The organism is Halomonas sp. KM072 (assembly GCF_050710315.1).
GTDB lineage: Bacteria > Pseudomonadota > Gammaproteobacteria > Pseudomonadales > Halomonadaceae > Vreelandella > Vreelandella hamiltonii.
The window spans coordinates 1,419,085-1,476,487 of record NZ_CP136132.1; the positions used below are offsets into that span (position 1 = coordinate 1,419,085).

Below are 57,403 nucleotides of genomic sequence, written 5' to 3' on the forward strand. Positions count from 1 at the left end.
GACGCCACCGGCGACCCCCGCTACCGCCCCAGCCCGTGGCTGCGCCGTCGCGCTGCGCTGGGCATGTCCCTGACGGACGGGCCAACGGGCTGACAACCCAGTTGCCGATACGGCTCACCCAAACAAGGAGAACAACCATGCAAGACGCCTATATCTACGACGGATTACGCACCCCTTTTGGCCGCCATGGCGGCAGCCTGGCGGCCATTCGCCCGGATGAGTTACTGGGATTGACGTTAAAAGCGCTGGTGGCGCGCAATCCGTTTGCCCCAGAAAGCTACGAAGAAGTACTGGCGGGCTGTACCAACCAGGCGGGCGAAGACTCTCGCAACGTGGCCCGCCACGGGGCGCTGCTGGCGGGCCTGCCCATCGACGTCGCGGGGCAAACGGTCAACCGGCTGTGCGGCAGCGGCCTGGCCGCCATGATGGACGCCGCCCGGGCGGCGCGTCTGGGCGAAGGCGAGCTGTTCCTGGCCGGCGGAGTCGAGTCCATGTCGCGTGCGCCCTACGTGCTGGGCAAAGCCGACTCCCCCTACGCGCGAAATCAGCTTATGTTCGATACCGTGATTGGCTCGCGCTTCCCCAACCCGTGGATTGCCAGGGAGTACGGCAGCCACAGCATGCCGGAAACCGCCGATAACATCGCCCACGACCTGAACATTGGCCGCGACGCCAGCGACGCCTTTGCCGCCCGCTCCCAGGCTCGCTACGCCCAGGCTTTGGCCAACGGTTTCTATGACGGCGAGATGTTTGGCGTCGAAGTGCCCCAAGGGCGCAAACAGCCGCCGCTGCGGGTGGACAAGGACGAGCACCCCAGGCCGGAAAGCACCGAAGAGAAACTGGCCAGGCTGGGTGCGCTGTTCGACAACGGCGTCGTGACCGCAGGCAACGCTTCCGGGTTGAACGACGGCGCGGCGGCGCTGATCGTCGGCACCCTGGCTGCGGGCGAGCGTGCCGGGATTGCCCCGCGCGCCCGTATCGTCGCCAGCGCCGTGGCGGGCGTTGCCCCTCGGGTGATGGGCCTGGGGCCGGTGCCAGCGTCGCAAAAAGCGCTGGCCCGGGCTGGCCTTGAGCTGGCACAGATGGACGTCATCGAAATCAACGAGGCCTTTGCGGTGCAGGTGCTGGGCTGCGTTCAGCAGCTCGGGCTTTCCGCCGACGACCCACGCCTGAATGCCAACGGCGGCGCCATTGCCATCGGCCATCCGCTGGGTGCCTCGGGCGCGCGCCTGGCCCTCACGGCCCTGCGCCAGCTGGAAGCCACCGGCGGGCGCTATGCGCTGGTGACCATGTGCATCGGCGTAGGTCAGGGCATTGCCTCCATCATCGAGCGCCTGGACCGCTGACGCAGGCCAAGCGTTGATGGCACTTTGTCATCACGCTTTGCATCGCCCCAGCGCAGGTATGCGATACTTGCCACTCAATGAACGATTAGCCGAGACGCTTGATGGAACCCACCGACGCCGCTGCTGATGAGCCGCAACCCTCCGAAAAAGACCGCAACTTCGTCACCGCGCTGGCGCGTGGGCTGGAACTGCTCCGCGCCTTTGGAACGGGCGAGGAGTACCTGGGCAATGCGGAGCTCTCCAATCGCACCCGCATTCCCCGCCCCACGGTGTCACGGCTGACCTACACGCTGACCCAGCTTGGCTACTTGCAGCATAACCGCCATCTGGAAAAGTACCGCCTGGGGCCAGGGGTGCTGGCACTGGGCTACCGCTTTCTGGCCAACATGGGGATACGCGAAATCGCCCGCCCCCATCTGCAGCAGTTTGCCGATGCCACCGACTGTAACGTCAGCCTGGGCAGTGCCGACCGCAGCGACATGGTGTATCTGGAAACCTGCCATGGCCACGGCCCGCTGATCATTCGCCTGGACGTGGGCTCCCGGCTGCCCATCGCCACGTCGGCCATCGGGCGCGCGTGGCTTTGCGGGCTGTCTGGCGAGCGTCGCCATCAGGTGATGCAAGAGCTGGCCGCGTTTCATGGCAGCGACTGGCCCCGCCTGCAGGCGGGCATCGAACAGAGCCTGCGCGACTATGCCGAGTACGGCTTCTGCCTCTCCGAACAGGATTGGCAGCGGGATATCAGCGCGGTGGCGATGCCACTGATTCTGGAAGATGGTGCGGAAGTCATGGCCATCAACTGTGGCGGCTCCAGCCTGCGGCTGGATCATGATCGCCTGGTCAACAATCTTGGCCCACGACTCAAGGAGGTCGCTGCCCGCATCAAGCAGGAACTCGCCCCCAAATATGGGGCTTCACGTTAATCCCGTTGCCGGCGACCTTTCATTAACGCTCGTTTGAATGCATCATGGAGCATTAATCGCCTTGTCGGCACATGGGGAGCAGGGATGCCAAACGAGTGGGTCACGCAACACGATGATCACATAGCGCTGCACGGGGAATGGACGCTTCGCCACTATTCGGCCTTGAGAGACACGCTGAATCGACAGCAGGAGGTCTCTGAGGCGTCTATCGAGCTGCCCGGCTTCGACAAACTGGACACGGCGGGCGCCGCGCTGGTCATCGAGCTGGTAGGCGTTGACAACGCCAAGCAGGTAAATGAGTGGGCCAGCGAGCTACCGGACGCGCAGCAAGCTCTGCTGATGCGTCTGGCCGAGGCCATGGCATCCCCGCTGGAAAATGACCAACCGCGCGCCTCTCGCGTCAGCGAAGCGCTGGCTTCCATCGGTCAGCAGATGAGCGGTTTGTGGTCTCAGCAGCGTCAACTGCTGGGGTTCATCGGTCTGGTGCTGGCGGCCTTCGCCCCGCTCGTGTTTCGGCCCAGCCGCTGGCGCATCACCGCTACGGTGGCCCATGTGCAGCAAAGTGGCCTGAATGCCGTGCCCATCGTGGCCCTATTGACCTTCATGGTGGGGGCCGTGGTGGCCTTTCTCGGGGCCACGGTGCTGGAAGACTTTGGGGCCACGGTGTACACCATCGATCTGGTGGCGTTTTCCTTCCTGCGTGAATTCGGCGTGCTGCTGGCGGCCATTCTGCTGGCGGGGCGTACCGCCAGCGCCTTCACGGCGCAGTTGGGGGCCATGAAATCCAACGAGGAGATCGACGCCCTCAAAACCCAGGGGCTGGACCCCATCGAGCTGCTGGTGCTGCCCCGGGTCATGGCCATGCTGATCAGCCTGCCCCTGCTGGCCTTCGTCGGCATGCTCAGTGGCCTGGTCGGTGGCGCCATGGTCGCCACCCTCTCGCTGGATATCTCCCTGACCCAATTCATGGACACGCTCCAGAACGACGTCTCGGTGACGCATTTTCTGGTGGGCATGAGCAAGGCCCCGGTGTTTGCTTTCGTGATTGCCGTGATTGGCTGCCTGGAAGGCTTCAAGGTCAGCGGCAGTGCCCAGTCCGTGGGCACCCATACGACCTCCAGCGTCGTACAATCCATTTTCATGGTGATTCTACTGGACGCCCTGGCGGCACTCTTTTTCATGGAGATGGGATGGTAAAGGAACACCACAAGACCCCCAATGCCCGAGACGACCACGCGGCCATCACCGTCGAGGGGCTGGTCAACCGCTTTGGAAGCCACGTGGTCCACGAAGACCTCGACCTGACGCTGCAGCGCGGTGAAATTCTCGGCGTGGTCGGCGGGTCGGGCACCGGCAAATCCGTACTGCTACGCAGTATCGTCGGTCTCAAGAAGCCTGATGGGGGCCGCATCGACGTGTTGGGCAACCGGCTCGACGAGCTGAGCGATGCCGAGCGCAGCCAGGTCGAACGGCGGTTTGGCGTGCTTTTCCAGCGTGGCGCCCTGTTCAGCTCGTTGACGCTACAGGAAAACGTCGCGCTCCCCCTCATCGAGCACGCCAAGCTGTCCCGAGAAGAAGCCGAGTACCTGGCGCGCATCAAGCTGGCGCTGGTCGGCCTGCCCCCGCAGGCGGCGCGACAGTTCCCGGAGTCGCTGTCGGGGGGCATGGTCAAGCGCGCCGCGCTGGCTCGCGCCCTGGCCCTGGACCCTGACATTCTGTTTCTCGACGAACCCACCGCCGGGCTGGACCCTATCGGGGCCGCCGCCTTCGATCAGCTGCTGGTCACCTTGAGAGACGCCCTGGGGTTCAGCGTCTTTCTGGTCACCCACGACCTGGACACGCTCTACGCCGCCTGCGACCGCGTAGCGGTGTTATCCCAGAAGCGCGTGCTGGTGGCCGACACCCTGGAGAAAGTCGCCCAGACCGACGACGAGTGGATACAGGACTATTTCAATGGCCCCCGTGGACGCGCCGCGCAGCGCTCTGCCGAACCGACTTCCCGCGAGGAGTGAGACACATGGAAACCCGCGCGCACCATATCATGATCGGCTTGTTCACCGTGCTCACGGCAGCCGCTGCCCTGCTCTTTGCCCTATGGATGAGCCACGCGGCGGGCGAGCGCGACTACCAGCCCTACCGCATCCTGTTCGAGCGCAGCGTCAGCGGCCTGGCGGTGGGCAGCAAGGTGCAGTACAACGGCATCGAGGTAGGTGATGTCACCGAATTGAGCCTCAATCCGGATGACCCCCGCCAGGTGCTGGCCAGTATCCGGGTGTACGAAGACACCCCGGTCAAGACCGATACCCGGGCACGTCTGGCCTTTGCCAGCATTACTGGCAGCATGTCCGTTCAGCTGCATGGCGGCACGCCGGAGACCCCGCGCCTGCTGGACCAGAGCGATGACGACATGCCGTTCATTCGCGCCGACCCGTCGCCGATTGCCACGCTCTTCGAAGAGGGCGAAGAGATGATCGACAACATCAACGCCATTCTGAAAAACGTCAACGAGCTGTTCAGCGACGACAATCGCCAGGAGGCAGGCAACATTCTCACCAACGTTGCCCAGATCACCGACATGATTGCCTCCCAGCAGTCTGCTCTGGACGAGAACATGGCCCTGTTCGGGGAGGTCTCACGTCAGGCCACCGCCACCCTGGAAAGCATCGAGACCCTAAGCCAGGAAGCGCATTCGCTGCTCAGCCGCGAAGGTCGAGAGGTCATGCAGAGCGCCGAGAATGCCAGCCGCGACGTGGCCAACGCCGCCCAGCGCATCGAACAGCTGGTGGAGGACAATGCCGGTGCCGTGGAAAGCACGCTGCAAAGCACCCGTGATATTGCCCCGGCCCTGGCGGCGCTGCGCGCCACCCTGACCACCCTGGATCGCATTACCCGCCAGCTCGAAGAGAACCCCACCAACTTTTTGCTGGGCCGTGACCAGATAGAGGAGTTCCGCCCATGATGTTCAAGACCCTGCGAGCCAAAGCCCTGCAAATCAGGCCCCTTCGAAACGGTGCCCTTCGAATCCGCCCCCTGCGTACAGGCGCCCTGCTGATCATTCTGGCCACCCTGACGGCCTGTTCGATCCTGCCCGACAACGAACCGGCCACGCTTTATCGGCTGCCGGCCGTAGACACCTCAGGGCAGCCGAATGCAGCGGCCACCCACGCCATGACGCTGGGCATCGCCACGCCAGAAACGGGGCACTTGCTGGGCAGCAACCGCATGGTGGTATTTCCGGAAGGCAACGTGGTGAACGTCTACGAAGGCGCACGCTGGCACGAGGACGCTCCGGACATGCTCAAGGCCCGACTCATCGAAGGCCTGCAGGCCCAGCAGCGGTTTGCGAGCGTCGGCAGTGATCGCCTGCCCCACGACCTGACCCTGCTCAGCGAGCTGCGCCACTTCCAGAGCGAATACGACGATACGCCGCCCAGCGTCAACGTGCAGCTGGATGTACAGCTGGTTGACAGTAACCGCGCGCCCTTGGCGACCAGCAGCTTCGCCATACGCAAGCGTGCCAGCAGCGTCGCCATTGCCGACGTGGTCGATGCCTTCGGCGCAGCGTCCGATGATCTGAATCAGCAGTTGGGCGAGTGGCTGACCCGCGAGGTAACCCGCTAACGCGGATCGATTGCCCCACCGCTCAGCTTGCGCAGATAGTCGCGCGGGTCTCTGGGGTAGTAGTGGGCAGGCTGGCACTCCAGGTGGGTAAAGAACCGGGTGTCCTTGTAGGGCATTTTCATGAAGCCCGACACCCCCAGCCCTTCGATCTGATTGACGCTGTCCAGTATGTGCGCCAGCAGCGCAGAGAACGCCTGCTCTCGGCGCGGGTCCAGCAGACGGTAGTAGCTATGAATCTTCAGGTGTCTGGGCAGCGCCTCGAAGATGATCATGCCGGTATGGTGAATGTCATTGAGCTGCTCCAGCAGGGCCATGATGCTTTCGGGCAACACCAGCAGCTCTTCTGGATCCGGACCATCTTCGAAGTAGCTGTGCTGGCGGGTGCGATCCTCCATCTCCGGCACGGCGCTCACCTCATAGCCGATGGCCATACCCGGCTGCGCAGCGAACGATGCATCGGCGCTTTCCCGCTCCAGGTGCAGCGTCTGCCGCGCATTGAACAGGCAACTCTTGAAAATACCCTGGCGATGGATGGCCCGCGCCAGATGCACCATGTTATTTACCGCTTCGGTAAAGGCAGGCTTCAGGTCGGGGTCGTGCAGATTGAGCGACGAGTCGATATAGACGCCCTCCCGCTCCCAGCGCACGGCCAGCCCGCCCACCACGGGGTATTTGCCCAACCGGCTCACCGACGCCAGAAAGGCTTTCTCGGTGTCGCCCATGCCCTGCATGAACTGCTTGTAGTAGCGGTCCAGCTGCACGTCATTGACGTCATTGAGGGTTTCTTCGACGCTAGCCTCGCGCAGAAAGGCCTTGCGAGAGCTGTACACCACGGTATCGATCTCCCGACGCTGGCGATGCCCCCAGATCGGCACCAGGGGCGGCGGCGGCACGGCAGGCAAGTCGATCATCACGGTTCTGGCCATGCGCGGCATTTCACGAATGAAGTGGTCCCCCGCGCGGCGGCGAATGGCCGGGTCGGCATCCAGCAGCCCATCCAGCGTGCGGGCAAACTCGATGGGCAGGCCCAACGCACTGGCCGGAATCGCCCGGCAGCCAAAACGGCAGGACTGCGCCGATGCCAGGGAATACAGGGTCCCCGCCACCCCCTGTTCGTCGAAACGCGGCGATGACAGCGCGCCGTTGAGCTGCTCTTCGCCAATGAAGTAGACATCGCCCAGCCGTGCGTTGGTCTGCTGCAGGTTATCCGACATCAGCTCCATCACGTTGGCACCGACGAACTGCAGCGCCGCATCCAACTGGGCAAAGACCGATGACCCCCAATCGATCAGGGCAATGCTTTCCCTGCTGGCGTCGAACACCAGGTTGGAAGGCTTGATGTCGCCATGCACCACCGGGCGGGCATGGGGGCCGGTTTCCCGGCGCAGGGTGACCAGAATCTCTGCCAACTGCGCGGCAATATGCACTACCAGGCGCGGCGAGAGCCGCCCCTGGCGCAGCGATACTTGCTCGAGATTCCAGCCGGGCGCGCGCTCCATGACCAGAATTGACTGGCCGCGCACACGCTGATAGGCGATCAGCCCGGGAATCAGAGGGTGGCTGACCTGATCGAGCATGAACGCCTCTTCTTCGAGGCGCTCTTGCAAGTGGGTAGGCAGCGTGATGCGCGAGAACTTGAACACATAGTGGGTGGGCTGCCCCTGCTGCTGAGCGCTGCCCGCAAACACGAAACCATAGGCTCCCTTGCCAATCAACTCGATGTCCCGGTACCCCAGCTGCACCAGCTGAGCCTGGCACAGCGCTACCCAGTCTTTCAGCTTGCGCGCATCGTGATGGCTCAGCAGATAGACCGACTGCTCCTCTGGAATATAGAACTGCTGTAGCGCTGCCTGGCTCATGGGGGCAATGGCCTTGGGTCAGGCCAAATGCAGCAGCATGGTCTCTGGCGCTTCCAGAGACGCTTTCCAGTGGTTGCAGAAGCGTGCAATGGTGCCGCCGTCGATGAAACGATGGTCTCCTGCCCAGGTCACGGTCATGATGGCGCGTCGCTGCACGGCGCCCTCGGCATCGAAACGCGGCAGCCACTGGGTCTTGCCGATGGCCACGATGGCCGCTTCCGGGGCGTTGATGATGGGAGCGGCATAGGTGCCGCCCAGGGCGCCAATATTGGAAATGCTGATGGTGCCACCCTTGAGGTCCGCCTGATCCACACGACCTTCCCGCGCCGCCTGAGTCAATCGGCTCACCTGCCGGGCAATGTCCAGCAGGCTCAGCTGCTCCACCGCCTTCACGTTGGGCACCAGCAAGCCCGCCTTGCTGTCCACCGCCATGCCGATATTGCACTGGGCAAAATAGTGCAGCTCGTCCCCCTCGGCATTGAGCTGCGCATTGAGGATGGGGTGCTCGGCCACGGCCAGCGCCAGCGCCTTCATGAAGAAGGGCATCAGCGTCAGCCGCTCCCCCAGCGCTTCTACCCGGGGCTTGAGGCGCTCGCGCAGCGCCAGCAGTTCAGTGACATCCACCTCTTCCCCATAATGAAAGTGCGGTATGGTCGTCGCGGCTTCCACCATGCGCCGAGCCATGACGGCGCGCACGCCGCGCAGGGGCTCGACTCGGGCGGGCCCTGACTGGCCCGCCGCCGGTTTCCCTTGGGTGTGAGGGGCCGTGTCGCTGGGAGCAGTGTGGCTGGATTTCACATGTGCCAGCACGTCTTCCTTCAATACGCGGCCATCCTTGCCGCTACCGGCAATGTCCGCCAGCACCAGCCGATGCTCGCGCACCAGCCGCCTGACGGCCGGGCTGGCCGGGGTTTTCACCGCGCAGGCTGGCCCTTCCATCGGGCACTGTGGCGCCGATTGTTCGACGCTGGGCGATGGCGTAGAAGGTGGCGTTTTGCTGATATCAGCAGCGTCGCTGGCAGGGGAACGGGTGTTCTCTGAGCTCTCTTCTACAACCTTTTCTGCACCCTCTTCTGCACCCTGATACGCGTAAAGCGGCGCATGCACCTTGGCGATTTTCCCCTGGGGTACATACAATTTTGTCACCGTGCCCGCTTCGGGCGCAGTGATCTCCACCAGCGCCTTGTCGGTCATGACCTCGACGATGGGCTGGTCTTCTTCGATGGCGTCGCCTTCGGCCACTCGCCACTCCACCACTTCACACTCGACGATGCCTTCACCGATATCCGGTAGTAAAAAATCACTCATGACCGTTCTCCCTTGCGTCAAAAATTCACGCTTTCGCGAATCGCTTCAAAAATTTTCAGATGGTCCGGCAGGTACTCTTTCTCCAGGATCAGCGGGAAAGGCGTATCCAGACCGGTCACCCGAGTAATCGGCGACTCCAGATAGAGAAAACAGCGCTCCTGTATCGTGGCGGCGATCTCACCGGCAAAACCTCCGGTCAGCGGCGCTTCGTGGCTGACGATCATACGACCGGTCTTGAAGACCGACTCGGCAACGGTATCCACATCCCAGGGCAGCAGTGAACGCAGATCGATGACCTCGCAGGCAATGCCCTGCTCTTCGGCCAGCTCGGCGGCCCTGCCGATCACCTCCATTTGCGCCCCCCAACCCACCAGGGTGATATCGCTGCCCTCCCTGACGACCTCGGCCTCACCAATGGGCAGCTGATAGTCGTCTTCGGGTACTTCGCCCACGGCGGCCCGGTAGAGGCGCTTGGGCTCCAGAAACAGGACCGGGTCGGGGTCACGGATCGCCCCCAACAGCAACCCCTTGGCCTGATAGGGGTTGCGCGGCACCACTACCTTCAGGCCCGGCGTGTGGGTAAAGTAGGCTTCCGGCGACTGAGAGTGATACAAACCACCCGAGATGCCGCCGCCATACGGCGTGCGGATGGTCAGGCCACCCACGTTGAACAGATCGCCAGAGCGGTAGCGGAACTTGGCGGTTTCGTTGACGATCTGGTCGAAGGCGGGAAAGATGTAGTCGGCGAACTGGATCTCCGCCACGGGCACCGAGCCCTGGGCAGCCAGACCGTTGGCAAAGCCGATGATGCCCTGCTCCACCAGCGGCGTGTTGAAACAGCGCGCCTTGCCATACTTCTCCTGCAAATGACTGGTCGCTCGGAATACCCCGCCAAAAACCCCCACGTCTTCACCAAAGCAGATGACCTTGTCATCTTCCGCCATGGCGATGTCCAGGGCGTTATTGATGGCCTGCAGCATGTTCATGGTGCTCATCCTAGGCATCTCCCTGTGCGTCGTGGGCCGTCGATACGCTGGGGTCCAGCGACTGAGCGCCGCGGGGGTAGGCATCGGGATAGCGGCGAATGTGCCGTTTCAACTGATCCAACTGGCGCTGCAAGGCGGGCGTCACGTCGGCATAGACATCGGTGATCAAGGAGTCCAGCGGCGGCGGCGGACGCTTTTCGGCGCGCTTCATGGTCTCCAGCACTTCCCGCCGCAGGCTCTCCTGCTGGCGGGACTCTTCGTCGTCGCTCCACCATCCTTTACTCACCAGCCAGCGCTGCATGCGCAATAGAGGGTCCTTGACTCGCCACGCCTCCTCTTCGCTCTTGGCACGATAGCCCGACGGGTCGTCCGAGGAGGAGTGTGCCGCCAAGCGGTACGACATGGCTTCGATCAGCACCGGCTGATGCTGCTCCACGGCTATCTTGCGCGCCTGACGGGTGGCTTCGAAGACGGCCAGGGCGTCGTTGCCATCCACGCGAATGACATGCATGTGATAGCCGAACGCGCGCGGGGCAATGCCATCGGCGGCAAACTGTTCGGTGGCGGGAGTCGAGATGGCATAGCCATTGTTGCGACAGAAGAAAATGACCGGCACCTGATGCACCGAGGCCATGTTCAGGGCGGCGTGGAAGTCGCCTTCCGAGGCAGCCCCTTCACCGAAGAACGTCAGGGTACAGTGGCCTTCACCCGCGAGCTTCTGGCCGTAAGCATAGCCGGTTGCCTGGGGAATCTGAGTGGCCAGCGGCGAAGAGATGGTCATGTAATGCAGCTTGCGGGAACCATAGTGGATCGGCATCTGCCGCCCCTTGCCATAATCCAGCTCGTTGCCAAACAACTGATTCATGAACTCGTCGATGGAGAACCCGCGATACATGAGTGCTCCCTGTTCGCGGTACTGCGCCATGATCATGTCGGCATCGTCCAGGGCTGCGGTAGCTCCCACCACCGCGGCCTCTTCACCGGTACACTGCATGTAGAAGCTGAGCCTGCCCTGGCGCTGCGCGGCCATCATGCGCTCATCGAGAATACGCGTGGCCAGCATGGCTTGGTAGAGCCTGCGGGCGTGGTCGCGGCTCAAGGCGGGCTCATCGGCACCTTCATGGAGCTCGCCCTCGGGGCTGAGCACCCTGAAGGTGTCTATGGAGAATTCGTCGCCGGTCATGAAGGTCGGCTGATGTACGAACTGAGTCATCGTTATTGTCCTTGTTTTTACCCCTTTTGAGGGCAGTGTTGTTGGTGATGACCGTTTGTGCCAGTGGATTTATCTGACACATGTCAACGCAACACTTGGACAGTAACGCAGTCTCCTGCCGTTAGGGATTCAACTTAAGACGCAGATCGGCGTACAAGGCGTTGTTGGAGAGCATTGAAGGCGCTATCGACAGTGAGCGCCAGCAGGGCAATCGACAGCGCCCCCTGGACGATATACGCCATGTTGTCATTGATGATCCCCGCGATGATCGGGTCACCCAGATTACTGGCCCCCACGGTTGCGCCCAGCGCCGCCGTGGCAATGTTGATGGTGACCGAAGTGCGAACGCCCGCCAGAATGACTGGCAAGGCCAGCGGCAGCTCGACATGACGCAGCAGTTGCCAGGGCGTCATGCCCATGGCGATGGCCGCCTGCTTGACCACAGGATCAACCTCGTTGATCCCCGTCAAGGTGTTACGCACGATGGGCAGCAGCCCATACAGCATCAGCGCCACGATGATCGGCAGCGTGCCAAACCCCAGTACCGGCACGGCCAGCGCCAGCACCGCCACTGGCGGGAACGTCTGCCCTAGCGACGACAGCTGAGCGACCAGCGGCAGGAAATCCCGCCCCTTGGCTCGGGTGACGGCAATGCCGGCCGAAACGCCCACCAGAAGCGTGACCAGCGCGGCCACGCTCACCACCAGCAGATGCCGGGCCAGCAAATCGACAAAATCGGCACGCCCGTAGATCACCTGCCGCGCATTGGGCTCTACCCAGCGAAACAGCGGTTCCAGAGTGGGCATGGCCAACACCAGCACCAGCAGCAAGGCTGCCCAGGCCAGTGGCCAGCCCCACGCAGCATAGCGCGAAGCGGTGGAACTCGCGGGGACAGCGCTCGAAGTGGCTGAGGTCGAAGACGCAGAGCGAGATGGATCCGGCCTCACGTTGGGGTGCCCCTGTCCAACTGGGCTTCCTTGACGATTCTACGCAGCGACAGCTCGCCTATGGGCACATCGTTTTGGTCCACCACGGTCAAGCGGTCGCAGTGGTCACGCAGCATCATGGAAAGCCCCTGCCGCAGCGAAAAGTCAGCGGGAATACGCGACTGGGCTGGCAGCGTGGGGCCCAGAGACGCCATGTGATCCTTGACGCGCGTCAGCCCTGCCTGTTTGAGCCCCCGCTCCAGGCCGCCCAGCAGCGAATCCACGAAAGGGTCGGCAGGATGCTGCAGCAGGGCCAAAGGCGTGCCCTGCTGGACAATACGTCCCTCGCGCATGACGACCAGGTGGTCGGCCAGTTTCAGGGCTTCATCCATGTCATGAGTCACCAGCACCACGGTCTTGTGCAGCCTAGCCTGCAGGCGGGCCAGCTCATCCTGCAGCTTGTCCCGGGTGATCGGGTCCAGGGCACCAAACGGCTCGTCCATCAGCAAAATATCCGGGTCTGCGGCCAGCGCGCGGGCGACGCCCACGCGCTGCGCCTGCCCGCCGGAAAGCTGATGCGGGTATTTGTGCGCAAACTCGCCCACCGACAGCCCCAGCAAGCCCATCAGCTCTTCGACACGGCGGTTGACCTCGGCAGGTGCCCACTTCAACAGCCGCGGTACCAGGCCAATATTGCGCGCGACGGTCCAGTGCGGGAACAGGCCGGTGCTCTGGATGACGTAGCCGATACGTCGGCGAAGTTTGACCGGGTCGTAGTGCTCTATCGCCTGGCCATCCAGAATGATGTCGCCACGGGTATGTTCGATCAGCCGATTGATCATGCGCAGCGTGGTGGACTTACCGCATCCGGAGGTACCCACCAGGGCACAGAACTTGCCCTTGGCCACCCGCAGTGAAATATCATCCACCGCCGTTTCGTCACCAAACTGCTTGGAGACATGGGAAAGCTCGATCATTGCTGTCCTCCGGGGCGTAGCGCTTCCGCCAGCGCCCCTAATCCTGCATCCACGATCAGCGCCAGCACCAGGATTGGCAGCGCACCCAGCAGCACCATGTCCATGGCCGCCTGCCCCAACCCTTGAAAAATGAAGGTGCCAAGTCCTCCGGCACCAATCAGCGCCGCCACCGCCGTAAGCCCGATGGCCTGTACGGCGGTGACTCTTACCCCTTCCAGCAACACCGGCAGCGCCAGCGGTAGCCGAACCTGCCAGAACCGCTGCGGGCTCCGCATTCCCATGGCCTTGGCCGCTTCCAGGGTCTCTGCACTGACCTCCTCCAGGGCAACGTAAGTATTACGCACCATGGGCAACAGGCTGTAGGCAATCAAGGCGATCAGCGCCGGGGCATTGCCAATTCCACTGACGCCCATGGCTGCCAAGGCAGGCACATTGGCCGCCAGCCAGGCCAAGGGGGCTAGCAGCAAACCGAACAGCGCCAGGCTGGGAATCGTCTGCAGAAAATTGAGTAGCCCAAAGGCGACAGTTTGCAGGCGCCGGTAGCGGCGCATCAGCATGGCCAGCAGCATGCCCATCACGACGCTGACGCTCACGGCACTGCTGACCAGCACGATATGTTGACTCAACGCACGATAGAACTGCCGCTCCCGGGCCTGAAACTCTTGCACCAGGGCCAGCGACTGCAATCCGAAGGCAGCGCACAGCCACCACAAGATGCCGATGCCGAGCAGCAGCAGCGCTGTCCACCATCGAGATAGCCCAAGCCGCAGGCGTACTTCCACCAGACACAGCAACAGCACGAACAGCACCGTCCAGTAGGCAGTCCCGATGCCTAGCCTGGCCTGAGGCGTATCCACGGGTATCAGCCAGTGCCCGGCGACCATCAGGCCAAACGGCATCAGCAACAGGGTCAGGGTAATCACCCCCAGCAGCGCCCGATAATGGCGCGTGCTGGGCACCCAGGCCAGGGCGGCCATGGCGATGAACAGAAGCGATACCAGTACGCCACCGGGCCAGCCAATGGCCGCCACCATTCCAAACCCCGTTCCCGTGACGATCCTATTCGGCGCCACGGTCACCAGATGGAAAGACCAGGCTGCCGCCAGCATGGCGGCGCTCAGACACAACAGTACGACATTAGGTTGCCAGCGGCGCCGAATGGCCGCTGGCGATGGCAGTGCGTCGATCAACGACATTCATCACTCATCCAGGCTATCGAGATATTCGCGAGCCACCTGGTCGGCAGAGCGACCGTTGACGGCCACATCCGCGTTGAGCGTTTGCAGGGTCACCAGATCCAGCGTCGCAAACACGTCATTGAGCAGGCCTTCGATGTCGGGATACTGGGCCAGCACGTCTTCTCGTATCACTGGCGCAGGCTGGTAGACCGGCTGCACGCCCAGCGTATCCTCCAGCACCCGCAGTCCCAGCGCGGTGAGCCCGCCATCGGTACCGTAGGTCATGGCTCCGTTGACGCCGCTGGTTTGCTGGGCGGCTGCGCGCATGGTGGCGGCGGTATTGCCCCCGGAGAGCACCAGCAACTGGTCATCGCTCAACTCGAAGCCGTAGGCGTCCTGAAACGCCGGCAGGGCCTGCTCGGATTCGACGAATTCCGCACTGGCCGCAAACTTGAACTCGCCCCCGTCGGCCAGATAGCTGGCCAGGTCTTCCAGGGTGTCGAGCCCATGGGTCTCGGCCACATCCTGACGAATGCTCATGGCCCAGGTGTTGTTGGCACTGGCCGGCTGCAGCCAGATCAAGCCTTGCTCCGCATCCCGTTCACGAACGGTCTGATAGGCATCATCAGCACTGTTCCATACCGGGCTGTCGGTCATATCGAAAAAGAACGCACCGTTACCGGTATACTCTGGATAGACGTCGATTTCAGCGGCCAGCAGGGCATTCCTCACCACGCTGGTCGCTCCCAGTTGCAGGCGGTCCTGGGTGGCAATCCCATGGCGCTCCAGGGTCTGGATGATCAGTTCTCCCAACACAGAACCTTCCGTGTCGATTTTGGAAGAGACCACCACCGGCTCGCTGGCCTGGGCCGTCGTGAGTACCGTCGAGGTAAGGACCACCGTGGACAAGCAGGCGGTCAGCAGGGGGTTCAGCAGTCGGCGCATAGGGGTCATCCTTTGAGTAAGCATCCTGAGAGTGTCGCTTCAGTATACGAGGCAACTGCGTTGACGTCAGACGCCGCCTCAACGGCATCCGACTTCCTTCGTCATCAAGGCGCTTCGATGACCCAGGTCGTGCCTTCTCGTGAGTCTTTCAGCACGATGCCAAGCGCTGCCAGCTCGTCACGAATGGCATCGGCGCGGGCGAAGTCCTTGTTGGCTTTGGCCGCCTGACGCTCGGCAATTCTGGCTTCGATCTCGCCTTCACTCAGCGCCATCGAATGCTGCGCCCCTTTCAGGAAAGCCTGCGGCGTCTGCTGCAAGAGCCCCAGCACTCCCGCCAGGCGCTGCAGCTCTCCGGCCAGGCGGGGCGCAGCTTCCGGCTGGTCGCTCTTGGCACGGTTGAGATCCCTTGCCAGGTCGAACAGTACGGCCAGCGCTTCCGGGGTATTGAAATCATCATCCATGGAAGCAGTGAAGCGCTCGGCATAACTCCCCTGCTCACCCTCAGACGCCACCTCGACACCTTCAAGGGCGGTATACAGGCGCGTCAACGACTTGCGTGCCTCGACCAGCGAATCCACTGAGTAGTTAATAGCGCTACGATAGTGGCTTGCCACCAACAGGTAGCGCACGACCTCCGGGTCATGCTCCGCCAGCACATCACGAATGGTGAAGAAGTTGCCCAGCGACTTCGACATCTTTTCCTGATTGACGCGCACGGCACCGGCATGCATCCAGGTGTTCACGTAGGTTTTGCCCGTGGCCGCTTCCGACTGGGCAATCTCGTTTTCGTGATGGGGGAAGGTCAGATCCGGCCCACCGCCATGAATATCGAAGGTGTCCCCCAGGCAGCAGGTGGACATGGCCGAACATTCGATATGCCAGCCTGGGCGGCCGTCCCCCCAGGGGGAGTGCCAATGGGCCTCTCCCGGCTTGGCCGCTTTCCAGAGCACGAAGTCCAGCGGGTCTTCCTTGTGCACGTCCACTTCCACGCGCGCGCCAGAGCGCATGTCATCCAGCTGGCGGTTGTTGAGCTTGCCGTAATCGGCAAACTTGCGCACCCGATAGTAGACGTCGCCGTTTTCCGCGGCGTAGGCAAAGCCTTTTTCCACCAGCGTTTCGATCATGCGGATGATGTCGCCAATGTGCCCCGTGGCACGGGGCTCCTGGCTGGGGGGCAGCACATTCAACCGCTCCTCGTCTTCATGCATGGCCGCAATCATGCGCTCGGTGAGCGCGCTGATGGCCTCACCGTTCTCCTCGGCACGCTTGAGGATCTTGTCGTCGATATCCGTGATGTTGCGCACGTAGGTCACGTCGTAGCCACGGTGGCGCAGGTAGCGGGTAATCACGTCAAAGGCCACCATCACCCGGGCGTGGCCAAGGTGACAGTAGTCATACACCGTCATACCGCAAACGTACATGCTGACCTTGCCATCGACAAGGGGCTTAAAAGGCTCTTTGCGGCGAGTCAGCGTATTGTAAATATGCATATGACGTTTCCTTATCCCTTCTGTTTGATTTTCGCCCAGCTATCTTTCAAGCCCACGGTGCGGTTGAACACCAGGTGGTCGGCAGTGGAGGCGTGACGATCGGCGCAGAAGTAACCGACTCGCTCGAATTGGAAACGATCTTCCGCCGCGGCGCTGGCCAGGCCTGGCTCGCCAATGGCATGGCACACCACCAGCGACTCGGGATTCAAATGCTCGAGGAAGTCGACGTCCTTATCACGATCGGGCTGCTCGACCATGAACAGGTTGTCGTACAGGCGCACTTCCATCGGCACGCCGTGGGCCGCGCTGACCCAGTGAATCACGCCTTTCACCTTGCGGCCTTCCGGGTTTTTACCCAGGGTGTCGAAGTCCACGGAGCAGTGCAGCTCAATAATCTCACCTGCATCGTCTTTAATCACGTCATCACAGCGAATTACGTAGCTGTTGCGCAGGCGCACTTCTTTGCCCGGTGCTAGGCGGAAGAATTTCTTCGGCGCGTCTTCCATAAAGTCGTCTTGCTCGATGTAGAGCTCACGACCAAAAGGAACTTTACGCATCGGCATGTCTTCACGCGCCGGGTGGCCGGGCACCTCGTACACTTCCTCGTGATCTTCCGGCACGTTGGTCAACACCACTTTTAGCGGCTTGAGCACGCACATCGCCCGGGGTGCGTTATCTTCCAGGTCCGAACGAATGGCGTGGGTCAGCATGGCGATATCCACCAAACCACCGTCGGAACGGGTCACGCCGATCATTTCACAGAATTTACGAATCGAAGCGGGCGTATAACCCCGGCGCCGCATACCGGAAATGGTCGGCATTCGCGGGTCATCCCAACCATCGACGATCTGCTCATCCACCAACAGCTTCAGCTTACGTTTGGAGGTCAGCGTGTAGTCGAGGTTCAGTCTGGCAAATTCAATCTGGCGCGGCTTGGCGGGCACCGGCAGATTGTTCAAGAACCACTCGTATAGCGGGCGGTGGTCTTCGAACTCCAGCGTACAGATGGAGTGAGTAATACCCTCGATGGCATCCGACTGACCGTGGGTAAAATCGTACGAGGGGTAGACTTTCCACTTGTCACCTGTTTGGTGGTGATGCGCATGACGAATGCGGTACAGAATGGGGTCGCGCAAATTGATGTTGGGCGACGCCATATCGATTTTGGCGCGCAGCACTTTTTCCCCTTCACCAAACTCACCGTTACGCATCCGTTCTAGAAGGTCCAAGCTCTCTTCGGCGCTGCGCTCGCGGTAGGGGCTAGGCTTGCCGGGCTCGGTCAGCGTACCCCGATACTCGCGGATTTCATCCGGAGACAGGTCATCCACATAGGCTTTGCCTTCACGAATCAGATGCTGCGCCCAGGCGTAGAGCTGGTCGAAGTAGTCGGAGGCAAAACGTACCGGGCCTGCCCACTCAAAACCCAACCAGCTAACGTCTTCTTTGATGGCGTCAATGTACGCCTGCTCTTCTTTTGCTGGGTTGGTGTCGTCAAAGCGCAGATGACACTCACCACCAAACTGCTCTGCCAACCCGAAGTTCAGACAAATCGACTTGGCGTGGCCGATGTGCAAAAAGCCGTTGGGCTCGGGGGGAAAGCGCGTCACAATTTTGGTGACCTGGCCGCCCGCTATCTCGTCGCGTACTTGGTTGCGAATGAAGTTCGGCGCTGGGGTGGTCTCGTTGGTCATGGTGGTGTTGATAACCTCATCGTGGATGGCGTGCCGGGCAACCGATGCCTATGCTAAACGGGTTAGCGCTTCGCGGTGCCGAGCAAAACCGCTATTATAACGTGACGCCGATGCACAGCGCCAAGGCGAACGCTTTTATTGAACAGGAATTTATCCATGATCGTATTACAGACGAACCACGGTGACATCACTATTGCTCTCAATCACGAAAAAGCGCCTGCCACCGCAGCCAATTTCGAGCAATACGTGCGCGACGGTTTTTACGACGGCACGCTGTTCCACCGAGTCATCGATGGTTTCATGATTCAAGGGGGCGGCTTCGACCAGGAGTTCAACCAGAAGCCGACACGCGACCCCATCGAAAACGAAGCCGACAACGGCCTGCAGAACACCATCGGCACGCTGGCCATGGCCCGTACCCAGGACCCCCACTCTGCCACCGCCCAGTTTTTCATCAACGTCGGTAACAACAGCTTCCTGAATCACAGCGGCAAAAGCCTGCAAGGCTGGGGTTACGCAGTATTTGGTGAAGTAGTGGACGGCATGGACGTGGTCAACGCCATCAAGGCCGTGAGCACCACGCGCCGTGGCATGCACGCAGACGTACCCGCCGAAGACGTGGTCATCGAGCGCGCCTACCTGAAGGATGCGGAATAACCGTCGGGAGTCTTATGCGTACGCTGCTGATCGCTGACATGCATTTGAGTAACGACACCCCTGAGCTCAATCAGGGGTTTTATCGTTACCTGGAGCATACCGCCAAAGGGGCCGAGGATCTTTACATTCTGGGCGACCTGTTCGACGCCTGGATCGGAGACGACTTGCTGGATACGCCTCACCCCCTCAGCGGGGTGGCCCATGAGGTGATCAAGCGCCTGCGGGCACTGAGCGATGCGGGCACGTCCATTTTTTTCATCCACGGCAACCGGGACTTTCTGATCGGCGAACGCTTCATCAACGCCTGTCAGGCCACCCTGCTGCCCGACAGTGAGCAAGTGGAATTGCAGGGCGTAGCCGCCGTCATTCTGCACGGTGACAGCCTGTGCACCAAAGATGAGGCCTACATGGCGTTTCGCGCTCAGTCTCGCCACCCAGAGTGGCAGGCGCAGATCCTGGCCATGCCGCTGGAGCAGCGGCTAGAGTTGGCCAAGAGCCTGCGTATGCAGTCTGGGGATGCCAACGCCAACAAGGCCGAAGCCATCATGGATGTGACCCACGCAGAAGTAGTGGCCACGATGCAGCGCCATGGGGTGAACATCATGATCCATGGCCACACCCATCGCCCCAGGGTCCATGACCTCACCGTCGAAGACGTGCCTGCCAAGCGCTTCGTGCTGGGCGACTGGGACGAGACGCACGGCTGGGACATTGTCGTGGAGCACTCGAGCGAGCGCCACCCGGAGCCCGTACTGCGCCAGTTCTCGCTGACCCAGCCGCCTGGAGTCGACAGCGAATCGCACTGAGCACAGGTCCCGTCATGAAAAAGCCGATCACATGGATCGGCTTTTTCGTTTTAGCGCTCTATCCTGGCATCACTGCGCAGGTCATCGATCAATCCTTGAATGATCGCCTGAGCCCGCAGCTGTTCGGCCATTTGTGACACGAAAGCATTCATCTGCTCGTCAGCCTGCCCTTCGTTGACACTGTCCAATGCAACGACGGCAACGCCCTGAGGCAAGGCCACGGCACGGTAAACGCTGTCGCCCTCTTCAGGGTGTGGCATGCGGAACACTTCACGGATCAGCGCCTGAGGCAGCGTACTGTCAGACTGGCGAGAGATGTTATTGGCTTCCAGCCACTCCAGCTCAACGGCATCGCCTGCACGGAGCAAGGCGATCAATTCTGCTGCCTGCTCCTGAAGTGCTTCTTGGCGCTGCTGAGCAGCAACAGCCTGCTCTACTTCATCGCGCACTTCATCTAGGGGCAGAACAGTCGCATCACGATGCTCGGCCACGCGAAGCACCAGGCGACGGTCACTGTCCAGCTCGATGACCTCGCTATTGTAACCTTCACCCAGCACGTCAGCGCTGAACGCCTCATCCAGCACGCCCGGCTCGGAAAGCGCTCCTTCACCTTCCCCACGCGCCAACCAGTCGCTCTCGTTGAGCGTCAGACCGAGGTCATCCGCAACGGACTGCAGATCGTCTGCCGCGAAGCTCTCATCGATCAGACGCTGCACCTGACGATTGAAGTCATCATTGACCTCACGCAGCGCCACTTCCTGGGCCAAACGGTCACGCTGCTCTTCGAAAGAAGGCGCATCCAGCTCGGTAACCTGCAGGATATGGAAAGCACCGTCCATTTCGACGACCTGGGACGTCTCACCGACCCCAAGGGCAAACGCTGCGTCATCGAAGGCATCGCCAAAGAAGCCGCGACTGATCACGCCCAGATCACCACCCTGCTCGGCACTGGCGGTGTCGTCCGAAAAACGCACGGCGGTGTCGGCGAAACTCTCACCACGGTTCAGGTCCGCCAGCGCCTCATTGGCCAGCTGGTGGGCCTCTTCACGGCCACGCTCGGAACCAAAAGTCACCATGATATGGGAAACACGACGGTCGGCATCGCGATTCTGCTCACTCCAGGCAGCGCGGAGTTCGCTCTCGTCCACAGCAATATCTTCAGCCATGGCCTGGCGGTCGATCACCACGTACTCGACGCGCACCTGTTCCGGGCGCTCGAAGCGTTCCTGGTTGGCGTCATAGTAGGCCTGCATCTGCTCCTCGGTGACCTCTACTTCATAAGCACCATCATTGGCATCCAGCATCACGTAGCGGAAATCTCGCTGCTGGCCTTGCAGGTCTGCCAGACGCTGCTCTTCATTGGCCAAGCTGAAGTCACTGAAGGCCAAGCCCTGCTGCAGTTGCTGACGCTTGATATCCATCCGCAGCTCTTCACGGAATGAGAGCGGCGTGTAACCCGCTCCTGCCAGACGATTCCGGAAAATTTCTGCAGAAAAGCGCCCATCCTGATCATGAAACTCAGGCAGTGTCACGATCATCTGGTCAAGCTGAGCGTCGGAGACGTAAAAACCGCCGTCCTCAGCATACTGACGCAGTAAAGACTGAGTGATGAGCTGGTCGAGCATATCGTTGCGCAGTGCCCGCTCCTGCTCAGGAGGCACTTGCCCAGAGCGCAGCGCACGCTGCACTTCTAGCTCAACTTGCTGACGCATAATGGGTTCGCCATTAACGCTCGCCACTTCATTGGGGTCGCTACCAAAGACACTGAACAGCGACTCCACACCAAAAAGCGCCATGGCCGCGACCATGACACCAATGATTATCTTGGCACCCCAGCTTCTGGAGCCATCTCGTATACTTTGCAGCATGCTAGCCTCAGATCATCAAAGCCATTTATCGCCCAAACCATCGGGCCAGAAAAGAACATGGGCGCATCGCGGATGCGATGCGCCCATTAGCTTACAGCAAACGCGAGCCAATTAGTTGACGGCGTCTTTCAGCGCTTTACCGGCTTTAAAGCTGGGCACTTTGGCAGCGCTGATTTCGATCGGCTGACCCGTCTGAGGGTTGCGACCCGTACGGGCGGCACGTTCTTTGATGGCGAAAGTACCAAAACCTACTAAAGAAACGCTTTCGCCTTTTTTGAGGCTATCGGTGACAGACTTCACCATGGCATCCAATGCGCGGGTTGCCGCTGCTTTCGGAATATCAGCAGATGCGGCAATAGCTTCAATCAGCTCGGACTTATTCACACTTCACCCCTTGACTGTTTCAAAAAAATGGCTCTGAACGGCACGGTCACCGAGTGCAACAACCTCAAAGCATAGCTGCGTTTTATAGCAATGCCTTGAAACACCTGTCAAGCAACCGTGCCGTGAAATGCCCGTCGCTCAAGGCATTGGGCAAATTTATTAAGCAAAATTAAAGCAGGACTGCTTTAACACTTAATGGGTGCTTGCAACAGCATTGGTACTGAACGACTTATCCGCTGCTTTCAACGCGGCCTTGTCGTCCACCGATTCGGCTAACGCAACGGCCAATACGTCATCTATCCATCGCACGGGACGAATATCAAGTGCTCCTTTGATATTTTCCGGCACTTCCTTGAGATCTCGGCGATTTTCCTCAGGGATCAGGACGGTCTTTATACCACCGCGGCGAGCCGCCAGCAATTTCTCCTTCAATCCCCCGATGGGCAGTACCTCACCGCGAAGATTGACCTCTCCGGTCATGGCCACGTCACAGCGAACCGGACGCAGTGAATAGGCCGACACGATGGCAGTGACCATGGCGATACCCGCACTAGGTCCGTCCTTGGGCGTCGCGCCTTCGGGCACATGGATATGCAGATCTTCATTCTCAAAGCGCTGAGGATCGATACCGTAGGCAACGGCCCGTGATTTGACCACGGTCTGTGCCGCACTGACCGACTCTTTCATGACGTCGCCCAGTGAACCGGTCTTGTGCAGACGCCCTTTGCCAGGCGTCACGACGGACTCGATATTGAGCAGCTCACCGCCTACCGAGGTCCAGGCAAGCCCCGTCACGCGCCCTACCTGATCCTCTTGCTCGGCCAGACCGTAGCTATAGCGACGCACGCCAGCGTAGGTCTCGATATCGTCGGCCAGGAGCACCTGTTTCGCCTGCAGCTGGCTCCCGGCTTTGGTGCCCGAAGTACGCTCCGCTTCCAGCCTTTCGCGCAGCACTTTACGACACACCTTGGCGATCTGGCGCTCCAGCTCGCGCACTCCCGCCTCGCGGGTGTAGTAGCGCACCAGCTCTAGCAAGGCATCATCTTCCAACGCCAGCTCTTCGTCTTTCAGGCCATTGGCCTCCAACTGTTTGGGCAGCAGGTAGCGTTTGGCAATGGCCAGCTTCTCGTCTTCCGTGTAGCCCGGCAGACGAATGATTTCCATACGATCCAGCAGCGGCCCGGGAATGTTCATCGAGTTGGCCGTACAGATGAACAGCGTCTCGGAAAGATCGTAGTCCAGCTCCAGATAGTGATCGCTGAAGCTGTTGTTCTGCTCTGGGTCCAGCACTTCCAGCAGCGCTGAGGCCGGATCACCGCGATGGTCCATGCCCAGCTTGTCGACTTCATCGAGAAGGAACAGAGGGTTTTTGACCCCTGCCCGACTCATCCGCTGCATCAACTTGCCAGGCAGAGAGCCAATGTATGTCCTGCGATGACCGCGAATCTCGGACTCGTCTCTCACGCCGCCCAGCGCCAGACGCACGTACTTGCGGTTGGTCGCCTTGGCGATGGACTGCCCCAGAGAGGTCTTGCCAACGCCAGGTGGGCCGACCAGACACAGTACTGGGCCACGCATCTTGCGAACGCGCTTTTGCACCGCAAGATATTCGAGAATGCGCGCCTTGACCTCTTCCAGACCATAGTGGTCTTGATCGAGCACTTCTTGCGCTTTGACCAGGTCATGCTTGACACGAGTGCGCTTTTTCCAGGGCACGGCAATCAGCCAGTCCAGGTAGGAGCGCACCACGGTAGCCTCGGCAGAATTCGACGACATCATCTTGAGCTTGTTCAGCTCCTGGATCGCCTTGTCGGAGGCTTCTTTCGGCATACCCGATTCTTGAATGGCACGCTCATACTTCTCGGCCTCATTGGGCACATTGTCCAACTCACCCATCTCTTTCTGGATGGCCTTCATCTGCTCATTGAGATAGTACTCACGCTGCGTTTTTTCCATCTGCTCCTTGACCCGAGAGCGGATGCGCTTCTCGACCTGGAGCAGATCAATCTCAGACTCAATCAGCGCCATCAGGTGTTCAATACGGTCGCGTACGCGATCCATTTCGAGCAGCTCTTGCTTGTCACCAATTTTCAGCGACAGGTGGGCGCAGATGGTGTCGACCAAACGGCTAGGGTCTTCGATGCCCGACAGCGAGTTAAGCACTTCGTTGGGCACTTTTTTCGACAGTTTGACGTACTGCTCGAACTGATTGAGCAGGACACGAACCAGTGCTTCTTGCTCACGACTGGTCAGAGGCTCACTGTCGCGGGGCAGAAGATGGGCCTGGGTGTAACCAGCCTCGCTCTCCTCGATACGGACGACATCCGCACGAAAGCTGCCTTCGATCAGCACTTTCACCGTGCCATCAGGCAATTTGAGTAGCTGCATGATGTCTGCCACGGTCCCCATGGCATACAAGTCCGTATTGTCCGGCTCATCTTGAGACGCTTCACGCTGAGCCACCAGCAATACACGTTTGTCCGCTTCCATCGCGGCTTCAAGCGCTTGAATGGATTTTTCGCGACCCACGAAAAGCGGAATGACCATCTGCGGGTACACGACCACATCCCGCAGCGGCAACAGGGGTAGACATTGTGTCTGATCGGCATTCTGCTGCATCGCAGACGTTCCTCAATTTCGGATGAGTACTTGAACGGCATTCAAGCCGGATACTTTGCCAAGCAGCTCATGATACAAGACGTATGAACAACAAGGGGCCGCCTAGGCGACCCCTTGGATTGGCACGCGGTGGTCATCAGACCGCGCGGAACCTCGGGCGGTTAGCCATCGGTGCCGTCAACCCGGGCAGCCTCTTGCTGGGAATAGACCAGCAGCGGCTCACTCTCGCCGGCGATGACAGACGCTTCAATGACCACTTTGCTGACGCCTTCCAGAGAAGGGATTTCATACATGGTATCCAGCAGCACGGACTCCAGAATCGAGCGCAAACCACGAGCTCCGGTCTTGCGCTCCATGGCTTTGGCAGCCACAGCACGCAGTGCCTCATCCCTGAACTCCAGCTCCACGCCTTCCATCTCGAACAGCTTGGCGTACTGCTTGACCAGTGAGTTCCTGGGCTCCGTGAGGATCTGTACCAGGGCATCTTCGGTGAGCTCGGTCAACGTGGCGATGACAGGCAGACGACCCACGAACTCGGGAATCAGGCCGAATTTCACCAGATCCTCAGGCTCGACGTCGGCCAACAGCTCACCCACGCCCCGACTGGACTCCTTGCTTTTCACGCTGGCATTGAAACCGATACCACCTTTTTCAGCGCGATCACGGATGACTTTGTCCAGTCCGGCAAAAGCACCACCAACGATGAACAGGATGTTGGCCGTATTGACCTGCACGAACTCCTGCTGGGGATGCTTACGCCCACCCTGAGGAGGCACGGACGCTGTCGTCCCTTCGACGAGCTTGAGCAGCGCCTGTTGAACACCCTCACCCGATACATCACGAGTAATCGAGGGGTTATCCGACTTGCGAGAAATCTTGTCGATCTCATCGATATAGACAATGCCACGCTCGGCTTTCTCTACATCGTAATCACACTTCTGAAGTAGTTTCTGGATGATGTTTTCGACATCCTCACCCACATAGCCCGCTTCGGTCAGCGTAGTGGCATCCGCAATGGTGAAGGGTACATTCAGTAGCCGAGCCATGGTTTCAGCCAGCAGCGTTTTGCCGCTACCGGTAGGACCAATCAAGAGAATGTTGGATTTACCCAGCTCCACATCGCCTTCACGCACCTCTGATTTGAGACGCTTGTAGTGGTTATACACCGCTACGGACAGCACCATTTTAGCGCGGTCTTGTCCGATGACGTAGTCGTCCAACGTATGACGTATTTCGCGGGGCGTGGGTAGCCGCTCCTCATCGCTCTCGGCATCGGCTTCGAGAACTTCCTCGCGAATGATGTCATTACATAAGTCGACACACTCATCGCAGATATAAACGGACGGGCCGGCAATCAGCTTGCGTACTTCGTTCTGGTTTTTACCGCAAAACGAGCAGTACAGCAGCTTGCCACCTTCGTCCTTGCCTTTGCCGTCGGCCATTCGTGTACCTCTGTCACTAAGGCGGCCAACGCCGCCTGAAAAGCTCTTAGAAAAGCAGAATCCTACTACGCTATCAGGATGTAGGACGCTTATCCAGCACTGCGTCAATCAAGCCATACTCTTTTGCTTTATTGGCGCTCATGAAATTATCACGGTCGGTATCACGGGCCACCGTTTCGATATCCTGGCCAGTGTGATGGGCCAGAATCTGGTTCAGTTTCTCACGAATACCGAGAATTTCACGGGTATGGATTTCGATATCCGAGGCCTGCCCCTGATAGCCGCCCAACGGCTGGTGAATCATGACACGTGAGTTAGGCAGGCAGTAGCGCTTGCCTGCGGCGCCCGCCGTCAGCAGTAACGCCCCCATGCTGGCCGCCTGGCCAATACACACCGTGGATACGTCGGGCTTGATGAACTGCATGGTGTCATAAATCGACATGCCTGCCGTCACCGAGCCACCCGGGGAATTGATGTAAAGATGAATATCCTTGTCGGGGTTCTCAGACTCCAGAAACAGCAGCTGAGCGACCACCAGGTTGGCCATGTAGTCTTCTACAGGACCCACCAGAAAAATGACGCGCTCTTTCAACAGGCGCGAGTAGATGTCGTAGGCTCTTTCCCCTTTGGCGCTTTGCTCCACCACCATGGGCACTAAACCGCCGGCGTTTTGAATATCAAACTCACTCATTCGGGTGATTCCTTGCGTCCGTTAAGGGAAAAGCGCACCTGAGAACAGGTGCGCGACTCGATGAGAATCAGGCGCCCGCCTGCTCGCCTTCTTCAGCGGTCTCATCTTGCTCAGCCTGCTGCTGGGCAGCTACCAGTGCCTGCTGATAAGACATTTCCACGTCTTTGACGCTCGCTTGTTCCAGCAGTTTCTCGACCGCTTTCTCTTCGAGGATGGCCGATTTCACCTGGGTCTTGAGCTGCTCGTTACCCATGTAGTACTCGACGACTTCAGAGGGGTCCTGATACTGCTCGGCCAGCTCTTCCACCTTCGCCTTGATGGCATCATCGTCGGCATCCAGCTCGTTGGCCTTGATGACCTCCGCCAGCAACAAACCAACCTGCACGCGGCTCTTGGCCTGATCGGCAAACAGTTCATTGGGCAGTTGGCTGACGTCGAAGTCTTCACCCAGACCAAACTGCTGTGCTGCCTGACGCTTCATGGCGTCGGTTTCCTGCTGCACCAGTGCGCTCGGCACGGGGATGTCGTTGGCTTTCTTCAGCGCATCCAGCACCTGCTGCTTGACACGGTTATCCACGGCTTGTGCCGCTTCACGGGTCATGTTCTTCTTGATTTCAGCGCGGAATTTGGCTTCATCGCCGTTTTCCACACCGAAACGCTCGATGAACTCAGCATCAACTTCCGGCAGTTTCTGGCTGCTTACTTTGTGAACGGTCACCTTGAAGGTGGCGTCTTGACCGGCCAGATGCTCGGCTTGGTAATCCGCTGGGAAAGTGACGGAGATGGTTTTTTCTTCGCCTGCTTTAGCGCCGATCAGTTGCTCTTCAAAACCTGGAATGAAGCTGTTAGAACCGATGACCAACGCGTGGCCTTCTGCACTGCCACCTTCAAACGGCTCGTCGCCCAGGAAGCCTTGGAAATCGATGGTGACTTGGTCACCGTCAGCAGCGGCAGCGTCAACTTCTTCCCAGGCAGCGTTTTGCTTGCGCAGGGTGTCGATCATCTCGTCGACATCGGCATCATTGACAGCGACGACCGGACGCTCTACTTCAGTACCTTCGATGGAGGCCAGCTCGACCTGCGGGTAGATTTCCATGATCGCGACGAACTCGAGATCTTTGCCCGCCTGGTTTACCTTTGGCTCGATCTGCGGGAAGCCAGCAGGATTGAGGCCTTCTTCGGTGATGGCGCGCACGTAACGCTCGCGCATGACTTCGCCAACCACTTCATTGCGCACGCTGTCGCCGTAACGCTGGTTAACAACGGCCATCGGCACCCGGCCTTGGCGAAAACCGTTCAGGCGAACGTTTTTCGCAGTCTCTTTCAAGCGAGCGCTGACGGCCCCATCGATTTCTGCTGCCGGCACTTGAATAGTGATACGGCGTTCGATCTGGGAGGTCGTCTCGACGGAAACTTGCATGAATTGTCCTCTAGCGGCTGGGCGTTGGGTTGATTACGTAAAATTGATTCAAGAGGGCGATTTTAAGAACCCTGACGCAAGGAGGCAAGCGCCATGCTCGCAAGATGGGGGCTAGCCCCTCAATTTCAAGGGTTCGGGCATCAAAACAGGCGTATTACAATGCTTGCACGACTTCAAGCGCGCGAACGCCACCAAAGTGTGACGGCATGCAACAGTAGCCCACAGGTGGCCGCATGGGAGATGAACTCCTGCCAACTGATCCATGCCGTGAACAGCGCATGCCAACCACCCATGATGATGGCGCCCAAGAACATCATGACACCAAGGCGCTTGAGCAGCGCTGGCAACTGCTGACGAGCTTCGACGGGAAGCATCTTCCACTGCACCGCAGCCGCCCCTGCCACCAGCACCAGGGCCATGACGATAAGCGTTTGACGAGTCTCATGCCCGCCCACCAGATAGCGCGGCAAAGCAGACAACATGACCACGCACAGGCCAATGGCAATGCTTACCCGTTCAGGAGAGTGAGCCGCTGACTGCATGGTTACGCCACCTTCAACTGCTGAGCCACGATCCACTCTTCCACCCACGGCACTGCAGCATCATCGGCCATGAAGGTCTCCATGGCATCGACTTCCAACCGCTCCCCGAGACGCTGAGCGCCCAACGATGTCAGCAGTTCGTCCAGTGCACGTCCGGCACCGCAGAACGTATCGCCATAGGAGCTGTCACCAAGCGCGATCAGTCCGTAACGAAGACCGGTGAGCGAAGGTGACTGGTCTTTCAGGCTGCGCACGAACGGTACGATATTGCCAGGAAAGTCGCCACTACCGGTGGTCGACAAACAAAACAGCGTCAGGTCATTATCTCCACTCACGTCTGTCAACGTGGGCTGTTCAGACACCACTACGGCATATCCCGCCTTCTCGAACAGCGGCTTGACCTGCTCGGCTACGTCAAGGGCACCGCCATACATGGTGCCCACCACAATCGTCATCTTTGGCATTGCTTACTCCCGGTTCACAATGTTCAGTCGACAAATACCTGATGAATTTGGTCAAATATTAACACGACTGGCAAAAGCCGCGCACGTTGCTCACGCCCTTCTTCCTTCTACTCTTACATCTTCTATCTGCAGGAGCGCTTATGCAGCAAGCCTTTGAGACATGGATCACCCCTATCATGATCGGCGGCTTGATCGTGTTCATGTGCTTCATCATTTGGGATTTGGCCAAAAAGTCGAATGCAGGCAAATTCGGCACGATCATGCTGTTCGTCGTACTCGGCGCAGGCATGATGGGTTACATCATCAAAGTCATCATCACCTGGTTGATCGAAGGGAAAGGCCTGTAGCCTTTCTAATCTTCCAGCCATAAAAAAAGGAGTGCTGTCCAGCACTCCTTTTCGACATGGGTGGTCAAGGCTAATCCGGCTTGCCAAGACCACTTTCGCTCGCATACCGCTCTACCTGCTGCTTGAGCTTCTGACCAGGCCTGAAGGTCACTACCCGGCGCGCCGAAATCGGAATTTCCTCTCCGGTCTTGGGGTTGCGCCCTGGACGCTCACGCTTGTCGCGCAGGTCGAAATTACCAAATCCTGATAGCTTCACTTGCTCGTTTTCACGTAAGCAAGCGCGAATCTCTTCGAAAAAAGCTTCGACCATCGCTTTTGCTTCTCGTTTTGACAGCGCCAGCTCGCTATGTAAATGCTCTGCTAGCTCTGCTTTGGTCAACGCACCCATAAGGCTCCTCCATGTAGCAAACGGTGTAGCAACGCACTGCCAGGATCGTGGTAAGCGTCATGTCATGGCATGGCGTCATCAACCGCGCAGATCAGCGTTCAGCTCGGTACGCACGGTAGTCACAATGGCATCAACCAACTGGTTGATTTCTTCATCATTTAGCGTGCGCGATGCGTGTTGCCAGGTCAAGCCCAGCGCAATGCTCTTGTGACCTTCCGCAACGCCCTTACCAGCATAGACATCAAACAGCTTGATGTCTTTCAAGCTTTCTCCCGCCTGAGACTTCGCACAGTCGAGCAGCGCCTGCACTGGCGTCTCTTCCTTGACCGTGAACGCCAGATCGCGGCGCACTTCTGGATAGCGGGAAAGTGGTTCAAAGGCGGGAACCGCACCTTGACTCAGGGCATCCAGTCGCACTTCGAACAACACGGCATCCACTTTCAGGCCCAATTTGGCACGCACCTGAGGATGCAGCGTTCCAATCCAGCCAACCGGCTTCCCTTTATGCAGCACCTTGGCCGTCTGCCCCGGATGCAAAGCCGAGTGCTCGCCAGGTTCGAAGCGCCAATCTTCTGCAGCCCCCCCAAGTGCCAGCACACTCTCAAGGTCACCCTTGAGATCATAGAAGTCGACGGCTGCCTTACCGCCACTCCAGCCTTCTGCTTCACGACCACCGCACACCAGCGCCCCCATCATGGGCACTTGAGAAAGATCGTCCAGCGGGCCATTGAACACCAGACCCGTCTCGAAGAGACGAACACGCGATTGCTGGCGATTGAGGTTGTGCTCCAGCGCCCTCACCAGCCCCGGAAACAGACTGGCTCGCATGACGGACAGATCCGCCGAAATCGGGTTGGCCAATACGGGTGATACGGCGTCGGGCAGCAGTGCCGCCTGAAGATCTGGCGCCACGAAGCTATACGTCACCGCTTCCTGATAACCACGAGCCACCAGCTGGTTACGCAGACGCGCCAGCGTCAGGGTCGACTCGTTGGCAGGACGCAGCGCCAGGCGAGCGGCTGGTCGGCGGACGGGCAGATTGTTGTAACCATGCACACGGGCGACCTCTTCGATGAGGTCTTCTTCGATGGCAATGTCGAAACGCCAGCTGGCTGCCTTGACCTTCCAACCCTCCGCCAAGCGCTCCACTTGCAGCCCCAGACGCTCAAGGATATCGCTCACCTCATCACCTGGCAGCTGCTTGGAAAGCGCTGCTTCGAGTCGTGCTTCACGCAGCATGATGGTCTTCGGTGCAGGTATTGCCTGCTGGTGAACAGCTTCCGTAACCGGGCCAGCCTGGCCACCACAGATCTCCAGCAGCAATTGAGTCGCCCGTTCGATCGCGCTACTGGCCAACTCAGGGTCCACCCCACGCTCGTAGCGGTGCGAGGCATCCGTATGAAGGCCATAAGAGCGAGCCTTGCCCGCAATCGCTAGCGGTGCAAAAAATGCAGACTCCAGGAAAATGGTGTGCGTTTTCTCGCTGACGCCAGAGTTTTCCCCACCCATGACACCAGCCATGGCCAGGGGCCCACGCTCATCAGCAATCAACAGCGTATCCTGACGAAGCGCTACGTCCTGGCCGTCCAGCAAGGTCAGTCGCTCTGACGGCTGCGCCATGCGCACACAAATACTGCCGTGAAGGTTGTCGCGGTCAAAGGCATGCAGCGGCTGGCCCAGCTCGAGCATGACGTAGTTGGTGACATCGACGACCGGGTCGATCGAGCGCACACCACTGCGGCGCAGCCGCTCCACCATCCATAGCGGCGTTTCCACCTGTACGTCGACACCCTTGATGACACGACCCAGATAGCGGGGGCACTGCTCTGCGGCGTCCACGCGCACAGGGAAGGTATCGTCGATCGTGGCGGGCACCGGCATAATCTGCGGGCCGCTGACAGACAGTCTGTTCAGCACGCCCACTTCGCGCGCCAACCCTTTGATGCTCAGGCAATCACCGCGGTTAGGCGTCAGATCGACCTCGATGGTCATGTCGTCCAACTGCATGTACTCGCGGAAGCTGACGCCGACCGGAGCTGCCTCGGAGAGCACCAGAATGCCTGGCGAGGTTTCCTCCTCCAAACCCAGCTCGGATGCCGAGCAGATCATGCCATTGGATTCGACACCACGCAGCTTGGCCTTCTTGATCTTGAAGTCGCCCGGCAGCACTCCCCCGACTTGGGCAAAAGGAATTTTCTGACCGACTGCCACGTTGGCGGCACCACACACCACCTGGACAGGCGCACCGGTACCGTCATCCACGGTGCACACATTGAGCTTGTCGGCATCCGGGTGCTTCTCTTTAGTCAACACTTCGGCAACGACGACACCACTGAAAGCTGCAGCAACGGCCTCGACCGCGTCGACTTCCAGCCCCGCCATGGTGATCTGATCGGCAATGGCTTGCGCATCCAACTGCGGAGCAACCCATTCACGCAGCCACTGTTCTGAAAACTTCATAATTTTTCCCGTCGTAAGCAGCAGTATCAGGTGAATTGGCGCAGGAAGCGCAAATCGTTCTCGAAGAATAGGCGTAGATCATTGACCCCATAGCGCAACATGGCCAGACGCTCGGCGCCCATGCCAAATGCAAACCCGGTATAGCGCTCGGTATCGATCCCCGAATGACGAAACACCTCAGGGTGCACCATGCCGCAACCCATGACTTCCAGCCAGCCACTGTGAGAACAGACACGACACCCTTCACCGCTGCACATCACGCACTGAATATCGACTTCCGCCGAGGGTTCGGTGAAAGGGAAGTAGGAAGGACGAAAGCGAACTGACAAGTCGTCACGCTCGAAAAACGCCTGCAGAAAGTCTTCGATAGTGCCTTTCAAGTCGGCAAAACTGACGCCCTCATCCACCAGCAGCCCTTCCACCTGGTGGAACATGGGCGTGTGGGTCAGGTCGGAATCGCTACGATAAACGCGCCCCGGACAAACAATCCGGATGGGCGGCTCGCTACTCTTCATGGTACGCACTTGCACCGGCGAGGTATGGGTACGCAGCAACCGCGTCGCATCGAAGTAAAACGTATCCGCCATGCCGCGCGCAGGATGATGGGCAGGAATGTTGAGTGCTTCGAAATTATGGTAGTCGTCTTCGATTTCAGGCCCTACCGCCACATCGTAGCCAATTCTGGTAAACAGCCCCTCGATACGCTCCAGCGTTCGCGTCACGGGGTGCAGCCCTCCGCTGGCTTGCCCACGCCCTGGCAGAGTGACATCGATGCGCTCTGCTGCCAGGCGCGCATCCAGGGCAGCATTTTCCAGCTGCTGGCGTTTGCTATCGATTTCCGCCGACAGGGTCTGCTTGGCCTGGTTGATCTGCTCACCTGCGGCAGGTCGCTCTTCGGCCGATAGTTTACCCAACCCTTTCAGCAAGGCAGTCACTTCGCCTTTCTTGCCCAGGTAACGTACGCGCAACTCATCCAGCGACGAGACACTCTGCGCAGCCTGGATAGCTTCGCGGGCCTCAGACACCAGAGTAGGAAGGTGGTCCATCCGATTTCACTCCGAATTAAGCGGCTCCATCCACGGGGATGGCAGGCATGTTGAAGGTGACAAAAAAACAGGGGAAGAGCGGCTGCTCTTCCCCTGCATGGGTCACACTGAAATGACCACGGGCATTTCACGCTGGGCTAGCCCAGTGAAAAGTGCCTTATTGGGCAGCCTTGGCTTTTTCCACGATAGCAGCAAATGCGGCTTTCTCGTGTACAGCCAGGTCGGCCAATACTTTACGGTCGATTTCAATACCGGCTTTCTTCAGGCCACCTACGAAGCGGCTGTAAGACATGCCGTTGATACGTGCACCAGCGTTGATACGCTGAATCCACAGAGCGCGGAATTGGCGCTTGCGGTTGCGACGGTCACGGTAGGCATACTGACCGGCCTTGATGACAGCCTGCTTGGCTACGCGGAAAACACGCGAACGGGCACCGTAGTAACCTTTGGCCTGCTTCAGAACTTTTTTATGGCGACGACGGGCAACTACGCCACGCTTAACACGGGTCATAACACACTCCTGACTTTATGACTGAGACGGTGCTCAGATAAGAAAATTCGACCTTACAGGTTCGGCAGCATGCGCTGAATCAGCGCTTTGTCGGAAGCATGCACTTGCTTCATGCCACGCAGCTGACGCTTACGCTTGGTCGACTTCTTGGTCAAGATGTGGCTACGGAAAGACTGCTTGTGCTTGAAGCCGTTAGCGGTCTTTTTGAAGCGCTTGGCAGCGCCGCTGTTGCTTTTGATTTTCGGCATGAGATAACTCCGCTCGATATTTTTTAGAAAACCCAGGGCCGACCAGCGCAAATGCGCTGGCCCGTTAACAACGCCGTTGGATCACTTCTTTTTCGGGGCAAGGATCATGATCATCTGGCGGCCTTCCATTTTCGGGAAAGACTCCACCGCTCCGATCTCTTCCAGGTCTGCCGCGATCCGCTCCATCAGCTTGCGACCGATGTCCTGATGCGCCATTTCACGACCACGGAAGCGCAATGTGACCTTACCCTTGTCACCACCTTCCAGGAAGCGAATCAGGTTTTTAAGCTTGACCTGATAGTCGCCCTCGTCGGTGCCAGGACGGAATTTGACTTCCTTGACCTGGATTTGCTTCTGCTTTTTCTTTTGAGCCGCTTTCTGCTTCTTGGTCTCAAAAACGAATTTGCCGTAGTCCATGATCTTGCAGACGATGGGGTCGGCATTCGAGATTTGCACGAGATCCAGACCTGCCGCTTCTGCACGCTCAAGAGCCTCGGAGGTGGGCACAACACCCAACTGCTCGCCTTCGGCATCGATTAAACGTACTTCTTCTTCGGTAATCCGCTCGTTCATTGGTGGGCGTTTATCTTGTGGACGCCCGCGCTGATTGCTTCGCTTGATTGCTCTGTCTCCTTAGGCAATTGACGATGTCGCCAGGGCTGCTCTCTCTTCACTGAACCTTTCGATGAATTCGTCGATGGTCATGGTGCCGAGATTTTCGCCGCTGCGAGTACGCACGGCCACTGAGTCAGCTTCTACTTCCTTATCTCCTACCACCAGGAGATAGGGAACTTTCTGTAATGTATGCTCACGGATTTTAAAGCCGATCTTCTCGTTCCTCAAGTCCGCCTTGACCCGCAAGCCATTTTTTTGCAGCCGACGCTCTACTTCCAGAGCAAAATCGCGCTGTGCATCGGTAATCGTCATCAACACCGCTTGCTGCGGGGCCAACCATAATGGCATAGCACCGGCATAGTGCTCAATCAAAATACCCAGGAAACGTTCGAAAGAGCCCAGAATGGCACGATGAAGCATGACCGGTGTCTTGCGCGCACCGTCTTCATCCACATACTGAGCACCCAAGCGGCCCGGAAGATTGAAGTCCAACTGCAAGGTACCGCACTGCCATACTCGATTCAGACAGTCGCGCAGCGCAAACTCGATCTTGGGACCGTAAAACGCCCCTTCGCCTGGCTGCAACTCCCACGCAAGTCCCGTGGCATTCAAGGCAGCTTCCAGGCCCTGCTCGGCTCGATCCCACATTTCTGCTTCGCCAAGGAAGTCTTCAGGACGCGTGGACAGTTTGAGCTCTACCTCGTCGAATCCAAGCGTTTTGTAGACTTGCAGCGTCAGCGCAATGAACGCTTCGGCCTCTGCCTGAATCTGCTTTTCGGTACAGAAGATGTGCGCATCGTCCTGGGTAAACCCACGCACCCGCATCAGACCATGCAGTGAACCAGAGGGTTCATTACGATGGCAGCTGCCAAACTCGGCCAGACGCAAAGGCAGGTCGCGGTAGCTCTTCAGCCCCTGGTTGAACACCTGCACATGGCAAGGGCAGTTCATCGGCTTGACCGCGTACTCACGCTTTTCGGACTCGGTGGTGAACATCAGCTCACTGTAGTGCCCCCAGTGGCCTGATTTTTTCCACAGCGAGAGATCGACCACCTGGGGTGTCTTGATCTCCTGATAACCATGCGCCCGCTGTACGTTACGCATGTACTCTTCCAAGGCCTGGTACATGGTCCAGCCATTGGGATGCCAAAAAACCATACCGGGAGCTTCTTCCTGCAGGTGGAAGAGGTCCATCTTGCGCGCCAATTTACGGTGGTCACGCTTCTCGGCTTCCTCCAAGCGCTGCAAGTAAGCCTTGAGCTGTTTCTTATCGCCCCAAGCCGTGCCGTAAATACGCGTGAGCATCGGGTTGGAAGCGTCGCCGCGCCAGTAAGCGCCCGCCAGCTTGGTCAACTTGAAGGCTTTCAGGTGCCGGGTATTCGGCACGTGCGGCCCCCGGCACATGTCCGTGTACTCTTCATGATGATACAGGCGAATCGCAGCACCTTCCGGAATATCACGGACGATTTCCTGTTTGTAGGGCTCGTCACGCTCTTCGAAGGTGGCCATGGCCTTGTCCCTATCGACGTATTCACGTATTACGTCGTACTCCTGGTCAATCAGCACCTGCATGCGCTTCTCGATCGCCTCCAGATCTTCTGGCGTCACGGATTGACCAAAATCGATATCGTAGTAGAAACCATCATCGATAACCGGGCCAATCGCCATCTTGGCGCTGGGGTAGAGCTGCTTCACGGCATGACCGATCAGGTGGGCACATGAATGGCGGATGATCTCCAACCCCTCGTCATCCCGCGCCGTGATGATGGAAACATCGGCATCCTGCTCGATGATATCCGCTGCGTCCACCAGCACCCCATCGATCTTGCCCGCCACGCAGGCCTTGGCTAAACCAGGACCAATGGACTCTGCCAGCTGCATGATGGAAAGGGGGCTATCAAATGTTCTCTGGCTGCCGTCAGGCAGTGTCACTATGGGCATTCAAATATTCCTTGAGCGCAGTGGTGATCCATACCAGGGATCACATTTCGCTATCAACGGTAGAAAAACGGGCTCGAAACCGGCCGACAGCCTAACAGACTTTGGCACTTCATAAAATAAAACGGGAGGCCCATGGCCTCCCGTTCATTTACTCTCTTTCAGCGCCACACATGTGGCCTGTCAAGGAGCATCATACCGGCAAGTGATTAGTTCCACTCATCCAGTTCTACGCGACGGTTCTGCGCACGACCTTCGTCAGTGTCGTTGGTCGCAACAGGACGCTCTTCGCCGTAACCTACAGCACGCATGCGGTTAGCTTCTACGCCACGCTGGGCAAGGTAGGCAGCCACGGACTCGGCACGACGCTGAGACAGGTTCTGGTTGTACTCGGCAGTACCACGTGAGTCGGTGTGGCCTTCGATGCTGACACGTACGTCAGGGTTGTTGACCAGACGCTCGGCAACACCGTTCAACACTTGCTGCGCATTGGCAGTCAGCTGTGCGGAGTCGAACTCGAAGTTGACATCACGCAGCACCAGGCTTTCCGGGCAACCCAGCGCGTTCACGGCAACGCCAGCGGGGGTATCAGGGCACTGGTCACGGTAATCCGGCACGCCGTCACCGTCGGAGTCCAGCGGACAGCCATTGGCGTCTACTGCCACACCAGCAGGGGTACCCGGGCACTGGTCACGGTAATCCGGCACGCCGTCACCGTCTGAGTCCAGCGGGCAGCCTTCAGCGTCAACTGCCACGCCTGCAGGCACTTCACCATAGCTCGGGCACTGCGGTGCAACCGGCTCAGGGGTGTGGTCGGCACACAGCAGGCCACCGATGGCAGCGCCAGCTGCGAAGCCAGTGGCAGCGCCGCTTTCTTCGTCAGAGCTGCCGCTAGTCGCGTAGCCAATGCTGCCACCGATCAGGCCGCCAGCAAGTCCACATACGGCGGGATGCTGGTACCAGCTACGGTCACTGCTTGCACTCGCCTGACCAGAAGACTGAGAGGCAGAGCTGGCGCAGCCAGAGAGGCCTACTACGAGGGCAGAACCGATTAGCAAGCCAGTTGTTGATTTTTTCATGCAAGACTCCTTCTTGATCCAATGCTGATATGGTCTGTGACCAAATCTATCTAATGCTTCTTTTAGCGAGAGCATCCATTTTTCGCTGTTCTTCTTCAGGATGGGCGCCGGAGCGCATCATGAAATCGAACGAGGTGCCTATCATTAACGTTTCAGCGTTAGAAGGCAACAATGCCGTGATATCAACTCCTTGCCAATACCGACGTGTTTAGCATAGCAAAGCTGACACCAATGACACTAAAAATCAGTGTAACGCCTTGGAACCTTTGGCTCGCCACTGGATCACAGCAGCGGCAGCGGCAAGCACCGCAGGTCGCATTTCAGCTTCCACTTCGAGCCGTTCCTTGTCTTCACGCATCCGCTCTCGGGGCGTCAATTGCTTGCGATCAGAGTGGGTCTTGAGATGCCGCGTCCGGTTGTAGACTTCGGCAAATGCTTGAAATTCTGGCCTTTCTGCAAGGCTAGGATCAACGATTTCCAGCAGTACCTTACACCGCCAAGAGCCTTCGGTGATATCCACCTGCTCTTGCACCAGCGCGCTTACGACGTAATCCAGGTTTTCAAGGCTGTTCTGCTGAGCACGCTGCTCTTCCTCGATACGAAAAGCTTCCCGACGCTTTACTTCCTTGCGCAGGGAATACGCATAGCCCCCTAGCCCGGCAATCACCATCAACGCGACAGCCAGCAACAGTAGTGCAACGGTAGAGCTCATGAAACCTCTTCATTCAGCCGTGAAATAGTTTAACGAAAATTGTACGCCGCTTTCTACAGCGTAGACCAATTTTGTCATTTGCTCGTCCTCGCTACCCAAGGGCCGAGGGCAGCAGGAAAGTATAATGGTCCAACAAGAGCGCGCCAAACAGTCCCAGCAGGTAACGAATGGAAAACCAGAAGGCAAGCAGCGGCGCTTCTTGGTCATCCCCTTTCCATACGCGCCAGCTCCAATAAATGAACCGCGCATTGAGCGCTACGGCAATCACCAGATAGACCCAGCCACTCATCCCGACGACGACCGGCAAAAGTGATGCGGCAACCGTCAACCAGCTGTAGAGCCAGATCTGCAGTTGCGTAAAGACGACGCCATGGGTCACGGGCAACATGGGGATGCCAGCTCGGGCGTAATCGTCACGCTTGTGGATAGCCAACGACCAGAAATGCGGCGGTGTCCATACGAAGATGATCAACATCAGCAGCAAGGGCTCTGCTGATACGCTGCCCGTCACAGCGACCCACCCAAGCAGCGGCGGCGAGGCCCCTGCCACACCACCAATGACGATATTTTGCGGCGTGGCACGCTTAAGGTACGCGGTATACAGCACGGCGTAACCCACCAAGGATGCCAGCGTCAGCGCAGCCACTAGCGTATTTACCTGCCAGGCAAGCAGTCCAATGCCCGCCACCGAGAGCCCCACGGCCCATAGCACTGCCCCCCAGACAGGCAAGCGATGTGCCGCCAGTGGCCGCCGTGACGTACGCGTCATCACAGCATCCAGATGGCGGTCGATGATATGGTTGAACACAGCGGCCCCGCTGGAGGCCAACCCGACCCCCAGAAGGCCGTAGATGACCGCTTTCAGTGGCGGCACCCCTGGTGTCGATAGCGCCATGCCTACGGCCGTACATACCAACATGACGACTACCACGTTGAGCTTGCACAGTAACACCAGCTCTTTCAATACTCCCCAGCGCACTGCAGGCAAGGTGCTATCCAGTGTTGCGTATCGCATAGTGATCACCTGATGGATTGTTATTGTTTTCAAGGTCAACCATTGGATTACCGGGCTTGCGCGTATGACGGCTGGCCGTCGAGAGCCTGCTCTGCGTATGATCGCTCAGCCATGTAACGGTAGCGCCACCAGGCCCACCCCAGCCCCAGGCACAACAGCACGGCGCCAGCGGTATGCAGCAACGCCAGCCACAAAGGCAGCCAGAGCAGCACATTGGCAACCCCCAACCCTGCCTGTAACACATACAGCAACACGACCATGGACAAGGCACCCACGACTTCACTCTGGCGGCGATAGCGCCACCAGAGCGCCAACAGCACGACACCCAGCAGCAACGCACCTAAACGGTGTACCACGTGAATGGCAGTGCGCGCATCGGCATGCAGTTGACCATGCAAATAATTGGGCCCCACGGTCTGGGTCAGATGAAACCCTTCGCTCAAATCCATTTCAGGCCACCACTGGGTGTTGCAGGTGGGAAACCCTTGGCACGCAATGCCGGCATAATTGCTCGTTACCCAGCCCCCCAGTGCCAATTGCAGCACCAGCGCCGCCCCAGCCAGCAGCCAAAGCAGGCTTGGCTTTCGGGGAGGCGCCAACACCCCTTTTGCCGAACGCCGAATACGCAGATGAAGCCAGAAAAACAGCATCAACACACTCAGCCCGCCCAACAAGTGCAGCGTGACCACCTGTGGCCAGAGCTTCAAGGTCACGGTAAATGCGCCAAACGCGCCTTGGATGAGGATCACTACCAGTAGCGCGACGCTTACCTTCCACGGGTAGCCTTCTCGGCGCCTCAATGGCCACCCCAGAAGCAGCGTTCCGATCACCAGCAGCCCGAGAAAGCTGGCGACATAACGGTGCCCCATCTCGACCCAGGCCTTGAACGGGTCGAGCGGCACATCCGGATGACGCAGTGCCGCATGCTCGCTATCAGGCACCAGCAATCGCCCATAGCAACCAGGCCAATCGGGGCACCCTAGCCCAGCATCCACCAAGCGAGTCCAGGCCCCTACCAGAATGACCAGCACCGTCAATAGCGTGCCTGCCAGGCTCAACGCTACCAGCAGGCGCAAACGGTGCTTATCGGAATGAATCATCACGTGTCCTTACGGCTGTTCAGTCGCCGGGAGAAAGTTACTGAGCATTCACTTTGAACAAGTGTCTGATATCTTTGAGCACGTCCGACGCAGTGGCCGTTGTGTGATAGGCCAGCGCTGGGCGGCCTGCGGGGTCCAGCACCCAGACTCGTTGCTCACCACGCCAAGTGGGCAAGGTGTGCCATGTCGTAGCCGCCTCCCCAGGCAATATCTGCAAGTCGCCGCCTATCCTGATGCGTTGCAAGCGCCCTGCCTCCCGTCCGAGCGCGCGGTGCAAACGCCATAGTTCATCCTGTCTGGCTTCACAGGGCTCCACGCACTCGAACACCAGCATCCACTGCTCACCAGGCTCAAGTCTAGACGTTAGTGGCCACTCCTCCAGTGGTGGTGCAGTCACGGAAACATCGCCATGAGCGATGTAATGGGAAGGTATACCGATGCGCCATGTCACCATGACCCATGCGATCACCACCGGCGCGGCAAACGCAACGAACAGTAACATCAGGATAAGACGAGGAAAACGCTTTGCGCTGGAGGACATCGGGTTAACTCCTGATTCTCGCGACCCGAGGGTCATTCATGAGGCGGTGGCCCCCGATCAGCATTACCGCCAGAGCCGCCAACGCCAGGCCCCACCACTGAAACGCATAAGCCTGATGACGAGCCGGTGGCACGACATTGGCTTCCCACCAGGGAGTCAAGACACCATCGCCCTCCTGAGCATGCACCCATCCGGCAAAACGGAACTCGCCAAGTGCGGACGTCCAGGGAGCCAGGTCGAGCCGTTGCAGCCTCACCCCTTCCAGATTATTGCCATAGACGAGACCATCCGAATGCGCCACCTGCCACTCGCCGATGACCTGCACCAGGCCTGCTGGTGTCGCTGAAACCGGTGGTTCTCGGCTGCTACCGGTCTCCATGAACCCACGTTGAATCAGCCAGAGCTGGCCATGCTCGTCACGCAAGGGGGTCAGCACGGCAACGCCCAGGCGGCCATTGAGGATACGGTTATCGAGATAGAGCGTGTTCGCCGCCAGATATTCGCCCTGCAGGCGCAACGTGGCGCCCTCGACGGGCTCACTGACCGGTGACACCAGGGAGGGGGCTGCGGCACGCTGATCAAGCGATCGCTGCTTGTCAGCAGCACGCTCCCACTGCCATAGTCCTAACAGCACACCAGCAACGACCACCACGGTCCAAAAACAACCCCATACACATAACCGCAAGGTAACACGGGAGCGTCGACGCATGGCACTCAAGCTACTGATCGCATTGGTATTCATAGGCATGGTGGCCAGCCTCGCCGCAGGTGCTGGTTTTTTATTGCGAGACCACGGCGCTTCACGGCGCCTTCTGACCTCGCTGAAGTGGCGTGTCGGCCTGGGCTGTCTGCTCATGGCATTGCTCATTTTCGGCTTTTGGTCCGGCGAACTGGGCTGACGCACTAAAGCACATAGACAAAGATGAACAGCCCTACCCACACCACATCGACAAAATGCCAATACCAGCACGAAGCTTCGAAACCAAAATGCTGCTCATTGGCGAAATGTCCCTTGATGATTCTGACCAGCATGGTGGCCAGAATCAGTGTGCCAATGATCACGTGTAGACCATGAAAGCCCGTAAGAATGAAAAAAGTCGCGCCAAAGATACCGGCTTCCAGGGTAATCCCGTAATGGTGGTAGGCTTCGTAGTACTCGACCCCCTGGATGACGATGAAGCAAATGCCCAGACCGACCGTTGCCGCCAGCCAATTCCGACATGTTGCTCGATAACCCAGCTTGAGCGCTTCATGAGCGACCGTCAGGGTGATGCTCGATGTGACCAGCAGCAACGTATTCACCAGCGGCAACTGCCATGGGCTCAGCACGCCATGGGGCCCTGACACGGCGGCATCAGGAGGGTTCAACAGCGGCCACTCGGGAATGAAACCAGGCCATAGCAGCGCCGATACACCTTTGGCACCCTCACCGCCCAACCACGGAAGCGCAAACGTTCGGACGTAGAAAAGCGCCCCGAAGAAAGCTGCAAAGAACATCACTTCCGAAAAAATGAACCACCCCATCCCCCAGCGAAACGAGCGATCCATCTGGGCATCGTACAAACCGCCCATCGACTCATGCACGACATCTCGGAACCAGAGACCCATGACCGCCACCACGGCCACCAATCCAACCGCCAAGACCGGCATACCGGTGCCATAGACCAGTTGAATACCGGCACCGATCATCATCACACCCAGCGCAATCGAGCCCAATACTGGCCACCGGCTGGTCGCAGGTACGTAATAGCTGCCGCTGCTCATATGCTGCCTCCTGAGGCATTGTCATAAGGGTCACTCAGTGCGACGTGATGAACGGGATAGAGGGTGTACACCAGCGTAATCGTATTGATGTCCGCTGGCAGATCCCGGGCGAGTTGAAATACCAGCGGTATGGTCAGCCGCTCCTGGCCTTGCAACTGCTGCTCTTGAAAGCAGAAACAGCTGACCTTGCGAAGGTGTGTCGTGGCGTTGGAAGGCGATACGCTAGGCACGGCACGCCCCCAGCTCTGGGCTTGGCTATTATTGGTGAACGTGAAATCGACCTCGGCAGTTTGCCCGGGATGCACACGCATCTGGCGCGTGGCAACACTCATCTGCCAAGGCAACCCCGCGCTGCCACGAGTAATGAACTGGACCGTGATGAAACGCGACGTGTCCACCTCTTCGTGAACGATGGCCTGGGCGGTCGTATCCACCTTGCCATTCAGCCCTGTGATACGGCAGAAAACGTCGTAAAGCGGGACCAAGGCAAAGGCGAAGGCAAACATTCCCACCAGCACTGCCGTGGTGCGAATGACCGTACGCCGAACGGCTACCGTTTGCTCTGCACTGCTGATGGCCATCTTGGAGCCCTCCCCCGACTACGCATGACTAATCATGTGCCTGATGGCGCTGAAAGACAGGTGGCGTCTCAAAGGTATGCAGTGGCGCCGGGCTAGGCACACTCCATTCCAGATCTTCAGCCCCTTCCCAAGCCTTGGCCGGGGCTTTTTTACCCCCCTTGACACACAGTACGACGACCAGCACGAACAGCAGTTGAGAGAAACCGAAGAAGAACGCACCGATGCTGGACAGCAGGTTGAAGTCGGCGAACTGCAGCGCATAGTCGGGAATCCGTCTGGGCATGCCCGCCAACCCGGCAAAATGCATGGGGAAAAAGGTCAGGTTGACCCCAATGATCGAGCACCAGAAATGGCACTGAGCCAAACGCTCGTTGGGATAGTGGCCGGTCCATTTGGGCAGCCAGTAGTACACGCCTGCCATGATGGCAAAGATGGCCCCCGGCACGAGCACATAGTGAAAATGAGCGACCACGAAGTACGTGTCATGGTATTGAAAGTCGGCCGGTGCAATGGCCAGCATCAGCCCGGAAAAACCACCGATGGTGAACAGCACCACGAAGGCCAGTGCAAACAGCATGGGTGGCTCGAAGCTGATGGAGCCTCGAAATAGCGTGGTTACCCAATTGAATACCTTCACGCCGGTTGGCACGGCGATCAGCATGGTGGTGTACATGAAGAAGAGCTCTGCCGCCAACGGCAAGCCCACCACGAACATGTGGTGCGCCCATACCAGAAACGACAGCAGCGCAATGGCTCCCGTGGCATACACCATGGAGGCATAGCCAAACAGACGCTTGCGCGCAAAGGTTGGAATGATCGCCGACACGATACCGAAGGCTGGCAGAATCATGATGTAGACCTCGGGGTGGCCAAAGAACCAGAACAGGTGTTGGAACAGCACCGGGTCACCGCCCCCCGAGGCATCGAAGAAGCTGGTGCCGAAATTGATATCCATGAGCATCATGGTGATCACCCCCGCCAGCACGGGCATGACGGCAATCAGCAGGAAAGCGGTAATGAGCCATGTCCAGACGAACAGCGGCATGTCCATCATGCGCATTCCGGGGGCACGCATGTTGAGGATGGTGGCGATGATGTTGATCGCCCCCAGAATGGAGCTGATACCGGCTATGTGCAGGGCCAGGATGAAGAAGGTCGTGGAGGGTGGCGCGTAGGTGGTGGACAAGGGCGCATAGAAGGTCCAGCCAAAATTGGGCCCGCCGCCCGGCATGAAGAGTGTTGAAAGCAGGAGCGTGAAGGCGACGGGCAGCAGCCAGAAGCTGAAGTTGTTGAGCCGAGGAAGCGCCATGTCAGGCGCTCCGATCTGTAGCGGGATCATCCAGTTGGCCAGTCCCGTGAAGGCAGGCATGACGGCTGCGAACACCATGATCAAGCCATGCATGGTGGTCATCTGATTGAAGAACTCGGGCTGTACCAGCTGCAGTCCTGGTTGAAAAAGCTCTGCCCTGACCACCAGTGCAAAGATGCCCCCAATGAAGAACATGGTCAGCGAGAAGATCAGATAGAGCGTACCGATCTCCTTGTGATTGGTGGTCAATAGCCAGCGCATGAGTCCTTTCGGGTGATGCGCATGCTCATGGTGGGCAGAACCGGCGCTGGCATGAGTGCCAGCGTGAGTGGTAGAGCTATGCTGCAACGGATGCTGAGGGGGTAGTTGGGGCGCCATGAGCTTCTCCGCCTGCTTTTCGTTGTTATGGGTAGAAACGTGGAGTTATTGGGCTATCAGCTCAGCAATGGCTGCAGGCTGTACCGTTTCACCCGTGTCATTTCCCCAGGCATTGCGGGTATAGGTGACCACTGCGGCAATTTCAACGGGGTTCAGGGTTGCCCGGAAGGCAGGCATCGCCGCACCAGAGACCCCATTGACGATCCTGTCGATATGCCAATCCAGGTCTTCGATCAACTGATCATTACCGGCCAATGCCGGGAAGGCCGGCATCGCCCCTTGCCCTTCGGCTTGATGGCAAGAAGAACAGATGGCGCGGTACACCGCTTCCCCTCTGGCCATCAGTTCCTCCATTTCCCATTCACGGTCGACGCCCATGGCCTCCTGCTCGGCCGCTTCACGCCGCTCTACCAGCCAGGCATCGAATTCCTCTTCTTCCATGGCATGTACCACGACAGGCATGAAGCCATGATTGACACCACAGAGTTCGGCACACTGTCCGCGATAAATACCGGGTGTATTGATCTGCACCCAGTTTTCATTGATGAAGCCGGGAATCGTGTCCTGCTTGACCGCCAGCTCGGGCACCCACCAGGAATGGATGACATCGTCTGAGGTCATCAGAAAGCGCACTTTGCGATTGATTGGCAAGACCAGGGGTTCGTCCACGTCGAGCAGATAGTGCTCTCCTTGCTCCTCCTGCCCACGGATCTGCTCCCAAGGGGTACTCATGTTGGAGTTGAAGGCAACGTCTTCGCCCAGATATTCGTAGCGCCAGCGCCACTGCTGGCCGGTGATCATCACATCCAGGTCGGCTTCCGAGGCGTCATACATGTTCTTGAGCGTAGCGGTGGCGGGAATCGCCATACCCACCAGAATCAGCACGGGAATGGCCGTCCACACCACTTCCACCGTGGTGTGCTCGTGAAAATGGGCTGCTTTGGCTCCCTTGGCGTGGCGATAGCGAAACAGCGAGTAGAACATGACGCCAAACACCACGACGCCAATGACGACGCAGATCCAAAAAATGGTCATATGCAGATTGAAGATATCGCGGCTGACGTCCGTGACACCCACCGGCATATTCCAACTATTGGCCGACGCCGCTGACGCGACGGCAAGACTCGATGAGGGAAGTAGTAGCCATCGCCACACTGGGGGCATAGAAACCTCCGTTATTATTGTTGTTCTCGCCATGCTTTTATTAAAGCAGGATTAAGACGTCAATCTCAGTATAGAAAACAAATACCATTCGTCACGCAAACCTTGCGTGATTTGCCTCAACGTTTCATCCGGCGACCCACTTGGCCAACCAGGCAATCGCCAGTACGAACAGGAGCGTGACGACGATCCCCGTCACAATGAACGCCGCAGGTCGCTCGCTGGAGAAGTCCTGCCTGCGCTGCCGATCATTCTGCACCCCGATCAGGGCTGCCAGTACCGACTTCAAGACTGACCACATATCCCCTCCATCCACCTTCTGCACTCAACCGCCTGGGCGTCTTCCAGGCGTCCTTTTCCAAGGACACCTGACTGATATCCCAGCATAGACACAAGGTGAACATGCCCGCCACCGACCATCATCTCCATCGCTGCATCGACACCATTGAAATTAGCTTGCGAGCATTGGCGGTGCGCTTCACACTACGCAGCACTCGTCGTCACCCTTTTTCATGAGCATGTGCCATTTTCAGGGAGCTTTTCATGCCCAAGCGTCGTATCACGCTGTCTGGTCTCGTTTTTATTCTTGGTCTGTCGAGCCTGGCGGGCTGTACCACTTACACATGGCCGGATGGCTCTCAGGAAACGGTCTTTGGGGTTGTTTCCGAAGATGAGAACAAGCGTTACGAAGAACCTCGCGCGGACGGCGTACGCTATCAACGCCCTGGAGAAGTACCGGAACCTGCACAAGAGTAAAGAGCACGCTTTGACTGACCTTCAAGCGTTGCCCAAGCGGCGCTTGGTCAGTGCCGTGGCTTGTGCCGTCAAGGGGTCTTCTGGCCACGGGTGCTTTGGATACCGCCCGCGCATCTCTTTTCTCACCTCCGGGTAGCCGGTCAGCCAGAAGCTGCGCAAGTCCTGGGTTACCTGCAGAGGGCGTCGGGCCGGTGACAGCAGGTGAATCATCACAGCCACTTGCCCTTCGGCCACGGTCGGTGTTTCTTGCCAGCCAAAGGCCTCCTGCAGCTTCAATGCCAGCACCGGCGGCCTGCCCTCCAGGCAGGGAAGATAGTCCAGCGTAATCGTGTTACCACTCGGCGCGGTGAGGCCGATAGGCGCCAGGCGTGCCAACGCACTCTGCGCTTCCCAGGTCAGCGTATCCAGCAGGCACCGCGCGAAGGGTAGTTTTTCGACCTGTGCCAGCCGAGTCATACCGGCCACGTAAGGCGCCAGCCACTCGTCCAGATCATCCACCAACGCAGCATCGGACCAGTCGGGCCATTGCCTGGGGAAAGTACGCTTGAGCAGCGCCATTCGCCCCTGCAAGCGCCTGACCTCGTCATTCAGCAAGGCTGTAGGGCGGCGCTGCAAAGCGCTCATCAGCGCTTGTTCGGCAGCGGCGGCGGGCAGCGTCTGTAGCGGGCGTGCCGCCAATACCAGCTCACCGTGACACTGCACCGTTTCGGCCACCAGCTTGCCTGGCGGCTCTTGCCAGGCAACTCGTTCGTGCCACCTCGCCGTCGCCGGATAAAGGGCTCGCAAAATCTGTTCGGAGAGGGGCACGGCCCTCTGGATCGGTGCATCACGGCTAGCGCTGTCGAGGTGAACGGCCACCAGATACGGCTCGTTGGCCAACGGGTGCTGCGGCGATAGCGTTGCCGTCTTGCCATTGGCCAGCTTGAAACGCCCGAGGTTCATGAGCTGGGCCACTCGGTCAGGAAACGCCACCGCAAGCAGCTCTCCCAGAGGCTCAAGATCAAGGCGTGACGGCACCGTGCACCCCATCAGCGCCGCCAGACGCTTGACTTCCTGGTACCAGATTGGGAATGCAGAAGGTGTTTTCAGCCGAGCGGCCAGGGCTTCCTGCAGTGTTCCCTCAAGACGTTCCCGGCCCTCCAGCAGCGCTGCCAGCGCACAGGCCAGCGCGGTATTTTCTCCAGCCTTGGAGCGCACCAGCATCGCTGCCAGTCGAGGCTCCACCGGCAAGCTACCGCACTGCTGCCCCAACGGGGTCAGACCGCCGACCTGATCGAGCAGCCCCAGCTGCTGGAGAAGATCGCGCGCGCTCTGCCATGCGCCCTTGGGGGGTGGAGATAGCCAGGCAAGCGCGTCGGGTGCATTGACGCCCCATACCGCCAGTTCCAGCGCCAGCCGCGAGAGATCGGCCTGCTGCATCTCGGGCTCGCGGTGCGCGACCAGTGGCTGGTCCTGTGCCCACAGACGATAGCAGTAGCCTGATTGCTGGCGACCCGCGCGCCCACGCCGCTGGTCGGCGCTGGCACGGTTGACGCGACGGGTGGTCAACCGCGTAAGCCCCGTTTGGGCACTGAACTCGGGCACCCGTTCAAGGCCTGCGTCAATGACGACGTTGACGCCGTCGACCGTCAGGCTCGATTCGGTGATCGAGGTGGAAATGATCACCCGCCGTTGCGTACCAGGGCTAAGTGCCGCTTGTTGAGCATCCAGCGTCATGCCGCCATGCAGCGTGCGAATATCCAACGTCAGCGATAAAGCCGCCAGCGCCTGAGCAAGCCGGCGGATCTCCGCCACGCCGGGCAAGATGACCAATATGTCCTGGGCATCGTCCAGCGCCACGGCCTCCTCCACGACGCTGCGCGCCGCCATGGCGGCGGTCTCACCGCCAACAGGTGGCCGATATAGCGTGGTGACCGGAAAGGCGCGGCCACTGCTCTCGATCACCGGAGTATGCTCGCCCAGCAAGGTACGCAGCGCCTCTATATCCAGCGTCGCGGACATCACCACCAGGCGGAGATCATCACGAATGCTTTGCTGCACGTCCAGAGCCAACGCCAAGCCCAGGTCGGACTCGATACTGCGTTCATGAAACTCATCGAAGAGAATGCCGGCTACCCCCTCCAGCAGCGGGTCATCCTGCAGCATGCGCGTCAGCACCCCTTGAGTGATCACTTCCAGCTGCGTGTCAGGCCCCACCCGTTGATCACCGCGCATGCGATAGCCAATACGCTTACCCACCGGCTCACCCAACTGAGCTGCCATATAGGTCGCTGCCAACCTCGCCGCCACCCGCCGAGGTTCGAGCATCAGCAGGCGCTGGCCACGCGCCCAGGGGCGCTCGATGAGCCGCAAGGGCACGCGGGTGGTCTTGCCCGCGCCGGGCTGCGCCACCAGAATGAGGCGAGAGTGGGTGTCCAGAGCGTCTTCGATCGACGCCAGGTGTTGCTCGATGGGCAGCTCAGGCATGGTCGAACTCATGCAATGGATACGACTGGGCGCTCTATGCCACAGCCTTTCAAGATCACATGCTCCAGGAAGCGACAAATAGCGTCGATGTCCTCCTTGGCCAGTGCCTCCTGGCCGAGAATGCCGTTCACCTGGGCACTGTACTCGGTATAGTGCTGGGTGGATGACCAGATCAGAAAAATCAGCCAGCGAGGATCCACATCATCCATCTTCCCCTGTCGCGACCACTCTCGCATGATGGCGGCACGGCTGCTGACCCACTCTCTCAGCTCACCGTTCAGGTAATCCTTCAGAAAAGGTGCGCCGCCCAGGATTTCAGCCGCAAACAGCCTGGAACCCTCGGGATAGCGCTGACCAAGCACCATTTTGGTGCGAATAAAATCGCTCAATACGGCTGCCGGGTCACTCGCTGGCGTAATGTCCTCCAGCACCGCGTTCCAGCGCTTCATCATGCGATTCAGTAGTCGCACATAGAGCGCCTGTTTGCTCCCCATGTAATAGAGGATATTGGCCTTGGGCAAACCAGCGACGTCAGCAATCGACTGCAGGCTGGCTCCGCGATAACCATGCTGAGCAAACACCTGTTCGGCGGCACTCAATATCGTCTGCTCGATGCGATCCCTGCTGGCGCTCTCATGGTTAGCGGTATCAAGCGTCATTGAGTAAGCTCCTTGATATAGGCTCGGGTTGTGCCGATCAGCTCAGGCCCAACGTCGGACAACGCTGCAAAAAAGGGCATTTTCGCTCTTTATGCATCGTTTCAGGGCATCAAAACGCGCTGACAACAAAGTCTTGCAAGCCACGCTTTTTTGTCCCAAGCTCACCATTATTGACCAATCGGTCAGAACAATCATAACGGAGTTTGGCATGGCAACGATTGAGTTTCTGCTCAATGGCACCCGTCAACAGTGTCGAGTGCCCCCTGAGACCAGTATTCTAACGCTGTTACGCGACCATTTGGGGGCCACGGGCACAAAAGAGGGCTGCGCTTCCGGCGACTGCGGCGCTTGCACAGTCGCCTTGAAAAGCAGCGACCCCGATCAGCCACCGTTCCTGACGGTCAATGCGTGCATTACCCCGGCCCATCAACTGCACGGCCAGCATCTCGTCACTGTGGAAGGCCTCTCACAGGGTAACTCCTTGCACCCTGCGCAGCGCGCCATGATCGACTGCCACGGCAGCCAGTGCGGTTTCTGTACGCCGGGCATCGTCATGTCGCTGTTCAGTTTGCATACGCAGCAGCAGCGTCAACCGGCCCCCTTGACGCCCGAGCGCCTGGAAGCCGCGCTGGGTGGCAACCTTTGCCGCTGCACGGGCTATCGCCCGATTCGTGATGCCGCGCTGACCATGCACGCCAGCGACTGGCAGCCGCCTCAATGGTGGGATGCCACGCTTGCTGACTCTCAGGATGGCGACAACTCCACACAAGCCTTTCAGGAAGGTCCGCTATTTGCTCAGCCGAGCTCCCTGAGCGAACTGACAGCGCTGCGGCGCGATCTGCCCAATGCCAGGTTGGTCGCCGGCGCCACGGACCTATGGCTGGAAACGACCCAGCGCCTGGCCGCACTGGATCAACTGATCGATACCACTCGCGTGCCCGAGCTGAGCATGATCTCGTCAGCGACCTTTCAGGGGCAGGAAGGATGGTGGGTCGGTGCGGCGGTGACCTATTCGCGGCTTGCTCCGCTGCTGGCAACACACTTCCCCGCTTTCGCGCACCTGCTCCACCGGCTGGGCTCGGAACAAGTGCGTAACCGGGGAACTCTGGGCGGCAATATCGCCAATGCATCCCCCATTGGCGATACCCCACCCGTACTCCTGGCACTCGGCGCTCACCTCGAACTTGCCAGCCATGCGGGTACCCGCTGTTTGCCGCTGCAGGCATTCTTTATCGATTACAAAAAAACGGCCCTGGCCGCCGATGAGGTCATCACACGTATCTTCATTCCGGCGCTGGAGAAGAGTGCTTCACTCAGAGTGTGGAAGCTCTCAAAACGCCGTGAAGACGATATCTCTGCCGTTCTGGGTGCCTTTAGCTACCGCTTGGAGGACGGCAAGTTAAGCGACGTGCGCATCGCCTTCGGCGGAATGGCCGCCACGCCCCGGCGCGCTCCGGCAACGGAGGCCGCGTTGGAAGGGCAAAGGGTAGGCAAACAGGCCTTTCAAGCGGCTCGGCAAGCGCTGCAAGATGAGTTCGAGCCCATGAGTGACGTGCGAGGCAGCCAGCAGTATCGTCAGCTGGCGGCCGCCAATCTGCTGGAACGACTCTACTTGTCGCTATCATCACCAGAACAGGAGGTCATGTTGCATGCGTACGCTCACTAAACTCGACAACGACAGCCGCCGGGCTCGGCATGAGCTCGACCAGCGTATACATGGCGCGGCACCCTTGGCGCGCCATACTGTGGACAGCCGCGGACAGCGCCAAGCGGGGTCCTCCAGCTTTCATGAGAGCGCCGAAAAACATGTTACGGGGAAAGCGCTCTATATCGACGACCTCAAGACACCTGCTGATGCTTTACACGTGGCTATGGGGCTCTCACCCGTGGCCCACGGAACCTTGACGCACCTCGACCTGGAGGCCGTTCGCACCGCCCCCGGCGTGGTCGACGTGATCACATTCCACGACGTGCCTGGCCACACGGACATCGGCCCGGTCTTCCCTGGCGACCCTATCTTCGTCGAGCGCGAGATCAGCTATTCAGGGCAGTGCCTGTTCGCCGTGGCTGCCACTTCCCTGAGTGCGGCGCGTCACGCGATTCTGCTTGCCAATGTGCAGATCGACAAGCTGCCAGCACAGTTGGATGCCGTTCAAGCCGCTGCTCAACAGGAGTTCGTTCGTCCCAGCCACACCCAGCAGCGTGGTGACTGGCAGGCCACACTGGAGCAAGCCGAACACGTGCTGGAAGGCGCGCTGTTCATTGGTGGACAAGAGCACTTCTACCTGGAGGGCCAGGCCTGCGTCGTCATTCCGAGCGAAGACGAAGGCGTCATGGTGCATACTTCCAACCAGCACCCCAGTGAAACCCAAAAACTGGTCGCCGAAGTGCTGGATATTCCGTTTCATGCCGTCACGGTGGAAGTACGGCGCATGGGGGGGGGGTTTGGAGGCAAGGAAACCCAGGCATCCCCCTGGGCCTGCATTGCTGCCATCATTGCACGACGCACAGGCAAGGCCACGCGTCTTCGCCTGCCCAGACATGACGACATGCGCGCCACTGGCAAGCGCCACCCCTTTCACAACCGCTATCGGCTGGCCATCGATTCACAGGGAGTGATTCAAGGCAGCGACATTACCGTGATCGGCGACTGCGGCTACTCTCCCGATCTTTCCGATGCCATCGTCGACCGCGCCATGTTTCACGCAGACAATGCCTACTCACTGGGCAATGCCCGTGTCACCGGCCACCGAGCCCGCACCCACACTGCGTCGAACACCGCTTTTCGCGGGTTTGGCGGCCCCCAGGGCATGATGATCATTGAAGCGGCCATGGACGATATTGCCCGCCATGTCGGTGAAGACCCGCTGACCATCCGCAAGCGCAACTTTTACCGCCCCGAACGCGACATGACCCATTACGGGCAACAGGTCGACCAGAAGCAGTTGCTTCACACGCTCGTCGAGCGCCTCGAGCAACGCAGCGAGTACTGGACGCGTCGACAGCAGATACGGGATTTCAATGCCTCCAGCTCCGTCATCAAAAAAGGACTGGCACTGACACCCGTCAAGTTCGGCATCTCCTTCACCGCCCAGCACCTCAACCAGGCCGGCGCGCTGCTTCACGTCTATACCGATGGCAGCATCCTGATCAACCACGGCGGCACTGAAATGGGGCAAGGCCTGCACACCAAGATCTGCCAGGTGGTGGCTCTGGAACTGGGGCTGGACCTGGAGAGCGTGCGCATCAGCGCCACACGAACGGACAAGGTGCCGAACACTTCCCCCACGGCAGCCTCCAGCGGTGCGGATTTGAACGGCATGGCCGCTCGCGATGCTGCCATCAAACTGCGTGAGCGTCTGTTCGATTTTGCCGCCAACCACTTCGAGGGCGGGCTGGATCGTGAAGGCATGGAGCTGAGGGACGGCATGCTCATCGCAGGCATCGGCGAAAGTGAACGCCGCATTCCTTGGGGCGAGCTGGTGCAGACGGCATATCTACACCGGGTTTCGCTGTCCGAGAAAGGCTTCTACGCGACGCCACTGATTCATTACAATCGCGCAACTGGCCAGGGCCGCCCATTTTATTATTACGCCTTTGGCGCGGCCGCGGCGGAGGTCAGCGTCGACACGTTGACCGGCGAGTACCAGGTCGACCGTGTCGACATACTTCATGATGTGGGCAACTCGCTCAACCCGGCCATCGATATTGGTCAGGTAGAAGGCGGGTTCATTCAGGGCATGGGCTGGCTGACCAGTGAAGAGCTCAAATGGAACAGTGAAGGGACGCTGGTCAGCGATGGTCCAGCGACCTACAAGATTCCCACCTTCGGTGATCTGCCCAGCGTCTTCAATGTCGAACTGCTGGAAGGACACCCTAACTCCATGGCCAGCCTGTACCGCTCCAAAGCGGTGGGTGAGCCGCCCTTCATGCTGGGGATATGCGTCTGGTCAGCCTTGCGCGATGCCCTCGCCAGCCTGGATGACTACCGCAGCTCGCCGCGTCTGGATACTCCGGCCACGCCCGAGCGCGTCATGCTGGCGGCGCATGCCATTCGGAAAAGTGCCTTATGAGCCATGAAACGCCCATGACTTGGCATTCCGCCCTCGATCATTGTCAACGCCACAGTGCGCCTCATGTATTGGCCACCCAGATGACCAGTACAGGCTCCACGCCCCGTGAGCCTGGCGCACGCATGGTGATTACCGAAGACGCTGTCTTCGATACGCTGGGCGGCGGCACCTTCGAGTGGCAGACCATTCAGCAGGCTCGCTCCCTATTGAGCCAGCGCCAAGCAGGGTTCTCATTGGAATCCTTTTCGCTGGGCGGGCGTAGCGGGCAGTGCTGTGGCGGGCTGGTCAACGTCCTGCTGGAAGTATTTCTGGGCGCCACCGCGCACATTGCCCTGTTCGGCGCGGGGCATGTCGGACGCGAGATCGTCAAACTCAGCGCTCCTCTGCCTTGGCAGCTCGATTGGTATGACAGCCGCGCCGATGCTTTCCAGTCAGATGTCCCTCGAGCACGCTTGAGTTGTCATTTGCTAGGCGACGTTGGAGATACGGTGGCAGGCTTACCCCTTGGCACCCATGCTCTGGTCATGACCCACGATCATGATGAGGATTATGCCTTGATCAAGGGGTTGCTGGAGCGCGCCGATATTGCGTCCATTGGGCTGATAGGCTCCGACAGCAAGTGGGCGAGCTTCAAAGGGCGCCTTTCCCGAGCAGGTGTCGACCAGCCGATACTGCAGCGCGTGCGCTGCCCCATCGGCTCGGTCAGGAATACCAAGCTCAGCAATAAAACCCCCTACGCCATCGCGCTGAGCGTGGTGACGGAATTACTCTGGTTGACCGACCAACCCTATGCCACCGAGACCCGTGGCCTGGATAGCGCTACGCTACGCGCGCTTTTTGCCCCTACTGCAACGCACTCGAGTTGATATGACCTTGCCCACCGATACGCTTATCCGCGCTGAATTGATCAGCTTTCCCAATGACCCCGGCGATGGCAACCTGCCCCACCCTGGCAGTCTGGAACACTACGCTGACGGCCTCTTGTGGCTGAAGGGTGGGCATATCCATGCAGCGGGGCATTATGCCGACCTGGTTGATCAGTTGCCGAAAGCAGCGGAAGTGATCGACCATCGCGGCAAGCTCATCATGCCAGGATTCATCGATACTCACGTCCACTATGTCCAGTTGGACATCATGGCCTCTTATGGGCGCCAACTGCTGGATTGGCTGAATGACTACACGTTTCCAGCCGAGTGCCAGTTCGCCAATCATGATCACGCCAAGGCGTTATCGGAAGCGTTCTTGAGCGAAATGTTGCGCGCAGGTACCACCACCGCGCAAGTGTTTGGCTCGAGCCACCCAGGCTCCGTGGATGCCTTTTTTGCAGCCTGCCAAAAGCGGCAGCTGCGCATGCTGGTAGGCAAGGTACTGATGGATCGCAATGCCCCCGATGCCTTGATGGATGGCGTCTCGGGTATCTCTGACACAGAGCGGCTCATCGAGGACTGGCACGGGAAGCAGCGCCTCGGTTACAGCGTTACCCCGCGTTTTGCGCCCACCTCGACCAGAGCACAAATGGACGCGGCAGGTGCCCTGCTGCGCAATGACTCTACCCTATGGCTGCAGACCCACCTCGCCGAGAACAGCGGAGAACTGGACTGGGTGGCGGAACTGTTTCCCGGCAGTCGAGACTATTTGGCCGTTTACGAAGAAGCAGGACTCGTCGGCCCACGCAGCACCTTTGCCCACGGTATTCATTTGGACAACGGCATGCGCCAACGGTTGGCAGAGCGCGGCGCCAATATCGCCTTTTGCCCCAGCTCCAACCTGTTCCTGGGTAGCGGCCTGTTCGACCGAGACGCTGCCCGAGAGACGGGCATGGCATTTACCTATGCCAGCGACATTGGCGCAGGCACGGATCTTTCAGGCTTCGGCACCTTGAAAAGCGCCTATCAGGTAGGCCAACTGCTTGGTCAGCCACTGACCGCCTGGCAAGGATTTTATGGCCTCACCCACGGCAACGCCAAAGCCCTCTCTCTGGATAGCCACATTGGACAGTTGGCACCTTCCTACGAAGCTGACTTTGTCGTGATCGACCCTGACGCCACGTCCCTGCTGCAGCGACGTAGCCAGCACTGCACCACCCTCGGTGAACGGCTATTTGCATTGATGATGCTCGCCGATGACCGCGCTATCTATGAAACCTGGGCCGGAGGCGTATGCCAACACCGTAGAGACGCCTAGCAACCGATCTCTTGTAAAGTCACTCTCACCCAGCCGCAGGCTGGGTATTTTTTTGCTCAGGAATTTTCCCAACCAACGTTTCTCGATGCCCCTTCCCCACGACAAGTTTAACGCACAGCAAAAAGCCCCGAACACAGTGTGCTCGGGGCTTTCTACGGGATAAGTGCCTGACGATGTTCGGGCCGGCCACCCGGCGGGCGGCGCTCCGCTACTCTTCAGGGGGAGACCCCCAAAAAGCAAAACCCCGACCATAAGGCCGGGGTTTCGTAATAAGTGCCTGACGATGACCTACTCTCGCATGGGGAGACCCCACACTACCATCGGCGCTAAGCGGTTTCACTTCTGAGTTCGGCATGGGATCAGGTGGTTCACGCTCGCTATGGTCGTCAGGCGTAACAGGTAATGCATATCATGCTGAGTATTCGTTGACGTGTATTGTGATCGTCTCTTGTCAGCAAGCGCCTTGGCTCACTGCTGCGTATCCGGTTTTCGTTATCATCACGACCAGACCCCTTGGGTGTTATAGGGTCAAGCCTCACGGGCCATTAGTACACGTTAGCTCAACGCCTTGCAGCGCTTCCACACCGTGCCTATCCACCAGCTGGTCTCGCTGGGCCCTTCAGGAGGCTCTAGGCCTCAGGGATGTCTCATCTTGAAGGGGGCTTCCCGCTTAGATGCTTTCAGCGGTTATCCCGTCCGACCATAGCTACCCGGCA

Annotated in this window: 54 protein-coding genes and 2 rRNA genes (2 of these 56 running past the window's edge); 16 read left to right on the forward strand and 40 right to left on the reverse strand. The window is 59.2% G+C overall.

Annotation, left to right across the window (positions count from 1 at the left end; genetic code table 11):
* The 7 genes from RVM26_RS06675 to RVM26_RS06705 form a co-directional block, all read left to right on the forward strand.
* Positions 1–93, forward strand: partial view of a 3-hydroxyacyl-CoA dehydrogenase gene (locus RVM26_RS06675; RefSeq protein ID WP_498941469.1) — the 3' portion only. The gene continues 1,440 nt to the left of window position 1, outside the view; 93 of the gene's 1,533 nt are visible here — the last part of the coding sequence; the start codon falls outside the window, past its left edge; the stop codon is at positions 91–93.
* Between the two features lie 44 nt (positions 94–137).
* Complete coding sequence (locus RVM26_RS06680) at positions 138–1,346, forward strand: 3-oxoadipyl-CoA thiolase (RefSeq protein ID WP_498941470.1); 1,209 nt, start codon at positions 138–140, stop codon at positions 1,344–1,346.
* Positions 1,347–1,447: 101 nt separating this feature from the next.
* Positions 1,448–2,269, forward strand: coding sequence for an IclR family transcriptional regulator (locus RVM26_RS06685; RefSeq protein ID WP_498941471.1), 822 nt, complete (start codon positions 1,448–1,450; stop codon positions 2,267–2,269).
* Positions 2,270–2,353: 84 nt separating this feature from the next.
* Positions 2,354–3,466 (forward strand): MlaE family ABC transporter permease, encoded by a 1,113-nt coding sequence (locus RVM26_RS06690; RefSeq protein WP_193461933.1) that lies wholly within the window; start codon positions 2,354–2,356, stop codon positions 3,464–3,466.
* Entirely contained in the window at positions 3,460–4,281 is an 822-nt protein-coding gene (locus RVM26_RS06695) for an ABC transporter ATP-binding protein (protein WP_498941472.1), read from the forward strand. The genes RVM26_RS06690 and RVM26_RS06695 overlap by 7 nt, the downstream gene beginning before the upstream one ends.
* A 5-nt stretch (positions 4,282–4,286) precedes the next feature.
* On the forward strand, positions 4,287–5,228 hold the full coding sequence (locus RVM26_RS06700; RefSeq protein WP_498941473.1) for an MlaD family protein: 942 nt from the start codon (positions 4,287–4,289) through the stop codon (positions 5,226–5,228).
* Positions 5,225–5,890, forward strand: a complete 666-nt coding sequence (locus tag RVM26_RS06705; protein ID WP_498941474.1) for an ABC-type transport auxiliary lipoprotein family protein — start codon at positions 5,225–5,227, stop codon at positions 5,888–5,890. The genes RVM26_RS06700 and RVM26_RS06705 overlap by 4 nt, the downstream gene beginning before the upstream one ends.
* Here the strand turns inward: RVM26_RS06705 and RVM26_RS06710 are convergent.
* The 10 genes from RVM26_RS06710 to RVM26_RS06755 form a co-directional block, all read right to left on the reverse strand.
* Positions 5,887–7,749: a protein kinase family protein gene (locus RVM26_RS06710; protein ID WP_498941475.1), complete on the reverse strand. Its 1,863-nt coding sequence runs from the start codon at positions 7,747–7,749 to the stop codon at positions 5,887–5,889. The two genes, RVM26_RS06705 and RVM26_RS06710, sit on opposite strands and share 4 nt — an antisense overlap.
* An 18-nt stretch (positions 7,750–7,767) precedes the next feature.
* A complete protein-coding gene (locus RVM26_RS06715) occupies positions 7,768–9,057 on the reverse strand; it encodes a 2-oxoacid dehydrogenase subunit E2 family protein (protein ID WP_498941476.1) in 1,290 nt (429 codons plus the stop codon).
* A 17-nt stretch (positions 9,058–9,074) separates the two neighbouring features.
* Positions 9,075–10,052, reverse strand: a complete 978-nt coding sequence (locus RVM26_RS06720) for an alpha-ketoacid dehydrogenase subunit beta (protein WP_287808141.1) — start codon at positions 10,050–10,052, stop codon at positions 9,075–9,077.
* A gap of 1 nt (position 10,053) precedes the next feature.
* Positions 10,054–11,256, reverse strand: coding sequence for a thiamine pyrophosphate-dependent dehydrogenase E1 component subunit alpha (locus RVM26_RS06725; protein ID WP_498941477.1), 1,203 nt, complete (start codon positions 11,254–11,256; stop codon positions 10,054–10,056).
* A 134-nt stretch (positions 11,257–11,390) separates the two neighbouring features.
* Positions 11,391–12,062: an ABC transporter permease gene (locus tag RVM26_RS06730; RefSeq protein ID WP_498941478.1), complete on the reverse strand. Its 672-nt coding sequence runs from the start codon at positions 12,060–12,062 to the stop codon at positions 11,391–11,393.
* A gap of 137 nt (positions 12,063–12,199) precedes the next feature.
* Entirely contained in the window at positions 12,200–13,159 is a 960-nt protein-coding gene (locus tag RVM26_RS06735) for an ABC transporter ATP-binding protein (protein ID WP_498941479.1), read from the reverse strand.
* Positions 13,156–14,355, reverse strand: a complete 1,200-nt coding sequence (locus RVM26_RS06740) for an ABC transporter permease (protein WP_287808146.1) — start codon at positions 14,353–14,355, stop codon at positions 13,156–13,158. Before RVM26_RS06740 ends, RVM26_RS06735 begins: the two co-directional genes overlap by 4 nt.
* Positions 14,356–14,358: 3 nt before the next feature.
* The gene (gene osmF, locus RVM26_RS06745; protein WP_498941480.1) at positions 14,359–15,282 is read right to left on the reverse strand and encodes an ABC transporter substrate-binding protein; all 924 of its coding nucleotides are present in this window, start codon (positions 15,280–15,282) and stop codon (positions 14,359–14,361) included.
* A gap of 104 nt (positions 15,283–15,386) precedes the next feature.
* Positions 15,387–16,772: a cysteine--tRNA ligase gene (gene cysS / locus RVM26_RS06750; RefSeq protein ID WP_498941481.1), complete on the reverse strand. Its 1,386-nt coding sequence runs from the start codon at positions 16,770–16,772 to the stop codon at positions 15,387–15,389.
* 11 nt (positions 16,773–16,783) lie between these two features.
* On the reverse strand, positions 16,784–18,463 hold the full coding sequence (locus tag RVM26_RS06755; RefSeq protein ID WP_287808149.1) for a glutamine--tRNA ligase/YqeY domain fusion protein: 1,680 nt from the start codon (positions 18,461–18,463) through the stop codon (positions 16,784–16,786).
* Positions 18,464–18,619: 156 nt separating this feature from the next.
* Here RVM26_RS06755 and RVM26_RS06760 point away from each other — a divergent pair, with 156 nt between their 5' ends.
* Both RVM26_RS06760 and RVM26_RS06765 read left to right on the forward strand, forming a co-directional pair.
* On the forward strand, positions 18,620–19,120 hold the full coding sequence (locus RVM26_RS06760) for a peptidylprolyl isomerase (protein ID WP_016913930.1): 501 nt from the start codon (positions 18,620–18,622) through the stop codon (positions 19,118–19,120).
* A 14-nt stretch (positions 19,121–19,134) separates the two neighbouring features.
* Entirely contained in the window at positions 19,135–19,926 is a 792-nt protein-coding gene (locus RVM26_RS06765; protein ID WP_287808150.1) for a UDP-2,3-diacylglucosamine diphosphatase, read from the forward strand.
* Between the two features lie 50 nt (positions 19,927–19,976).
* Here the strand turns inward: RVM26_RS06765 and RVM26_RS06770 are convergent, their stop codons facing one another.
* The 8 genes from RVM26_RS06770 to RVM26_RS06805 form a co-directional block, all read right to left on the reverse strand.
* Positions 19,977–21,794 (reverse strand): peptidyl-prolyl isomerase family protein, encoded by a 1,818-nt coding sequence (locus RVM26_RS06770; RefSeq protein WP_498941482.1) that lies wholly within the window; start codon positions 21,792–21,794, stop codon positions 19,977–19,979.
* Positions 21,795–21,905: 111 nt separating this feature from the next.
* Positions 21,906–22,178 (reverse strand): HU family DNA-binding protein, encoded by a 273-nt coding sequence (locus tag RVM26_RS06775; RefSeq protein WP_498941483.1) that lies wholly within the window; start codon positions 22,176–22,178, stop codon positions 21,906–21,908.
* Positions 22,179–22,370: 192 nt separating this feature from the next.
* The gene (gene lon, locus RVM26_RS06780) at positions 22,371–24,797 is read right to left on the reverse strand and encodes an endopeptidase La (protein ID WP_498941484.1); all 2,427 of its coding nucleotides are present in this window, start codon (positions 24,795–24,797) and stop codon (positions 22,371–22,373) included.
* 161 nt (positions 24,798–24,958) lie between these two features.
* Positions 24,959–26,239 carry an ATP-dependent Clp protease ATP-binding subunit ClpX gene (gene clpX / locus RVM26_RS06785; protein WP_081135788.1) on the reverse strand — a complete coding sequence of 427 codons (1,281 nt, stop codon included), beginning with the start codon at positions 26,237–26,239 and terminating at the stop codon, positions 24,959–24,961.
* A gap of 73 nt (positions 26,240–26,312) precedes the next feature.
* Positions 26,313–26,930, reverse strand: coding sequence for an ATP-dependent Clp endopeptidase proteolytic subunit ClpP (clpP, locus tag RVM26_RS06790; protein WP_016913935.1), 618 nt, complete (start codon positions 26,928–26,930; stop codon positions 26,313–26,315).
* Positions 26,931–26,997: 67 nt separating this feature from the next.
* Entirely contained in the window at positions 26,998–28,350 is a 1,353-nt protein-coding gene (gene tig, locus RVM26_RS06795; protein ID WP_498941485.1) for a trigger factor, read from the reverse strand.
* Between the two features lie 173 nt (positions 28,351–28,523).
* Positions 28,524–28,892: a hypothetical protein gene (locus RVM26_RS06800; RefSeq protein WP_498941486.1), complete on the reverse strand. Its 369-nt coding sequence runs from the start codon at positions 28,890–28,892 to the stop codon at positions 28,524–28,526.
* A gap of 2 nt (positions 28,893–28,894) precedes the next feature.
* The gene (locus RVM26_RS06805) at positions 28,895–29,356 is read right to left on the reverse strand and encodes a flavodoxin domain-containing protein (protein WP_039181827.1); all 462 of its coding nucleotides are present in this window, start codon (positions 29,354–29,356) and stop codon (positions 28,895–28,897) included.
* A 140-nt stretch (positions 29,357–29,496) separates the two neighbouring features.
* Between RVM26_RS06805 and RVM26_RS06810 the strand changes: the two genes are divergently transcribed.
* A complete protein-coding gene (locus RVM26_RS06810; RefSeq protein ID WP_498941487.1) occupies positions 29,497–29,703 on the forward strand; it encodes a DUF2788 domain-containing protein in 207 nt (68 codons plus the stop codon).
* Between the two features lie 70 nt (positions 29,704–29,773).
* Here the strand turns inward: RVM26_RS06810 and RVM26_RS06815 are convergent, their stop codons facing one another.
* From RVM26_RS06815 to RVM26_RS06875, 13 genes are all read right to left on the reverse strand, one after another.
* The gene (locus RVM26_RS06815) at positions 29,774–30,091 is read right to left on the reverse strand and encodes an integration host factor subunit alpha (RefSeq protein WP_039181832.1); all 318 of its coding nucleotides are present in this window, start codon (positions 30,089–30,091) and stop codon (positions 29,774–29,776) included.
* A 78-nt stretch (positions 30,092–30,169) separates the two neighbouring features.
* Complete coding sequence (pheT, locus tag RVM26_RS06820) at positions 30,170–32,551, reverse strand: phenylalanine--tRNA ligase subunit beta (RefSeq protein WP_498941488.1); 2,382 nt, start codon at positions 32,549–32,551, stop codon at positions 30,170–30,172.
* Between the two features lie 26 nt (positions 32,552–32,577).
* Positions 32,578–33,597: a phenylalanine--tRNA ligase subunit alpha gene (gene pheS / locus RVM26_RS06825; RefSeq protein WP_039181837.1), complete on the reverse strand. Its 1,020-nt coding sequence runs from the start codon at positions 33,595–33,597 to the stop codon at positions 32,578–32,580.
* A 157-nt stretch (positions 33,598–33,754) separates the two neighbouring features.
* On the reverse strand, positions 33,755–34,108 hold the full coding sequence (gene rplT, locus RVM26_RS06830; RefSeq protein ID WP_009097607.1) for a 50S ribosomal protein L20: 354 nt from the start codon (positions 34,106–34,108) through the stop codon (positions 33,755–33,757).
* Between the two features lie 53 nt (positions 34,109–34,161).
* On the reverse strand, positions 34,162–34,356 hold the full coding sequence (rpmI, locus tag RVM26_RS06835) for a 50S ribosomal protein L35 (protein WP_039181842.1): 195 nt from the start codon (positions 34,354–34,356) through the stop codon (positions 34,162–34,164).
* Positions 34,357–34,437: 81 nt separating this feature from the next.
* Entirely contained in the window at positions 34,438–34,977 is a 540-nt protein-coding gene (gene infC, locus RVM26_RS06840; protein WP_081135803.1) for a translation initiation factor IF-3, read from the reverse strand.
* Between the two features lie 12 nt (positions 34,978–34,989).
* Positions 34,990–36,912: a threonine--tRNA ligase gene (thrS, locus tag RVM26_RS06845; RefSeq protein ID WP_287808157.1), complete on the reverse strand. Its 1,923-nt coding sequence runs from the start codon at positions 36,910–36,912 to the stop codon at positions 34,990–34,992.
* Between the two features lie 206 nt (positions 36,913–37,118).
* Positions 37,119–37,988 carry an OmpA family protein gene (locus RVM26_RS06850; RefSeq protein WP_287808158.1) on the reverse strand — a complete coding sequence of 290 codons (870 nt, stop codon included), beginning with the start codon at positions 37,986–37,988 and terminating at the stop codon, positions 37,119–37,121.
* Positions 37,989–38,232: 244 nt separating this feature from the next.
* Positions 38,233–38,700: a DUF2489 domain-containing protein gene (locus RVM26_RS06855; protein ID WP_287808159.1), complete on the reverse strand. Its 468-nt coding sequence runs from the start codon at positions 38,698–38,700 to the stop codon at positions 38,233–38,235.
* A gap of 91 nt (positions 38,701–38,791) precedes the next feature.
* Positions 38,792–39,715, reverse strand: a complete 924-nt coding sequence (locus RVM26_RS06860; RefSeq protein ID WP_498941489.1) for a protoheme IX farnesyltransferase — start codon at positions 39,713–39,715, stop codon at positions 38,792–38,794.
* A gap of 47 nt (positions 39,716–39,762) precedes the next feature.
* Entirely contained in the window at positions 39,763–40,815 is a 1,053-nt protein-coding gene (locus tag RVM26_RS06865; RefSeq protein ID WP_498941490.1) for a COX15/CtaA family protein, read from the reverse strand.
* A gap of 37 nt (positions 40,816–40,852) precedes the next feature.
* Entirely contained in the window at positions 40,853–41,356 is a 504-nt protein-coding gene (locus tag RVM26_RS06870) for a redox-active disulfide-containing membrane protein (protein ID WP_498941491.1), read from the reverse strand.
* Positions 41,357–41,360: 4 nt separating this feature from the next.
* Positions 41,361–42,008, reverse strand: coding sequence for an SURF1 family protein (locus RVM26_RS06875; protein ID WP_313955446.1), 648 nt, complete (start codon positions 42,006–42,008; stop codon positions 41,361–41,363).
* Between the two features lie 55 nt (positions 42,009–42,063).
* On the opposite strand from RVM26_RS06875, the gene RVM26_RS06880 reads away from it, so the two are divergent.
* The gene (locus RVM26_RS06880; RefSeq protein ID WP_039181867.1) at positions 42,064–42,255 is read left to right on the forward strand and encodes a DUF2909 domain-containing protein; all 192 of its coding nucleotides are present in this window, start codon (positions 42,064–42,066) and stop codon (positions 42,253–42,255) included.
* Positions 42,256–42,259: 4 nt separating this feature from the next.
* Here the strand turns inward: RVM26_RS06880 and RVM26_RS06885 are convergent, their stop codons facing one another.
* From RVM26_RS06885 to RVM26_RS06905, 5 genes are all read right to left on the reverse strand, one after another.
* The gene (locus tag RVM26_RS06885) at positions 42,260–43,120 is read right to left on the reverse strand and encodes a cytochrome c oxidase subunit 3 (protein ID WP_039181869.1); all 861 of its coding nucleotides are present in this window, start codon (positions 43,118–43,120) and stop codon (positions 42,260–42,262) included.
* Complete coding sequence (locus tag RVM26_RS06890; RefSeq protein WP_039181871.1) at positions 43,117–43,701, reverse strand: cytochrome c oxidase assembly protein; 585 nt, start codon at positions 43,699–43,701, stop codon at positions 43,117–43,119. Before RVM26_RS06890 ends, RVM26_RS06885 begins: the two co-directional genes overlap by 4 nt.
* Positions 43,702–43,729: 28 nt before the next feature.
* The gene (ctaD, locus tag RVM26_RS06895) at positions 43,730–45,388 is read right to left on the reverse strand and encodes a cytochrome c oxidase subunit I (protein WP_039181874.1); all 1,659 of its coding nucleotides are present in this window, start codon (positions 45,386–45,388) and stop codon (positions 43,730–43,732) included.
* Positions 45,389–45,433: 45 nt separating this feature from the next.
* On the reverse strand, positions 45,434–46,552 hold the full coding sequence (gene coxB, locus RVM26_RS06900) for a cytochrome c oxidase subunit II (RefSeq protein ID WP_287808167.1): 1,119 nt from the start codon (positions 46,550–46,552) through the stop codon (positions 45,434–45,436).
* A gap of 124 nt (positions 46,553–46,676) precedes the next feature.
* Complete coding sequence (locus tag RVM26_RS06905) at positions 46,677–46,850, reverse strand: DUF2970 domain-containing protein (protein WP_287808168.1); 174 nt, start codon at positions 46,848–46,850, stop codon at positions 46,677–46,679.
* A gap of 242 nt (positions 46,851–47,092) precedes the next feature.
* Here RVM26_RS06905 and RVM26_RS06910 point away from each other — a divergent pair, with 242 nt between their 5' ends.
* A complete protein-coding gene (locus tag RVM26_RS06910) occupies positions 47,093–47,305 on the forward strand; it encodes a hypothetical protein (RefSeq protein ID WP_039181880.1) in 213 nt (70 codons plus the stop codon).
* Between the two features lie 21 nt (positions 47,306–47,326).
* On the opposite strand, the gene hrpB is transcribed toward RVM26_RS06910, so the two are convergent.
* Both hrpB and RVM26_RS06920 read right to left on the reverse strand, forming a co-directional pair.
* Entirely contained in the window at positions 47,327–49,771 is a 2,445-nt protein-coding gene (gene hrpB / locus RVM26_RS06915; protein ID WP_498941492.1) for an ATP-dependent RNA helicase, read from the reverse strand.
* Between the two features lie 8 nt (positions 49,772–49,779).
* Positions 49,780–50,430, reverse strand: coding sequence for a TetR family transcriptional regulator C-terminal domain-containing protein (locus RVM26_RS06920; RefSeq protein ID WP_287808171.1), 651 nt, complete (start codon positions 50,428–50,430; stop codon positions 49,780–49,782).
* Positions 50,431–50,638: 208 nt separating this feature from the next.
* On the opposite strand from RVM26_RS06920, the gene xdhA reads away from it, so the two are divergent.
* The 4 genes from xdhA to guaD are packed head-to-tail and all read left to right on the forward strand — an operon-like array spanning position 50,639 to position 56,687.
* Positions 50,639–52,096 carry a xanthine dehydrogenase small subunit gene (gene xdhA, locus RVM26_RS06925; protein WP_287808173.1) on the forward strand — a complete coding sequence of 486 codons (1,458 nt, stop codon included), beginning with the start codon at positions 50,639–50,641 and terminating at the stop codon, positions 52,094–52,096.
* Positions 52,080–54,503 (forward strand): xanthine dehydrogenase molybdopterin binding subunit, encoded by a 2,424-nt coding sequence (gene xdhB, locus RVM26_RS06930; protein ID WP_498941493.1) that lies wholly within the window; start codon positions 52,080–52,082, stop codon positions 54,501–54,503. Before xdhA ends, xdhB begins: the two co-directional genes overlap by 17 nt.
* Complete coding sequence (gene xdhC, locus RVM26_RS06935; RefSeq protein WP_498941494.1) at positions 54,500–55,369, forward strand: xanthine dehydrogenase accessory protein XdhC; 870 nt, start codon at positions 54,500–54,502, stop codon at positions 55,367–55,369. Before xdhB ends, xdhC begins: the two co-directional genes overlap by 4 nt.
* A gap of 1 nt (position 55,370) precedes the next feature.
* Positions 55,371–56,687 (forward strand): guanine deaminase, encoded by a 1,317-nt coding sequence (gene guaD, locus RVM26_RS06940; RefSeq protein WP_287808177.1) that lies wholly within the window; start codon positions 55,371–55,373, stop codon positions 56,685–56,687.
* Between the two features lie 275 nt (positions 56,688–56,962).
* Here the strand turns inward: guaD and rrf are convergent.
* Positions 56,963–57,078 (reverse strand): 5S ribosomal RNA (gene rrf / locus RVM26_RS06945).
* Positions 57,079–57,211: 133 nt separating this feature from the next.
* Positions 57,212–57,403 (reverse strand): 23S ribosomal RNA (locus tag RVM26_RS06950); it runs 2,701 nt beyond the window's last position.

Bases quoted from the DNA above. Each gene is read 5' to 3' on its own strand.
- RVM26_RS06800 (WP_498941486.1), bottom strand. From the start codon at position 28,892: ATGCAGTCAGCGGCTCACTCTCCTGAACGGGTAAGCATTGCCATTGGC.
- RVM26_RS06880 (WP_039181867.1), top strand. From the start codon at position 42,064: ATGGCACTCAAGCTACTGATCGCATTGGTATTCATAGGCATGGTGGCC.
- RVM26_RS06810 (WP_498941487.1), top strand. From the start codon at position 29,497: ATGCAGCAAGCCTTTGAGACATGGATCACCCCTATCATGATCGGCGGC.
- thrS (WP_287808157.1), bottom strand. From the start codon at position 36,912: ATGCCCATAGTGACACTGCCTGACGGCAGCCAGAGAACATTTGATAGC.
- RVM26_RS06815 (WP_039181832.1), bottom strand. From the start codon at position 30,091: ATGGGTGCGTTGACCAAAGCAGAGCTAGCAGAGCATTTACATAGCGAG.
- pheT (WP_498941488.1), bottom strand. From the start codon at position 32,551: ATGAAGTTTTCAGAACAGTGGCTGCGTGAATGGGTTGCTCCGCAGTTG.
- osmF (WP_498941480.1), bottom strand. From the start codon at position 15,282: ATGCGCCGACTGCTGAACCCCCTGCTGACCGCCTGCTTGTCCACGGTG.
- RVM26_RS06685 (WP_498941471.1), top strand. From the start codon at position 1,448: ATGGAACCCACCGACGCCGCTGCTGATGAGCCGCAACCCTCCGAAAAA.
- xdhB (WP_498941493.1), top strand. From the start codon at position 52,080: ATGCGTACGCTCACTAAACTCGACAACGACAGCCGCCGGGCTCGGCAT.
- RVM26_RS06760 (WP_016913930.1), top strand. From the start codon at position 18,620: ATGATCGTATTACAGACGAACCACGGTGACATCACTATTGCTCTCAAT.
- xdhC (WP_498941494.1), top strand. From the start codon at position 54,500: ATGAGCCATGAAACGCCCATGACTTGGCATTCCGCCCTCGATCATTGT.
- RVM26_RS06870 (WP_498941491.1), bottom strand. From the start codon at position 41,356: ATGTCCTCCAGCGCAAAGCGTTTTCCTCGTCTTATCCTGATGTTACTG.
- xdhA (WP_287808173.1), top strand. From the start codon at position 50,639: ATGGCAACGATTGAGTTTCTGCTCAATGGCACCCGTCAACAGTGTCGA.
- rpmI (WP_039181842.1), bottom strand. From the start codon at position 34,356: ATGCCGAAAATCAAAAGCAACAGCGGCGCTGCCAAGCGCTTCAAAAAG.
- RVM26_RS06850 (WP_287808158.1), bottom strand. From the start codon at position 37,988: ATGAAAAAATCAACAACTGGCTTGCTAATCGGTTCTGCCCTCGTAGTA.
- RVM26_RS06855 (WP_287808159.1), bottom strand. From the start codon at position 38,700: ATGAGCTCTACCGTTGCACTACTGTTGCTGGCTGTCGCGTTGATGGTG.
- RVM26_RS06715 (WP_498941476.1), bottom strand. From the start codon at position 9,057: ATGAGTGATTTTTTACTACCGGATATCGGTGAAGGCATCGTCGAGTGT.
- tig (WP_498941485.1), bottom strand. From the start codon at position 28,350: ATGCAAGTTTCCGTCGAGACGACCTCCCAGATCGAACGCCGTATCACT.
- RVM26_RS06905 (WP_287808168.1), bottom strand. From the start codon at position 46,850: ATGTGGTCAGTCTTGAAGTCGGTACTGGCAGCCCTGATCGGGGTGCAG.
- RVM26_RS06865 (WP_498941490.1), bottom strand. From the start codon at position 40,815: ATGATTCATTCCGATAAGCACCGTTTGCGCCTGCTGGTAGCGTTGAGC.
- RVM26_RS06860 (WP_498941489.1), bottom strand. From the start codon at position 39,715: ATGCGATACGCAACACTGGATAGCACCTTGCCTGCAGTGCGCTGGGGA.
- RVM26_RS06805 (WP_039181827.1), bottom strand. From the start codon at position 29,356: ATGCCAAAGATGACGATTGTGGTGGGCACCATGTATGGCGGTGCCCTT.
- RVM26_RS06885 (WP_039181869.1), bottom strand. From the start codon at position 43,120: ATGAGCAGCGGCAGCTATTACGTACCTGCGACCAGCCGGTGGCCAGTA.
- lon (WP_498941484.1), bottom strand. From the start codon at position 24,797: ATGCAGCAGAATGCCGATCAGACACAATGTCTACCCCTGTTGCCGCTG.
- coxB (WP_287808167.1), bottom strand. From the start codon at position 46,552: ATGCCCCCAGTGTGGCGATGGCTACTACTTCCCTCATCGAGTCTTGCC.
- RVM26_RS06730 (WP_498941478.1), bottom strand. From the start codon at position 12,062: ATGCCCACTCTGGAACCGCTGTTTCGCTGGGTAGAGCCCAATGCGCGG.
- guaD (WP_287808177.1), top strand. From the start codon at position 55,371: ATGACCTTGCCCACCGATACGCTTATCCGCGCTGAATTGATCAGCTTT.
- RVM26_RS06725 (WP_498941477.1), bottom strand. From the start codon at position 11,256: ATGACTCAGTTCGTACATCAGCCGACCTTCATGACCGGCGACGAATTC.
- RVM26_RS06680 (WP_498941470.1), top strand. From the start codon at position 138: ATGCAAGACGCCTATATCTACGACGGATTACGCACCCCTTTTGGCCGC.
- rplT (WP_009097607.1), bottom strand. From the start codon at position 34,108: ATGACCCGTGTTAAGCGTGGCGTAGTTGCCCGTCGTCGCCATAAAAAA.
- RVM26_RS06720 (WP_287808141.1), bottom strand. From the start codon at position 10,052: ATGAGCACCATGAACATGCTGCAGGCCATCAATAACGCCCTGGACATC.
- RVM26_RS06910 (WP_039181880.1), top strand. From the start codon at position 47,093: ATGCCCAAGCGTCGTATCACGCTGTCTGGTCTCGTTTTTATTCTTGGT.
- RVM26_RS06700 (WP_498941473.1), top strand. From the start codon at position 4,287: ATGGAAACCCGCGCGCACCATATCATGATCGGCTTGTTCACCGTGCTC.
- RVM26_RS06890 (WP_039181871.1), bottom strand. From the start codon at position 43,701: ATGGCCATCAGCAGTGCAGAGCAAACGGTAGCCGTTCGGCGTACGGTC.
- RVM26_RS06735 (WP_498941479.1), bottom strand. From the start codon at position 13,159: ATGATCGAGCTTTCCCATGTCTCCAAGCAGTTTGGTGACGAAACGGCG.
- RVM26_RS06740 (WP_287808146.1), bottom strand. From the start codon at position 14,355: ATGTCGTTGATCGACGCACTGCCATCGCCAGCGGCCATTCGGCGCCGC.
- ctaD (WP_039181874.1), bottom strand. From the start codon at position 45,388: ATGGCGCCCCAACTACCCCCTCAGCATCCGTTGCAGCATAGCTCTACC.
- RVM26_RS06695 (WP_498941472.1), top strand. From the start codon at position 3,460: ATGGTAAAGGAACACCACAAGACCCCCAATGCCCGAGACGACCACGCG.
- RVM26_RS06765 (WP_287808150.1), top strand. From the start codon at position 19,135: ATGCGTACGCTGCTGATCGCTGACATGCATTTGAGTAACGACACCCCT.
- clpX (WP_081135788.1), bottom strand. From the start codon at position 26,239: ATGGCCGACGGCAAAGGCAAGGACGAAGGTGGCAAGCTGCTGTACTGC.
- clpP (WP_016913935.1), bottom strand. From the start codon at position 26,930: ATGAGTGAGTTTGATATTCAAAACGCCGGCGGTTTAGTGCCCATGGTG.
- RVM26_RS06690 (WP_193461933.1), top strand. From the start codon at position 2,354: ATGCCAAACGAGTGGGTCACGCAACACGATGATCACATAGCGCTGCAC.
- pheS (WP_039181837.1), bottom strand. From the start codon at position 33,597: ATGGACCACCTTCCTACTCTGGTGTCTGAGGCCCGCGAAGCTATCCAG.
- RVM26_RS06710 (WP_498941475.1), bottom strand. From the start codon at position 7,749: ATGAGCCAGGCAGCGCTACAGCAGTTCTATATTCCAGAGGAGCAGTCG.
- cysS (WP_498941481.1), bottom strand. From the start codon at position 16,772: ATGCATATTTACAATACGCTGACTCGCCGCAAAGAGCCTTTTAAGCCC.
- RVM26_RS06705 (WP_498941474.1), top strand. From the start codon at position 5,225: ATGATGTTCAAGACCCTGCGAGCCAAAGCCCTGCAAATCAGGCCCCTT.
- RVM26_RS06770 (WP_498941482.1), bottom strand. From the start codon at position 21,794: ATGCTGCAAAGTATACGAGATGGCTCCAGAAGCTGGGGTGCCAAGATA.
- hrpB (WP_498941492.1), bottom strand. From the start codon at position 49,771: ATGCCTGAGCTGCCCATCGAGCAACACCTGGCGTCGATCGAAGACGCT.
- RVM26_RS06755 (WP_287808149.1), bottom strand. From the start codon at position 18,463: ATGACCAACGAGACCACCCCAGCGCCGAACTTCATTCGCAACCAAGTA.
- RVM26_RS06920 (WP_287808171.1), bottom strand. From the start codon at position 50,430: ATGACGCTTGATACCGCTAACCATGAGAGCGCCAGCAGGGATCGCATC.